The organism is Streptomyces anthophorae (genome assembly GCF_049310305.1).
Classification (GTDB): Bacteria; Actinomycetota; Actinomycetes; order Streptomycetales; family Streptomycetaceae; genus Streptomyces.
The window spans coordinates 7,247,740-7,304,933 of the sequence record NZ_JBLWQQ010000001.1 but is presented as its reverse complement, the minus strand read 5'-3'; the positions used below and the strand labels follow the sequence as shown (position 1 = coordinate 7,304,933).

The 57,194-nt window shown below is 71.6% G+C and carries 50 protein-coding genes and 1 riboswitch (2 of these 51 only partly in view); of the genes, 9 read left to right on the top strand and 41 right to left on the bottom strand.

Features of this window, described 5'->3' with window-relative positions; genetic code table 11:
* The 6 genes in view from hisG to ACNYS0_RS33195 are tightly spaced (at most 55 nt apart) and all read right to left on the bottom strand, a layout consistent with a single transcriptional unit that may run on beyond the window.
* Positions 1-112, bottom strand: partial view of an ATP phosphoribosyltransferase gene (gene hisG / locus ACNYS0_RS33220; RefSeq protein ID WP_422406068.1) — the beginning only. 737 nt of this gene lie to the left of the window's left edge; the window shows 112 of its 849 coding nt (coding positions 1-112); it begins with the start codon at positions 110-112; the stop codon falls past the left edge of the window.
* Positions 113-167: 55 nt separating this feature from the next.
* On the bottom strand, positions 168-440 hold the full coding sequence (locus ACNYS0_RS33215; protein WP_422429997.1) for a phosphoribosyl-ATP diphosphatase: 273 nt from the start codon (positions 438-440) through the stop codon (positions 168-170).
* A 34-nt stretch (positions 441-474) separates the two neighbouring features.
* Positions 475-960 carry a 6,7-dimethyl-8-ribityllumazine synthase gene (ribH, locus tag ACNYS0_RS33210; protein WP_356385537.1) on the bottom strand — a complete coding sequence of 162 codons (486 nt, stop codon included), beginning with the start codon at positions 958-960 and terminating at the stop codon, positions 475-477.
* A 39-nt stretch (positions 961-999) separates the two neighbouring features.
* Positions 1,000-2,334 carry a bifunctional 3,4-dihydroxy-2-butanone-4-phosphate synthase/GTP cyclohydrolase II gene (locus tag ACNYS0_RS33205; RefSeq protein WP_422478893.1) on the bottom strand — a complete coding sequence of 445 codons (1,335 nt, stop codon included), beginning with the start codon at positions 2,332-2,334 and terminating at the stop codon, positions 1,000-1,002.
* Positions 2,331-2,981: a nicotinamide mononucleotide transporter family protein gene (locus tag ACNYS0_RS33200; RefSeq protein WP_422478891.1), complete on the bottom strand. Its 651-nt coding sequence runs from the start codon at positions 2,979-2,981 to the stop codon at positions 2,331-2,333. The genes ACNYS0_RS33205 and ACNYS0_RS33200 overlap by 4 nt, the downstream gene beginning before the upstream one ends.
* The gene (locus ACNYS0_RS33195; protein WP_422478889.1) at positions 2,978-3,592 is read right to left on the bottom strand and encodes a riboflavin synthase; all 615 of its coding nucleotides are present in this window, start codon (positions 3,590-3,592) and stop codon (positions 2,978-2,980) included. The genes ACNYS0_RS33200 and ACNYS0_RS33195 overlap by 4 nt, the downstream gene beginning before the upstream one ends.
* A gap of 159 nt (positions 3,593-3,751) precedes the next feature.
* A riboswitch (FMN riboswitch) is annotated at positions 3,752-3,884 on the bottom strand.
* A 133-nt stretch (positions 3,885-4,017) separates the two neighbouring features.
* Here ACNYS0_RS33195 and ACNYS0_RS33190 point away from each other — a divergent pair.
* The 3 genes from ACNYS0_RS33190 to ACNYS0_RS33180 all read left to right on the top strand — a co-directional run bounded on the left by ACNYS0_RS33190 (position 4,018) and on the right by ACNYS0_RS33180 (position 7,023).
* Positions 4,018-4,923 carry an RNA polymerase sigma-70 factor gene (locus ACNYS0_RS33190; protein ID WP_422478887.1) on the top strand — a complete coding sequence of 302 codons (906 nt, stop codon included), beginning with the start codon at positions 4,018-4,020 and terminating at the stop codon, positions 4,921-4,923.
* A 105-nt stretch (positions 4,924-5,028) separates the two neighbouring features.
* Positions 5,029-5,757 (top strand): SDR family oxidoreductase, encoded by a 729-nt coding sequence (locus ACNYS0_RS33185; RefSeq protein ID WP_422478885.1) that lies wholly within the window; start codon positions 5,029-5,031, stop codon positions 5,755-5,757.
* A gap of 105 nt (positions 5,758-5,862) precedes the next feature.
* Positions 5,863-7,023 carry a hypothetical protein gene (locus ACNYS0_RS33180; protein WP_422478883.1) on the top strand — a complete coding sequence of 387 codons (1,161 nt, stop codon included), beginning with the start codon at positions 5,863-5,865 and terminating at the stop codon, positions 7,021-7,023.
* A gap of 37 nt (positions 7,024-7,060) precedes the next feature.
* On the opposite strand, the gene ACNYS0_RS33175 is transcribed toward ACNYS0_RS33180, so the two are convergent.
* Positions 7,061-8,212, bottom strand: a complete 1,152-nt coding sequence (locus ACNYS0_RS33175; RefSeq protein ID WP_422478881.1) for an ROK family transcriptional regulator — start codon at positions 8,210-8,212, stop codon at positions 7,061-7,063.
* 94 nt (positions 8,213-8,306) lie between these two features.
* Here ACNYS0_RS33175 and ACNYS0_RS33170 point away from each other — a divergent pair, with 94 nt between their 5' ends.
* A complete protein-coding gene (locus tag ACNYS0_RS33170) occupies positions 8,307-9,521 on the top strand; it encodes an MFS transporter (RefSeq protein WP_422478879.1) in 1,215 nt (404 codons plus the stop codon).
* A gap of 123 nt (positions 9,522-9,644) precedes the next feature.
* Complete coding sequence (locus tag ACNYS0_RS33165) at positions 9,645-11,042, top strand: uracil-xanthine permease family protein (protein WP_422478877.1); 1,398 nt, start codon at positions 9,645-9,647, stop codon at positions 11,040-11,042.
* A 1-nt stretch (position 11,043) separates the two neighbouring features.
* Here ACNYS0_RS33165 and ACNYS0_RS33160 read toward each other — a convergent pair whose 3' ends face one another.
* From ACNYS0_RS33160 to ACNYS0_RS33120, 9 genes are all read right to left on the bottom strand, one after another.
* A complete protein-coding gene (locus ACNYS0_RS33160) occupies positions 11,044-11,604 on the bottom strand; it encodes a UbiX family flavin prenyltransferase (RefSeq protein ID WP_422478875.1) in 561 nt (186 codons plus the stop codon).
* Positions 11,601-13,046: a UbiD family decarboxylase gene (locus tag ACNYS0_RS33155; RefSeq protein WP_422478873.1), complete on the bottom strand. Its 1,446-nt coding sequence runs from the start codon at positions 13,044-13,046 to the stop codon at positions 11,601-11,603. The genes ACNYS0_RS33160 and ACNYS0_RS33155 overlap by 4 nt, the downstream gene beginning before the upstream one ends.
* Positions 13,033-13,776, bottom strand: coding sequence for an aspartate racemase/maleate isomerase family protein (locus ACNYS0_RS33150; RefSeq protein ID WP_422478871.1), 744 nt, complete (start codon positions 13,774-13,776; stop codon positions 13,033-13,035). Before ACNYS0_RS33150 ends, ACNYS0_RS33155 begins: the two co-directional genes overlap by 14 nt.
* Positions 13,777-14,907: 1,131 nt before the next feature.
* Complete coding sequence (locus tag ACNYS0_RS33145; RefSeq protein ID WP_385763128.1) at positions 14,908-15,837, bottom strand: amidohydrolase family protein; 930 nt, start codon at positions 15,835-15,837, stop codon at positions 14,908-14,910.
* Positions 15,838-15,912: 75 nt separating this feature from the next.
* Positions 15,913-18,159 carry a molybdopterin cofactor-binding domain-containing protein gene (locus ACNYS0_RS33140; protein WP_422478869.1) on the bottom strand — a complete coding sequence of 749 codons (2,247 nt, stop codon included), beginning with the start codon at positions 18,157-18,159 and terminating at the stop codon, positions 15,913-15,915.
* Between the two features lie 81 nt (positions 18,160-18,240).
* On the bottom strand, positions 18,241-18,960 hold the full coding sequence (locus tag ACNYS0_RS33135) for a GntR family transcriptional regulator (protein WP_422478867.1): 720 nt from the start codon (positions 18,958-18,960) through the stop codon (positions 18,241-18,243).
* Between the two features lie 12 nt (positions 18,961-18,972).
* The gene (locus ACNYS0_RS33130; RefSeq protein WP_422478865.1) at positions 18,973-20,466 is read right to left on the bottom strand and encodes a nucleobase:cation symporter-2 family protein; all 1,494 of its coding nucleotides are present in this window, start codon (positions 20,464-20,466) and stop codon (positions 18,973-18,975) included.
* A 97-nt stretch (positions 20,467-20,563) separates the two neighbouring features.
* On the bottom strand, positions 20,564-21,967 hold the full coding sequence (locus tag ACNYS0_RS33125) for an amidohydrolase family protein (RefSeq protein ID WP_422478863.1): 1,404 nt from the start codon (positions 21,965-21,967) through the stop codon (positions 20,564-20,566).
* Positions 21,968-22,098: 131 nt separating this feature from the next.
* Positions 22,099-23,283 carry a glycoside hydrolase family 6 protein gene (locus ACNYS0_RS33120; protein WP_422478861.1) on the bottom strand — a complete coding sequence of 395 codons (1,185 nt, stop codon included), beginning with the start codon at positions 23,281-23,283 and terminating at the stop codon, positions 22,099-22,101.
* Positions 23,284-23,378: 95 nt separating this feature from the next.
* Between ACNYS0_RS33120 and ACNYS0_RS33115 the strand changes: the two genes are divergently transcribed.
* Positions 23,379-24,092, top strand: a complete 714-nt coding sequence (locus tag ACNYS0_RS33115) for a DUF5995 family protein (RefSeq protein ID WP_422478859.1) — start codon at positions 23,379-23,381, stop codon at positions 24,090-24,092.
* 82 nt (positions 24,093-24,174) lie between these two features.
* Positions 24,175-25,110 (top strand): LLM class F420-dependent oxidoreductase, encoded by a 936-nt coding sequence (locus ACNYS0_RS33110; RefSeq protein WP_422478857.1) that lies wholly within the window; start codon positions 24,175-24,177, stop codon positions 25,108-25,110.
* Between the two features lie 21 nt (positions 25,111-25,131).
* On the opposite strand, the gene ACNYS0_RS33105 is transcribed toward ACNYS0_RS33110, so the two are convergent.
* The 9 genes from ACNYS0_RS33105 to rpe all read right to left on the bottom strand — a co-directional run bounded on the left by ACNYS0_RS33105 (position 25,132) and on the right by rpe (position 34,686).
* On the bottom strand, positions 25,132-26,835 hold the full coding sequence (locus ACNYS0_RS33105; RefSeq protein WP_422478855.1) for a flavin monoamine oxidase family protein: 1,704 nt from the start codon (positions 26,833-26,835) through the stop codon (positions 25,132-25,134).
* Between the two features lie 75 nt (positions 26,836-26,910).
* Entirely contained in the window at positions 26,911-27,711 is an 801-nt protein-coding gene (locus ACNYS0_RS33100) for a carbon-nitrogen hydrolase family protein (protein WP_422478853.1), read from the bottom strand.
* A gap of 190 nt (positions 27,712-27,901) precedes the next feature.
* Positions 27,902-28,354 (bottom strand): Lrp/AsnC family transcriptional regulator, encoded by a 453-nt coding sequence (locus ACNYS0_RS33095; RefSeq protein ID WP_422478851.1) that lies wholly within the window; start codon positions 28,352-28,354, stop codon positions 27,902-27,904.
* A gap of 10 nt (positions 28,355-28,364) precedes the next feature.
* A complete protein-coding gene (locus tag ACNYS0_RS33090; RefSeq protein ID WP_422478850.1) occupies positions 28,365-29,846 on the bottom strand; it encodes an amino acid permease in 1,482 nt (493 codons plus the stop codon).
* A 318-nt stretch (positions 29,847-30,164) separates the two neighbouring features.
* Positions 30,165-31,607, bottom strand: coding sequence for a GuaB1 family IMP dehydrogenase-related protein (locus ACNYS0_RS33085; protein ID WP_422478849.1), 1,443 nt, complete (start codon positions 31,605-31,607; stop codon positions 30,165-30,167).
* Between the two features lie 138 nt (positions 31,608-31,745).
* Positions 31,746-32,063, bottom strand: coding sequence for a barstar family protein (locus ACNYS0_RS33080; RefSeq protein WP_422478848.1), 318 nt, complete (start codon positions 32,061-32,063; stop codon positions 31,746-31,748).
* Positions 32,060-32,443 carry a guanyl-specific ribonuclease gene (locus ACNYS0_RS33075; RefSeq protein ID WP_422478846.1) on the bottom strand — a complete coding sequence of 128 codons (384 nt, stop codon included), beginning with the start codon at positions 32,441-32,443 and terminating at the stop codon, positions 32,060-32,062. Before ACNYS0_RS33075 ends, ACNYS0_RS33080 begins: the two co-directional genes overlap by 4 nt.
* A gap of 362 nt (positions 32,444-32,805) precedes the next feature.
* A complete protein-coding gene (locus ACNYS0_RS33070) occupies positions 32,806-33,789 on the bottom strand; it encodes a sugar-binding transcriptional regulator (RefSeq protein ID WP_385763194.1) in 984 nt (327 codons plus the stop codon).
* 210 nt (positions 33,790-33,999) lie between these two features.
* The gene (gene rpe, locus ACNYS0_RS33065) at positions 34,000-34,686 is read right to left on the bottom strand and encodes a ribulose-phosphate 3-epimerase (protein WP_422478844.1); all 687 of its coding nucleotides are present in this window, start codon (positions 34,684-34,686) and stop codon (positions 34,000-34,002) included.
* 171 nt (positions 34,687-34,857) lie between these two features.
* Here rpe and ACNYS0_RS33060 point away from each other — a divergent pair, with 171 nt between their 5' ends.
* Positions 34,858-37,005 (top strand): MMPL family transporter, encoded by a 2,148-nt coding sequence (locus ACNYS0_RS33060; protein WP_422478842.1) that lies wholly within the window; start codon positions 34,858-34,860, stop codon positions 37,003-37,005.
* An 89-nt stretch (positions 37,006-37,094) separates the two neighbouring features.
* Here the strand turns inward: ACNYS0_RS33060 and ACNYS0_RS33055 are convergent, their stop codons facing one another.
* Positions 37,095-38,525 (bottom strand): RsmB/NOP family class I SAM-dependent RNA methyltransferase, encoded by a 1,431-nt coding sequence (locus ACNYS0_RS33055; protein ID WP_422478840.1) that lies wholly within the window; start codon positions 38,523-38,525, stop codon positions 37,095-37,097.
* Positions 38,526-38,653: 128 nt separating this feature from the next.
* Positions 38,654-39,583 carry a methionyl-tRNA formyltransferase gene (fmt, locus tag ACNYS0_RS33050; protein ID WP_422430016.1) on the bottom strand — a complete coding sequence of 310 codons (930 nt, stop codon included), beginning with the start codon at positions 39,581-39,583 and terminating at the stop codon, positions 38,654-38,656.
* A gap of 281 nt (positions 39,584-39,864) precedes the next feature.
* Between fmt and ACNYS0_RS33045 the strand changes: the two genes are divergently transcribed.
* Positions 39,865-40,434 carry a hypothetical protein gene (locus ACNYS0_RS33045; RefSeq protein ID WP_422478838.1) on the top strand — a complete coding sequence of 190 codons (570 nt, stop codon included), beginning with the start codon at positions 39,865-39,867 and terminating at the stop codon, positions 40,432-40,434.
* Between the two features lie 90 nt (positions 40,435-40,524).
* Here ACNYS0_RS33045 and ACNYS0_RS33040 read toward each other — a convergent pair whose 3' ends face one another.
* The 14 genes from ACNYS0_RS33040 to pyrR all read right to left on the bottom strand — a co-directional run.
* Positions 40,525-42,696, bottom strand: a complete 2,172-nt coding sequence (locus ACNYS0_RS33040; RefSeq protein WP_422478836.1) for a primosomal protein N' — start codon at positions 42,694-42,696, stop codon at positions 40,525-40,527.
* A gap of 121 nt (positions 42,697-42,817) precedes the next feature.
* A complete protein-coding gene (metK, locus tag ACNYS0_RS33035; RefSeq protein ID WP_399235351.1) occupies positions 42,818-44,026 on the bottom strand; it encodes a methionine adenosyltransferase in 1,209 nt (402 codons plus the stop codon).
* Between the two features lie 291 nt (positions 44,027-44,317).
* Positions 44,318-45,538, bottom strand: a complete 1,221-nt coding sequence (gene coaBC / locus ACNYS0_RS33030; protein ID WP_422478834.1) for a bifunctional phosphopantothenoylcysteine decarboxylase/phosphopantothenate--cysteine ligase CoaBC — start codon at positions 45,536-45,538, stop codon at positions 44,318-44,320.
* A 105-nt stretch (positions 45,539-45,643) separates the two neighbouring features.
* Complete coding sequence (gene rpoZ, locus ACNYS0_RS33025; protein ID WP_326014223.1) at positions 45,644-45,916, bottom strand: DNA-directed RNA polymerase subunit omega; 273 nt, start codon at positions 45,914-45,916, stop codon at positions 45,644-45,646.
* 35 nt (positions 45,917-45,951) lie between these two features.
* A complete protein-coding gene (gmk, locus tag ACNYS0_RS33020) occupies positions 45,952-46,509 on the bottom strand; it encodes a guanylate kinase (RefSeq protein ID WP_422406101.1) in 558 nt (185 codons plus the stop codon).
* A gap of 72 nt (positions 46,510-46,581) precedes the next feature.
* Positions 46,582-46,905, bottom strand: coding sequence for an integration host factor (locus ACNYS0_RS33015; protein WP_026246651.1), 324 nt, complete (start codon positions 46,903-46,905; stop codon positions 46,582-46,584).
* Between the two features lie 301 nt (positions 46,906-47,206).
* Positions 47,207-48,052, bottom strand: a complete 846-nt coding sequence (gene pyrF, locus ACNYS0_RS33010) for an orotidine-5'-phosphate decarboxylase (protein WP_422478832.1) — start codon at positions 48,050-48,052, stop codon at positions 47,207-47,209.
* Positions 48,049-49,152: a quinone-dependent dihydroorotate dehydrogenase gene (locus ACNYS0_RS33005; RefSeq protein WP_422478830.1), complete on the bottom strand. Its 1,104-nt coding sequence runs from the start codon at positions 49,150-49,152 to the stop codon at positions 48,049-48,051. The genes pyrF and ACNYS0_RS33005 overlap by 4 nt, the downstream gene beginning before the upstream one ends.
* An 88-nt stretch (positions 49,153-49,240) precedes the next feature.
* Positions 49,241-52,549, bottom strand: a complete 3,309-nt coding sequence (gene carB, locus ACNYS0_RS33000; RefSeq protein WP_422478828.1) for a carbamoyl-phosphate synthase large subunit — start codon at positions 52,547-52,549, stop codon at positions 49,241-49,243.
* Positions 52,542-53,684 carry a glutamine-hydrolyzing carbamoyl-phosphate synthase small subunit gene (gene carA / locus ACNYS0_RS32995; RefSeq protein WP_422478826.1) on the bottom strand — a complete coding sequence of 381 codons (1,143 nt, stop codon included), beginning with the start codon at positions 53,682-53,684 and terminating at the stop codon, positions 52,542-52,544. Before carA ends, carB begins: the two co-directional genes overlap by 8 nt.
* The gene (locus ACNYS0_RS32990; protein ID WP_422478824.1) at positions 53,681-54,271 is read right to left on the bottom strand and encodes a PH-like domain-containing protein; all 591 of its coding nucleotides are present in this window, start codon (positions 54,269-54,271) and stop codon (positions 53,681-53,683) included. The genes carA and ACNYS0_RS32990 overlap by 4 nt, the downstream gene beginning before the upstream one ends.
* Complete coding sequence (locus ACNYS0_RS32985; protein WP_422478822.1) at positions 54,268-55,557, bottom strand: dihydroorotase; 1,290 nt, start codon at positions 55,555-55,557, stop codon at positions 54,268-54,270. Before ACNYS0_RS32985 ends, ACNYS0_RS32990 begins: the two co-directional genes overlap by 4 nt.
* A gap of 2 nt (positions 55,558-55,559) precedes the next feature.
* Positions 55,560-56,540 (bottom strand): aspartate carbamoyltransferase catalytic subunit, encoded by a 981-nt coding sequence (locus ACNYS0_RS32980; protein ID WP_422406108.1) that lies wholly within the window; start codon positions 56,538-56,540, stop codon positions 55,560-55,562.
* Positions 56,541-56,642: 102 nt separating this feature from the next.
* On the bottom strand, positions 56,643-57,194 hold the 3' portion of the coding sequence (pyrR, locus tag ACNYS0_RS32975; protein WP_266721807.1) for a bifunctional pyr operon transcriptional regulator/uracil phosphoribosyltransferase PyrR. 21 nt of this gene lie beyond the right edge of the window; the window shows 552 of its 573 coding nt (coding positions 22-573); the start codon falls outside the window, past its right edge; its stop codon occupies positions 56,643-56,645.

Genomic DNA, 57,194 nt, shown 5'->3' with positions numbered 1-57,194 from the left:
CGACCGTGACGAGTTCCTTGGACTCCTTGCGCTGCCGGTATCCGGCCTCATGCAGCATGTCCGACGCAGGCCCTGAGAGTGAACCCTTGTTGGGGACGGCGATGCGCAGCATGAGGTCGGATTCCTTTGCGTAAGGGGTGAGTTGCGGATGGAGTAGGTACGCGGGCTTAAAGGTGCGCGTACACGTCGTCGAGGGAGATGCCGCGGGCGACCATCATCACCTGGACGTGGTAGAGGAGCTGCGAGATCTCCTCGGCGGCGGCGTCCTTGCCCTCGTGCTCGGCGGCCATCCAGACTTCGGCGGCCTCCTCGACGACCTTCTTGCCGATGGCATGGACGCCCTTGTCGACCAGCTCAGCGGTGCGGGACGTGGCGGGATCGCCGTTGGCTGCCTTGTGCTGGAGCTCGGTGAAGAGCTCCTCGAACGTCTTATTGGACATGGTGGCGTCTACTTTACGCGTCCCGGGCCCGGCCTCAGCGCCAGGGCTCGGCGATGGTGCGCAGCGTGGTCGCGGTGGCGACGGCGGCGGTGACCGCCTCGTGCCCCTTGTCCTCGTTGGAGCCCTCGATACCGGCCCGGTCGAGCGCCTGCTCCTCCGTGTCGCAGGTCAGGACGCCGAAGCCGACGGGGACGCCGGTCTCGACGCTGACCTGGGTGAGCCCGTTCGTCACGCCCTGGCAGACGTACTCGAAGTGCGGGGTGCCGCCGCGGATGACGACGCCGAGCGCGACGATCGCGTCGTAGCCGCGGCCCGCGAGGACCTTGGCGACGACCGGCAGCTCGAAGCTGCCGGGGACGCGCAGGACGGTGGGCTCGCTGATGCCCAGCTCGTTCAGGGCGCGCAGGGCGCCGTTCACGAGTCCGTCCATGACCTGCTCGTGCCACTGGGCCGCGATGACGGCCACCCGCAGGTCGCCGCAGTTCTTCACGCTCAGTTCGGGTGCACCCTTGCCGCTCACGCGCTTCTCCTCGTACGTACGTAGATCAACTGTCGGTTACTACTGGTTGTTGCAGGCGGACGTGCGCGGGGCGTCGAGCCACGGCAGGTCGTGGCCCATGCGGTCCCGCTTGGTGCGCAGGTAGCGCAGGTTGTGCTCGCCCACCGTGACGGGCATCGGCTCGCGCTCGGTGACCTTGAGGCCGTGCCGGGTGAGGGCCTCGGTCTTGTCGGGGTTGTTCGTCATCAGGCGCAGGCTGCGGACGCCGAGGTCGCCGAGGATCTGGGCGCCCGCGGCGTAGTCCCGGGCGTCGGCGGGCAGGCCGAGCTCCAGGTTGGCGTCGAGGGTGTCGCGGCCCTGCTCCTGGAGCTCGTAGGCGCGCAGCTTGGAGAGCAGGCCAATGCCGCGGCCCTCGTGTCCGCGCAGGTAGACGACGATGCCGCGGCCCTCCTCGACGATGCGGCGCATGGACTCCTCCAGCTGGGGGCCGCAGTCGCAGCGCAGCGAGTGGAAGACGTCGCCGGTCAGGCACTCGGAGTGGATCCGGGCGAGGACCTCCTCGCCGTCGCCGATCTCGCCGTGCACGAGGGCGACGTGCTCGACGCCGTCGACCGTGGAGCGGTAGCCGTAGGCGGTGAACTCGCCGAAGGCGGTGGGCAGCTGGACGGTCGCCTCGCGCTTGACCGTGGGCTCGGAGGTGCGGCGGTAGTCGATCAGGTCCTTGATGGAGATGATCGTCAGGCCGTGCCTGCGGGCGAAGGGGACGAGCTCGGGCAGGCGCAGCATGACGCCGTCCTCGCCCGCGATCTCGACGATGGCGCCGGCCGGGCGCAGGCCCGCGAGCCGGGCGAGGTCGACGGCGGCCTCGGTGTGCCCGTCGCGGACCAGGACGCCGCCTTCCTTCGCGCGCAGCGGGAAGATGTGGCCGGGCCGGACGAAGTCGCCGGCCATCGAGGTGCCGGAGGCGAGCATGCGCAGGGTCTTCGCGCGGTCGGCGGCCGAGATGCCGGTGGTCACGCCGTGCGCGCCGGAGGCGTCGACGGAGACGGTGAACGCGGTCTGCATCGACTCGGTGTTGTTGCCGACCATCTGCGGCAGTTCGAGCCGGTCGAGTTCGGCGCCCTCCATGGGGGCGCAGATCAGGCCGCGGCACTCGCTCATCATGAAGGCGACGATCTCGGGCGTGATCTTCTCGGCGGCGACGACGAGGTCGCCCTCGTTCTCGCGGTCCTCGTCGTCGACGACCACGACGGGGCGTCCTGCGGCGATGTCGCGGATCGCCATCTCGACCGGGTCGAGGCTCAGGTCCTCGACCTCGTAGAGGTTCGAATCAGACGGGGTGGCGCGCAGCGCCTTCCTTGGAAGGGCGGGGGTGGGAGACGGGCGGGCGCTCATGCGCGGGCTCCTTCCAGGGCCGGGGCGGGGGTGGCGGCGGCGCGGGAGCGCAGCCACCAGTCGCGCATGCCCCACAGGACGAGCGCGCCGTAGATGACGTAGACGAAGCCGGAGAAGGCGAAGCCGTTGGCGAAGTTCAGGGGGACGCCGACGAGGTCGACGAGCAGCCAGGCGAACCAGAACTCGACCATGCCGCGGGCCTGGGCGTACATCGCGACGACGGTGCCGACGAAGATGTAGGCGTCCGGCCACGGGTCCCAGGACAGCGTCGGGAACGCGGTGAACAGGCCGCCCACGGCGAGCGTGCCGACGGCCGCCGCGCCGATCAGGCAGCCGCGCTCGCGCCAGGTGGCGAAGCGGACGGCGATGGAGCCGTCCTGCGCCTGGCCCTTGCCGCGGTTCCACTGCCACCAGCCGTACAGGGCGACGGCGATGACGACGAGCTGCTTGCCCGCGCTGCCGGAGAGGTGGGCGGTGGCGAAGGCGGTGAGCAGGATCGCGCCGGATATCAGCTGGGCGGGCCACGTCCATATGGAGCGGCGCCAGCCGAGCGCGAGGGCGATGAGGCCGATGGTGTTGCCGATCATGTCGGACCAGAGGATGTGCTGGCCGAAGATCGTGAACGCCTCGGTGTTGAGCCAGCTCATCGGGCACCGCCCTGGGATCCGGCCCGGTCGCCGAGCATCCGCTCGACGTACTTGGCGATGACGTCGACCTCGAGGTTGACGGGGTCGCCCGCCTGCTTCACGCCGAGCGTGGTCAGGGCGAGGGTGGTGGGGATGAGGCTGATGGTGAAGTAGTCCTCGGCGGCCTCGACGACCGTCAGGCTCACGCCGTCGACGGTGATCGAGCCCTTCTCGACGACGTACTTCGACAGCTCGGCGGGCAGCGAGATCTTGACGATCTCCCAGTGCTCGGAGGGCGTGCGGTCGACGATCGTGCCCGTGCCGTCGACGTGGCCCTGCACGACGTGCCCGCCGAAGCGGCCGTCGGCGACCATCGGCCGTTCGAGGTTGACGCGGGAGCCCGTGGCGAGCGCGCCGAGGCTGGAGCGCTTGAGGGTCTCGGCCATGACGTCGGCGGTGAACTCGTCGTCCTCGTGCTCGACGACGGTCAGGCACACGCCGTTGACCGCGATGGAGTCCCCGTGCTTGGCGCCGTCGGTGACGACGGGGCCGCGGACACGGAAGCGACAGGCGTCATCGAGATTCTCGACGGCGGTGATCTCGCCCAGCTCTTCGACGATTCCGGTGAACACTTCCCGGGTCCTCCCTCTACGGGCCTGGACTCCGGGGCACTGTCGTACGACGACGACAGAACGTACGGACTGCGACACCTGGGGCGACGCCGCGGTCGACACCGGTCCCCTGGAGGGACCGCTGAAACAGCCGGCGACGCGCACTCACGTGCCCGCCCGCCGCGCACTGCCTCCCATCCGGACTTTAACCGTCGGTCCAGGAATTTCACCTGGTCAACCGGTCACAAGGTGCGTGACCGGGTCGCGGACTGTAACCGCCGGTTCGGACTTTCACCGACCCCGGAGTGCGCTGCTTCTGGTACAGAGCCAGTCTGCCACGTCTCCCCGACGTGCACGCATGCGAATGCTGTGGGCTGACTCACAGGCCGCGGCGCTGGTTTTCGCCCGTCCTCGGGAATACGCCGCCGTTCTGGCAGCCTGAGGGCGTGACCAGCACACAAAACCCGGAGCGCGCCGCCGAGTTCGAGAGCCACCGGGGCCGGATGTTCGGGCTCGCCTACCGGATGCTCGGCTCCGCCGAGGAGGCCAAGGACACGGTGCAGGACGCGTACCTGCGGTTCGGGGCGACCGAACCGGGGGCCGTCGAGCATGTGGGCGCCTGGCTCGCCAAGGTCGTCACGAACCTCTGTCTGAACCGGCTCTCGTCGGCGCGCGTCCAGCGGGAGCAGTACGCGGGCCCCTGGCTGCCCGAGCCCGTCCTCACCTCGGACGGCACCCTCGGCCCGCTGGAGTCGGCCGAGCAGCTCGACTCGGTGTCCTGCGCGCTGCTCGTGCTCCTGGAGCGGCTCACGCCGACCGAGCGCGCGGTGTACGTGCTGCGGGAGGCCTTCGCGTACGGGTATCGGGAGATCGCCGGGGTGCTCGACCTCGGCGAGGCGAACTGCCGGCAGCTGTACCGGCGTGCCATGGCGCGCCTGGAGGAGGAACGGACGCGCTTCGAGCCGTCGGAGCGGGTGCGGCGCGAGCTGGTCGAGGCGTTCGTGGGGGCGGCCCGCGAGGGCGATCTCGCGGCCCTGGAGAAGATGCTCGCCACGGACGTGCAGTGGTGGGGGGACGGAGGCGGCAAGGTCACCGCGGCCCGCAGGGCCGTCTCCGGCCGCGAGAAGGTGCTGCGGTTCCTGGAGGGCGTCGCCGAGCGGTATCTGGTGGGCGTGGAGCTGCTCGTCGCGGAGATCAACGGGGAGCCGGGGATCGTCGCGCGGCAGCCGGACGGAAGCCTGTTCGCGGTGGTCTGCTTCGAGGTGCGGGAAGGGCGCGTTTCGGTCGGGCGCACGATCCTGAACCCGGACAAGCTGGGGTTCGTGACCCGTCAGCTCGGGACGGCCGCGTAGGAACTGTCTCGCGGGGCTGTCACAAACGCGCGGCGCCGCCGGTTCTCAGCTGACAACGGGGGTTCCGCAGGGGGACCGTCCGGGTGCGAAGGAGCTGAGAAGGCGATGACCACGATCCTGGTGACCGGCGGAACCGGAACGCTCGGCCGGCTCGTCACCGAGCGGCTGACCGCGGCCGGGCACGAGGTGCGGGTGCTGAGCAGGCACAGCGAGCCGTACGCCGTGGACCTGCGGGAGGGCGGGCCCGCGCTCGACCGGGCCGTGACCGGCGTGGACACGATCGTGCACTGCGCGTCGACGCAGACCGGCGGGGACGAGAAGGCGGCGGCGAACCTGATCGCGGCGGCGCGGCGGGCGGAGACCCCGCACCTCGTCTACATCTCGATCGTCGGCGTGGACGAGGTCCCCTTCCCGTACTACAGGGCGAAGCTCGCGGTGGAGCGGCTCGTCGCGGAGTCGGGGCTCGGGTGGACGGTGCTACGGGCCACGCAGTTCCACGACCTGGTGGCGACGGTTCTGCGGGTCGCGGCGAAGCTGCCGGTGGTGCTGTTGCCCTCCGGGGTAGGCGATCAGCCCATCGAGGTGGCCGAAGTGGCGGAGCGGCTGGCCGAGTTGGCGCAGTCGCCGCCGGCGGGGCGGGTGGCGGACATGGGCGGGCCGGAGGTTCTCGCGTTCACCGATCTCGCGCGTATGTATCTCAAGGCGACGGGGAAGCGGCGTCCTGTGGTGTCGGTGCCGCTGGCGGGGAAGGCGTACCGGGCGTTCCGGGCGGGCGGGCATCTGGCACCGGAGCAGGCGGTCGGCAAGCGCACCTTCGCGGAGTACCTGGCCTGATCCGCCCGCTCCTCCCGGCGCCCGCACCCCCAGTCGAGTGGATCGTCGGGCCGCGGGCGCCGCGCCTGCCCGCCGAGCACCCGCGCCCCCGGCAGCCTCGCCGGTATGACAATCGGACGCCATGTCTCGCGAGCCCTCGTCCTCGCCACCACTGCCGCACTCACCGGAGCGACCGCTTCCGCGGCGCTGGCCGCGGGCAGCGAGACGGTGGCGTTCAGCGGCGCGGAACAGACGGTCACCGTGCCGGAGAACACCTGCTCGGTCACCATCGACGCGTTCGGCGCCGCGGGCGGCGACGCGCTGTACGGGGGCGCGGGCGGCAAGGGCGCCGAGGTCCGCGCGACCGTCGACGTCTCGGCCGGGCAGGTGCTGACCGTGAACGTCGGCGGCGCGGGCACCGGCGGAACCTCCGAGGCCCCGGCCGCCCGCGGCGGCTACAACGGCGGCGGGCAGCCCGGCGCGTACAACAACGACCCCAGCGCGGGCAACGGCGCCACGGCCGCGGGCGGAGGCGGCGCCACGACCGTCGCCACCACGAGCGGGACGCTGGTCGTCGCCGGTGGCGGGGGCGGGGGAGGCGGCAGCTTCAGCGAGCCCGACGGCGGCGCGGGCGGCGCGGGCGGCGAGACCGGCACCGCCGGATCCGACAACGGCACCCCGGCCTCCGGAAAGGGCGGGGCGGCCGGCGGCGCGGGCGGGACCGGTGGCGAGGGCGGCGTACCGCAGGAGTCCTGGGACACGCCGGGCCTCCCGGGCGGCGCGGCCGTGGGCACCACCGGCGGTTCCGGCGCGCTCAACGTCGGCGACCCGCACATGGGCACCGGTGGCGGGGGCGGCGGCGGGGCCCACGGCGGCGGCGCGGGCGGGTCCTCCACCGCGGCGAGCATGGGTTCGGGTGGCGGCGGCGGGGGCTCAAGCCTCGGCCCGGCGGGCTCTACGTTCACCACGGGGGCCCGCGCCGGGGACGGCGAGGTGGCCCTGGAGTGGCACGACTGCGAGTCGCCCTCGCCGACGCCCACTCCCACGCCGAGCGACACCCCGACGCCGACGCCCACCGCCACGGAACCGACCAGTACCCCGACGCCGAGCACCCCGGCGCCGTCCGCGACGCAGGCCCCGCAACCGTCCAAGCCGCCCGCGCTGGCGGAGACCGGCGCGGGGTCCGTGAACCGCTGGGCCGTCTGGGGCACCGTGGCGCTCATCTCCGTGGGCGGCGCGCTCGTCCTCGTCGCGCGCGGTGCCCGGAACCGGGGACGCCGCTCCTGACGCGGGGCCCGCGGGCAGGTGCGGTCGGCGGGAGCCGCTACGGAGCGAACACCCGCTCCTGAGCGGCCTCCCGGGCCATCAGCAGGGCCCCGCCCAGCACGGCCCCGCCGCCCAGCTCACCGGCGCGTACGTCGGTGAGCAGCGGTGACATCACCGCGATGCGCTCCCCCACGCGCCGGGCGAGCGCTTCGCCGCCCGCCCGGCCGACCTCGCCCGCGAGCACCACGCAGCCGGGGTCGAGCACGGCGACCACGGCGGCGACGCCGAGCACGATCCGGTCGGCCAGCGCGTCGAGGAAGGCCGCGTCGCCGGAGCGCACCACGTCGGCCGCCCGCTCCAGCGGTTCGCCGGGGTCCACGAGCCCGTGCGCGACGGCCAGTTCGAGGATCGCGGCCGAGCCGGCCAGCGAGTGGAAGCCCCCGTCGCAGCCGGACGCGGACGGCAGCCCGCGCGTGCCCGGCACCGGCAGGAACCCGACCTCCCCGGTGCCGCCGGACGCGCCGCGCCGCAGCCTTCCGTCCAGGACGACGGCGGCGCCGATGCCGAGGCCCAGCCACAGCAGCGCGAAGGTGTCCCGGTCGCGGGCGGCGCCGTCGCCGCGCTCGGCGAGGGCGGCCAGGTTCGTCTCGTTCTCCACCAGCACGCGCGCGGGCAGCCGTTCCTGAAGCGCGGCGACCAGCGCGCGATGCCAGCCCGGCAGGCCGGAGGAGTCGCGCAGTTCGCCGGTCGCGGGGTCGATGAGTCCGGGGGCACCGACGCCGACGGTGTGCAGCCGCTCGATGCCCGCCTCCTTCGCCGTCCGCTCCAGGGCCGTGACGGTGCGCTCGACGGCGGCGCCCGCCTCCTCCCCCGCCTCGACCGGCACCGAGGCCTGCGCGAGCACGGTGCCCACGAGGTCGGCGACGACGAGGCTGACGCCCCCGGTGCGCACGTCGAGCGCGGCGAGGTGGGCGCGGTCGGCGACGATCCCGTGGAGCCGGGCGTTGGGGCCGCGCCGCTCGGCGCCCGCCTCGCCGACGACCTCGATGAGACCGGCCGCGGTGAGCCGCTCGACGAGGTCGGCGACGGTGGGCCGGGACAGGCCCGTGCGTTCCTTCAACTGCCCTGCGGTGAGCGGCCCTTCCTCCTGGAGGAGGCGCAGCGCGAGCCGGTCGTTGATGGCTCGGGCGGTTCTCGGCGATGCGGGCATGGCGGGATCCTACGCGGATATCACTGGCATTATCAGGCAGGGTTCCTGATAGTTTACGGCGGCACGCAAGGGAGACTTGGGGAGGGCCCGCGGGATGCAGGAACTGACGTATGCACCAGGTGAGTTGAAGCGGGCGCGGTACGCCGTCGCCACCGTCTTCTGCATCCACGGCTCCGTGACCGGGTCGTTCGCGACGCGGGTGCCCTGGATCCAGGAGCACGCGGGCGTGAGCGCGGGCCAGCTGGGCCTCGCGCTCGCCTTCCCCGCGATCGGCGCCTCGCTCTCGATGCCGCTCGCGGGCAGCGTCACCCACCGCTTCGGTGCCCGCGCCGGACTGCGCGGGCTGCTCGCGCTGTGGACGCTGGCCCTGATCCTGCCCTCGCTCGCGCCCAACGTGGTCACGCTGTGCGCCGCGCTGCTCGTGTACGGGGCGACCGCGGGCATGTCGGACGTCGCCATGAACGCGCTGGGCGTCGAGATCGAGACCCGGCTCGACAAATCGATCATGTCGGGGCTTCACGGGCTGTGGAGCGTGGGCGCCCTGATCGGCTCGCTCGGCGGCACCCTCGCCGCGCATCTGGGCTCGGACGCGCGGCTGCACCACGCGCTCGCGGCGGGCGTCCTGACCGTGGCGGGCCTGGTCGCCTGCCGCTGGGTGCTCGATCTGCGCCCGACGGAGGAAGAGGAGGCGCCGCCGCGCTTCGCGCTGCCACCGAAGTCCGCCCTCCTCATCGGGGCCGTCGGCTTCTGCGCGGTGTTCGCGGAGGGCGCGAGCCTCGACTGGTCGGCGGTGTACCTGCGGGACGTGCTCGGCACATCGGCCGGTCTCGCGGCCGCCTGCACCACGGCGTTCACGCTCACGATGGCGGTGGCGCGGATCGCGGGCGACGCGGTGGTGGACCGGTTCGGCGCGGTGCGCACCGTGCGGATCAGCGGCCTCGTGGCCACGCTCGGCGCGCTGCTCGTGGTGGTCGCGCCGAACCCGGGCGTCGCGATGGCCGGATTCGGTCTGGTGGGCCTCGGGATCGCGGTCGTGGTGCCGCTCTGTTTCGCCGCCGCCGGACGCAGCGGCCCGAACCCGAGCCTGGCCATCGCGGGCGTCGCCACCATCACGTACACCTCGGGCCTGATCGCGCCGTCGGCGATCGGCACGATCGCCGACGCGACCAGCCTCGTCGTGTCGTTCGGCCTGGTGACGGTGCTCGCGAGCGGTCTCGTGGTGTTCGCGAAGGTGCTGCGCGGCGGCGACCGTACGCCGACGGGAGCGGCGGAGGCGAACACCGCGCGGGCGGCGGACCACGCCTCGTAGCTCAGGCCAGGTGGGCGGCGGCTCGGTACGAACTCGCACTTACGTCGCATTAACATGAAGCGATCATTCCGAGCCGCACAGGCACCACCCACCTCACGGCCACCACAGAAGGCGGAAACTCTCATGGACCTCGGCGTGCGCTGGAAACTGCACGGCGACGGGCGCACGCCGGCTCCCGGCGCGGTCGTCCGCCCCGACGAACGCCTCTCGTGGCCGCGCACGGTCGGACTCGGCGCACAGCACGTGGTCGCGATGTTCGGCGCGTCCTTCGTGGCACCCGTCCTGATGGGCCTCGACCCGAACCTCGCGATCATGATGTCCGGCGTCTCGACGGTCATCTTCCTGCTCGCGACGCGCGGCCGGGTCCCCAGCTACCTGGGCTGCTCGCTCTCCTTCGTGGGCGTCGCGGCCGTGATCCGGGCGCAGGGCGGCAGCAGCGCGACGGTCACGGGCGCGGTCTTCGTCGTCGGCGTCGCGCTGTTCCTGGTCGGACTCGCGGTGCGGAAGTTCGGGGCACGGATCATCCACGCGGCGATGCCACCGGTGGTGACGGGCGCGGTCGTGATGCTCATCGGCTTCAACCTCGCCCCGGTCACGGCCTCCACGTACTGGCCGACCGATCAGTGGACGGCGCTGCTCGTCATGCTGTTCACCGGTTTGGCCGTGGTGTGCCTGCGCGGATTCTGGTCGCGCATCGCGATCTTCCTCGGCCTGGTCTTCGGCTACGCGCTCTCCTGGGTCCTCGACCAGATCTTCGGGCAGATCCACTCGCCGAACAGCGGCGGCAAGGCGGTCGACCACTGGCGGCTCGACCTGTCGGCGGTCGGCCAGGCCGACTGGTTCGGCCTGCCGTCCTTCCACGCCCCGTCCTTCCAGTGGTCGGCGATCCTCGTCGCCCTCCCGGTCGTCATCGCGCTGATCGCCGAGAACGCCGGGCACGTCAAGGCCGTCGGCGAGATGACCGGCGACAACCTCGACGGCAAGCTCGGGACGGCCATCTCGGCGGACGGCGTCGGATCGATGCTGTCGACCGCCGTCGGCGGCCCGCCCAACACCACGTACTCCGAGAACATCGGCGTCATGGCCGCGACCCGCGTCTACTCCACGGCGGCGTACTGGGCGGCGGCGGGCTTCGCGCTCCTCTTCGGCCTGTGCCCGAAGTTCGGCGCGATCGTCGCGGCGATCCCGGGCGGCGTGCTCGGCGGCATCACCGTCATCCTCTACGGCATGATCGGCCTGCTCGGCGCGCAGATCTGGATCAACGCGGGCGTCGACCTGCGCAATCCGCTGAACCTGGTGCCGACCGCCGCGGGCATCATCATCGGCATCGGCGACGTCTCCCTGAAGTTCACCGACACCTTCTCGCTGAGCGGCATCGCCCTCGGCACGGTCGTCGTGATCACCGGCTACCACGCGCTGCGGGCCATGGCCCCCGACCACCTCAAGACGCAGAAGCCGCTGCTCGACGAGGGGACGTCGTCGTACGACGAGGAGTCCGAGGGCACCGCAGGCAAGAACTGAGTCAGCCTCCCGCCCAGCGGCCCACCTCCGGACCCGGCAGGGCGAGTTGATCGAGGACCCGGGCGACCGTGTGGTCGACCAGGTCCTCGATCGTTTTCGGGCGCCGGTAGAAGGCCGGCATCGGCGGAACGATGCGGACGCCCACGCGGGCGAGGGCGAGCATGTTCTCCAGGTGGATCTCGTGCAGGGGGCTCTCGCGCGGGACGAGGACCAGGGGGCGGTGCTCCTTGAGGGTCACGTCGGCGGCCCTGCCGATCAGGCCGTCCGCGTATCCGGCCCTGATCCCCGCCAGGGTCTTCATGCTGCACGGCGCGATCACCATGCCGCAGGTGCGGAACGAGCCGGAGGAGACGGCGGCGGCCTGGTCGCCGGGGCGGTGCACGACGTCGGCGAGCTTCTGTACGTCGCCGACGCCACGATCGGTCTCCAGCTCGATGGTCGTACGCGCCCAGCGGGTCAGGATCAGATGCGTCTCCACGTCGGGCAGGGCGCGCAGGGCCTCCAGGAGCCGGATGCCGTACACGGCGCCGGTCGCACCGGTGATCCCGACGACGAGCCTCACGGTGCGCCCCGGTCCAGGAGTTCGCGGACGCGGGCGACGCGCGCCGGGTCCGTGCGGATGCGGACGGCGTCGAAGTCCGGGCCGCGGGTGGCGTCGAGGGCCATGCGGGACGTGGTGCCGTCCGGGGTGGACGAAGGGTCGAGGGGACTGCCGGGCAGCCCGTCGACCGTGAACAGGTCGGCGTGCGGCTGGAAGTGGGTCGCGAGCGCCCACAGCACGTCCTCGTCGCGGGTGACGTCCACGTCCTCGTCGACCGCGACGACCGTCTTCAGGTACGGGTCCCAGCCGAGCAGCGCCAGCATGATCTGCCGGGCCTGCCCGGGGCGGGTCCGGCGCAGCGCGACGTACGCGTGGAAGTGCGTGCCCGATGTCGGATAGTGCAGCGCCGTGACCTCGGGGAACCGGGACCTGAGCTGCTCCGCCATCTCCGACTCGCGCGGGATGCGGGCGAGGTTGAGGTGCTCGGCGCTGTTGCCCCCGACGACGTCGAGGAGGACGGCGTCGCGGCGGCGCAGCACGCTGTGCACCGTGAGGACGTTGTTCGTGGAGCGGTCGGACGAGTAGCCGGAGAACTCGCCGAAGGGGCCCTCGGGTGCGGTGCGGGCCGGGTCGATGACGCCTTCGAGAACGATCTCGGCGTGGGCGGGGACCCGGATGCCGTGCCGTGGGGTGCGTACGACGTCCAGGGGCGCGCCCAACAGGCCGCCCGCGAGGGTGCGTTCGTCGACGTCGGGGCCGACGCGGGCGGAGGCGGCGAGCTGGAAGAGGGGGTGGGCGCCGATGACCATCGCGACGGGGAGCGGCTCGCCGCGCTCCTCGGCGAGCCGCAGCAACTGCCAGAGGTGGCCGCGGGAGTGCAGGCTCGTGGCGAGTTCGGTGCGGTTGTGCACGAGGGCGCGGTGGTAGCTGAGGTTGCCGGAGCGGCGGAGTGCGTCGGGTTGGCCGGGTGTGCCGGGTGGTGCTTCGGCCGTGATGACGCCGCTGGTGATGTACGGGCCGCGGTCCGAGTCGAAGTGCTTGAGGAGCGGGAGCGTGGTCAGGTCGACGTCCGGACCCTCGGCGACCGTGTCGAGGACGGGCCCGGTGGGGACGACGCGGGGTTCGGTGCGGCGGGCGGCGGCCCGTTGGTAGGCGCGGTGCAGGCCGGCCGGGTCGGTGCCGAGGAGGCGGGCGACGCGGGTGCGCGAGGCGAAGAGGTTGGTGACCAGGGGCGTGCCGTCGAGGCCCGACACCTGTGGGCACAGGAGGAGTTCGGTGCGGCCGCGGGCGGCGAGTTCGGCGACGAGGGCGGCGATGTCCTCGCCCTCCAGCTTCTCGTCGACGGTGAGTACGTCGTCGGGGTGGGCGCTGCGGTAGGCGTCGAGGAAGGCGTGCAGGTCCTGGTCGCCGGTGGCGGGGGCGGCGGTGGTCGCGCCGGCACGGGCGGGCTCAGTGGGTGTCACAGCAGACTCCCGCGTGCACGCCGCCCGTGAACAGCCCGCCCCACGCGGGTGATTCGACGCCCGTGTCGAGCAGGTCGAGCCCGGTGCGGACCGCGACGCGCGCGCCGTCGTGCACCGGCTTGCCCAACTCCCTTTCCACCATGGCCGCGACGGGGGCGACCGGGAGTTCGGTGCCCGCCACCACCAGGCACTCGGCGTCGGCGGAATCGGCGTCGAGGAGGATCCGGCGGACCTTCGAGACGGGGAGCTCGGCCGCTTCGCGCGGGGTGGCGAGGTCGAGGGCGGTGAGGGAGGCGATGCGGAGGCCCGCGGCGAGGCAGGTGTCGGCGAGGCGGCCCGCCTGTTGCTCGGAGCCGGCGGTGATCAGGGCGATGGAGTGGGTCGCGGCGCGGGCCAGGAGGTCGAGTTGGCCGAGGGTGACGGTGGAGGCGCGGACGCCTGCGGTGCGTTCGATGACGCGGGCGGCGGCGCGGGCGTGGGCGGCGCCGTCGAGGCCGCCCGATGTGCCGTGCCACACGATGGCGTCGGCGCCGGCCTGGGCCAACTGTTCGGCCCCGCGCCGGAGTTCGGCGGTGTGAGTGGGGGTCAGGTCCGGGCCGTACTGGAATTCGGGGAGGAGGGCGCGGGCGGTCGGGTGGGCGATGTCCACCTGGACCGGGGCGCAGATCTGGGCGACCCAGCGGTCGGCGCCGAGGGAGGTGGCGGGGAGGAGGTGCCCTATACGTTGCATTCTTGGCGGGTCCCGTCTGTTGCGGTGGGGTTTGGCGGGTGGGGTGGTGGAGGGCGTCCGTGGCGGTTGCGGGGGCCGGGGGCGGGTGGCGTGGCCGAGGCCGTCCGTACCCGTTACGGGAGCCGGGGGTGGGTGCCGTGGCCGAGGCCGCCCGTGACCGTTGCGGGAACCGGAGGCTGGTGCCGGGGCCGAGGCCGCCCGTGACCATTGCGGGAACCGGGGGGCGGACGACGTGGCCAGGGCCGCCCGCGACCATTACGGGAACCGGGCGCGGTCGACGCGGCCAAGGCCGTCCGCGGCTGATGCGCAGCACCGCACTCACGCCGGCTGCGCCGGTGCCCGCCCATCTCCCACCCGCCCGCCCCCTCCGGGGGCTTCGGCCCCCGTGGGTGCCCCTGGGGCGGCGCCCCCTTCTCCTCGCGCCGCCCCGGGGCGTACACACCGCCCGCGACGCAGCACCGCGGCTGCCGCACCGGGGCCGGACCCCTCGCCATCGTTGCGCCGCACCGGGCGCCGCCTTGCCCACCCTGCCGCCCAAGGCGGCAGATTGCCCAAGGCGGTGACGGCCCGCCGATACGGGTGGGGAGCCGTGGCCGGCGGCCCGTCACCCAAGGCGGGGGCGTAGTCGACCGCAACGGGCGGGAGCCGTAGCGGGGGCAGTCGCCCAAGGCGAGGGCGCGGTCAACCGCAACGGGGGCCGCCGTAGCGGCGGCCTCCCCCAAGAGAAGGCTCAGCCGACCGCAACGGGTGAGAGCCGTAGCGGCGGCAGTCGCCCAAGCCGGGGGTGCAGTCGACCGCAACCCATGGGAGCCGTGGCCGGCAGCCCGGCGCCCGAGGCGAGTGGTGGGTGACCGCAACGGGTTCCGGCACCCCGTCGGACCGACGCCCCTGAAGGGGGCGGGTGGGTGGGAGATGGGCGGGGGAACGGACGCAGTCGGCGGGGACCGCAGCGCCACCCGGGGAGGCGGGACGTCTCCATCCCCGCCCCCCGGGTGGGCCGATCAAGCCCGTCCGGCGATTGAGGACAGGGGGTCCGGGGGCGCAGCCCCCTGGGGTCGACCCCGTCGCAGCCCACCGGAGGCCGGAGCCGAACCACGCCACACCCCAGCCCGGCCCGGCCCCCGGCCCCCGTCACCTCCGCGCAACCGTGTCCAACGACGCGTACGTATCCGTGAGGCGAAGTTGCGCCTCCTCCTGGTTGCGCGGCGGAGGCGTCGGTTTCAGGTCGAGGAGCTTGGCCATGTTGTTGCCGAGGTACCCCTCCAGGTGCTCCTCGGAGAGGTTCATGCCCTGCGGCGGCGGGCCGCACAGCACCTCCAACTCCCGCGCCCACATGCCGGGTTCGTTCGGCGGCGAGTCCGTGCCGAAGACCAGCTGGTGCTTCTCCATCTGCTGCGCGAACTCCACGATCCGCGACTGGAGCAGCCAGCCGGACTCCCCGTACACGTTCGGCGAGTCGAGGATCATGTAGAGCGCCTCGAAGCAGTACACGCCACCGGTCTGCACACCGAAGTGGGCGAGGATGAAGTTGACGTTCGTGAACTCCCGGATGATCGGGTAGAACTGCGTCGGGATCGAGTACGGCCCGTCGCCGGTGTGGATGAGGACGACGACACCCAGTTCGTCGCAGACCCGCAGCACGGGCCGCAGCCAGTCGAGGGCCCGGTCCGGCCGGTAAGCGTGCATGTTGGCATGCAGCTTGAGCATCTTGTAGCCGTACTCCTTGACGTGGAACTCCAGCTCCTTCGCGCCGTTCTCGGGCCCGAAGCGCGGGTTGTACATGAAGTTCCCGATGAACCGGTCGGGGTAGGTGGTGACCAGTTCGGTGATGTACGACATGTAGTCGCGGATGCCCTCGCGGCCCGTGCGCATCCCGTCCTGCCAGACGGAGTTGCCGGGGGGCGGCATGATGCAGCCGTAGTCGATGCGGCGCGGCTTGCCGTTGATCATGTACGGGCCGTCCATCATCTCCAGCGTGCGCTCACCCGTGAACGGGGAGCCGTCGTGCCGCCACGCCTGGTCGACGATGTTGGTCGGGTGCATATGAGTGTCGATGATCAAGGTCTTGTGTCCTTCCCAGCTGGTGCCAACCGTGTTCCGTGGTGGACCGTTTGGGGACCCAGGGCAGGGCCCGCCTCACCTCCCTTCTGCTACGACGACAATGTGTTCCGGCCGCACCGGCACCTTCGCCAACTCAAGACCCGTCGCGTCACGCAACGCGTTCGCGATCGCCGGGGTCGACGACAGGGTGGGCGGCTCACCGACGCCGTTGAGGCCGTACGGCGAGTCCGGGTGCGGAAGTTCCAGGAGGTCAATGGGCACGCGCGGCATGTCGGCGATGGTCGGGATCAGATAGTCCGTGAACGACGGATTGCGCAGTCGCCCCGCCTCCACGCGCAGTTCCTCCATCACCGCGAGGCCGAGCCCCTGCGCGCTGCCGCCCTCGATCTGGCCCGCCACGGCAAGGGGGTTCATCGCCTTGCCGACATCCTGCGCTGTGGCCAGCTCGACGACCTTCACGAGCCCCAGCTCGGTGTCCACGTCCACCACGGCCCGGTGCGCCGCGAACGCGAACGCGATGTGCGCGTCCCCTTGCCCGCGTGCGTCGTCGACGGGGAACGTGCGGCGGTGCGCGTACTCGTACTCGGCCTCCAACGGCCCGGCCTCGGCGAGCAGTTCGCTCAGCGGCCGGTCGCCCAACGCCGTGATCCGCTCGCGCAGCGCCTTGCACGCGCCCTGCACCGCTCCCCCGCTCATCCAGGTGATGCGGGACGCGGAGGACGATCCGGCGTCGCCCACCTGCGTGTCGGCGGGGAGCACGACCACGCGCTCGACGCCCAGCTCCGTCCGTACGATCTGCGTCTGTACGGTGACGATGCCCTGGCCGCACTCGGCCGCGGCGGTGTGCACCTCGGCGACGGGTTCGCCGCCGTTCAGGACGAGCCGCACGCGGGCGACGGAGCGGTCGTCGACGCCGCCGGAGAAGCCGATGGCCTTGACCCCGATCGCGTACCCGACTCCGCGCCGCACCCCCTCTCCGTGGCTGGTGTTGTTGAGCCCGCCCGGTTTCCCGAACGCCCCTTCCCCCGCTCCGGGGAGCGGTCGCGCCCGCAGCCGTTCCAGCAGCTCGGCCGCCGGCGCCGGGCCGTCCACGGCCTGCCCGGTCGGCAGCACCGTCCCGGTCGTCATGGCGTTCCTGATCCTCAACTCGACCGGGTCCATGCCGAGTTCGCGCGCCAGCTTGTCGAGGTTCGACTCGACGCCGTAGCAGGACTGGACGGCGCCGAAGCCGCGCATCGCGCCGCAGGGCGGGTTGTTGGTGAAGACGGAGAAGCCGTCGATCTCGGCGTGCGGCACGTCGTAGGCGCCGGCCGCGAAGTACGAGCCGTTGGCGATGACGACCTGCGAGGTGGAGGTGTAGGCGCCGCCGTCGAAGAGCAGCCTGGCCTTGACGAACACGATCCGGCCCTCGCGCGTCGCCCCGTGCTCGAACCACATGCGCGCGGGGTGGCGGTGCACATGTCCGTAGAAGGACTCCTCGCGGTTGTAGCTCATCTTCACCGGGCGGCCGGTGCGCAGGGCGAGCATCGCCGCGTGGATCTGCACGGACACGTCCTCGCGCCCGCCGAACGCGCCGCCCACGCCGGACAGCGTGAGCCGGACCTTCTCCGGCGGCAGGCCGAGCGCGGCGCACATCTGGTGCTGGTCGTCGTGCAGCCACTGCGTCGACACGTAGACGTCGACGCCGCCGTCCTCCGCGGGGATCGCGAGTCCGGACTCGGGTCCGAGGAAGGCCTGGTCCTGCATGCCGACCTCGTACGTGCCGCTGACGACGACGTCCGCCTCGGCGCGGGCGGCGTCCATGTCGCCGTGGCGGATGCGGACGTGCCGGACGACGTTGCCGTGCTTGCCGTCGGCGCGCGTTTCGTGGACGAGCGGGCCCAGGCCCCGCACGGCGTCCTCGGGGTCGGTGAGCGCGGACCGCTCCTCGTACGCGACGTCGATCAGCGCCAGCGCCCTGCGGGCCGTCTCGGGGTGGTCGGCGGCGACGAGGGCCACCGGCTCCCCCTGGTAGCGCACCCGGTCAGCGGCGAGCACCGGCTGGTCGGAGACCTTCATGCCGTAGGTCGCCCGTCCGGGAACGTCCTCGTGGGTGAGCACCGCCAGCACCCCGGGCAGCCGCAGCGCAGCGCTCGTGTCGAGCCGGACGATGCGGGCGCTCGGGTGCGGCGAGCGCAGGGTCGCGCCCCACACCATGCCCTCGGCCCGCAGGTCGGAGGAGTACGCGAAGTCGCCCTTGACCTTGAGTCGGCCGTCGGGTCGCGCGGTGCTGGCGCCGACGCCGTCACGGACAGCGGTGGCGGTGCCGGTTGCGGTGCTCACGGTCGTTCACTTCCCTTCTGGCTTGCGCTGAACGGGAGTTGATCGTGCGAACGTGGTGCGTTGCTTCAGCTGGTGACGGCGCTATTCGACGGGGCGTACGCGGCCGGGCTCGGATGAGTCCGAAGGTCCCGGCGCGACCGCCTGCGAGAGGCGGATGCGGAGCTTGCGGATGTGGTCGCGGGCCGCGAGGTCGGCGGCGTCCGGGTCGCCCGATGTCATCGCCTCGAAGATCCGGCGGTGTTCGGCGACGGCGAGCCGCGGCGCCTCCTGGCCGCGCCACAGCTGGTGCAGCGCGAGGTGGGCGCGGCCCTGGATGGTGTCGAGGGCGGCGGTGAGGTGCGCGTTGTCGGCCACCTCTCGGATCATGCGGTGGTACGCCATGTCCATCTCGATGTGGGTGCGCTCGTCGACCCCTGTGCCGACCTCCCGCTCGTGCCGTTCGAGGAGGTCGCGCAGTTCGGCGAGGCGCGAGGCGTCGAGCCGCTCGGTGGCCAGGCGGGCGGCGAGGCCCTCCATCACTTCACGGACGACGTACAGCTGCCGGACGTCCTCCACGTCGACGGTGGCGACCACGGCCCCCTTGTGCGGGACGTGCGTGGCGAGGCCGTCGTGGATGAGGCGCTGGACCGCCTCGCGCACCGGGCTGCGGCTGATGCTCAGCTGTGCGGCGAGGGCGGGCACCGAGAGCGGGTCGCCGGGACGCAGCCGGTTCGCCAGGACGGCGCCCTTCAGCTCCTCGTACGCCCGGTCCGCCAGGAGGCTGCCGGCCGCGACCGGATTGACCGCACGCTCTGCGCTCATCTCAACTCCCCCTCACTGCTTGCCCGTTGGAGATACATGTTGCATGTAATGTTCGGGCGCGTCAATGGATCCGACGTCCTCGGACGGCTCCTCCCGGTCCTTGTGCCGTTTCCCGAAGGGAAGGCGCAGGTGGTGGAAGAAGAGGTTCAGGAACACCGCCGTGAGCGTGCCGAGGATGATGCCGCTCTCGAAGAGCGCGTGCAGCTGCCGCCCCGGCATCTGCTCGGCGAACTGCGGGAACGCGGTGGGCAGGAAGCCCACGCCCACGCTCGCGGCGACGAGGATGGTGTTGCGCTGGTCGGTCAGGTCGGCCTGGAAGAGGATCTGCACGCCGACGACGGCGATCGTGGAGAACAGCACGATGGTCGCGCCGCCGAGGACGGAGGCCGGCATCGCGGCGACGATCGCCCCCACCTTCGGCACGAGCCCGAGCACCATCATGATCACGCCGGAGGACGCGACGATCCACCGGGACTTCACCCTGGTCAGCCTGATCAGGCCGATGTTCTGCGAATAGACGGTGCTGGGGAAGGAGTTGAGGACCCCGGCGACCGCCGTGGCCAGGCCGTCCGCCCGCAGGGCGCGCGTGACGTGCTTGCCCTCGACCTTGCGGTCCACGATCTCGCCGACGGCGAAGAACTGCCCGATGGACTCGACGGCGATGATGACCATGACCAGGACGATGGAGAGCACCGCGACGACGTCGAACCGGGGCGCCCCGTAGTGCAGCGGCGCCGCCGTGCCGAGCCAGGGCGTGGAGGAGATCCCGGAGAAGTCGGCGAACCCGGCGAACGCGGCCACGACCGTGCCGATGAACAGGCCGACCAGGACCGCCACCGTCGCGAGGAAGCCCCGCGACAGCTTGTGCAGCAACAGGATGACGACGAGCGTGACGGCGGCGAGCCCCAGGTGCGCGGGCGAGCCGAACGAGCCCTGGCTCGGGTCTCCCCCGCCCACCTGCCGGGCGGCGACGGCGAGCAGCGTGATCCCCACGATGGTCACGATCGTGCCGGTGACCAGCGGCGGGAAGAACCGTACGAGCCTGCTGAAGACGGGCGCCACCACGAACAGGGCGAGTCCCGCAGCGATCACCGCCCCGAACACGGTCGGCAGGCCCGCCTTCGCCCCGCCCGCCGCGAGCCCCACCGACACCAGGGAGGGCACCGCGGTGGTGGACGTGCCCTGCACCACCGGCAGCCTGATGCCGATGCCCGGCAGGCCCGCGGACTGGAGGAGCGTGGCGAGGCCGCAGGTCAGCAGCGAGGCGTTGACGAGGAGGGCGATGTCGTCGCCCTTCATGCCGATGCCCTCGGCGACGAGCAGCGGCATCACGACGGCGCCCGCGTAGAAGGCGAGCACGTGCTGGAACCCGTAGACGACGAGGCGCCACACGGAGGGCACGGAGTCGACGGCATCCTTGCGCGGCACCTCGGTGCCGACCGCCGCCGCTTCCGCCTCCGCCGCCGCCCCGCCCTGCGTTCCGTCCTGAACTTCCTTCTCGGACATGTGCGTTACTCCCTCCACCCGGTGGTCCGGGTGTTGTCTCGTGCGCACTTACCGGGGCCGTGGACGGACGGCCGCTACCTGTGGCTGTCTGTGGTTCTCAGTGCTGCCAGGGGGTGGTCAGCGGGGCGAAGCCGGCCCGGTGGACGAGGCGTTCGGCGCGTTCCTGGGCCTCCGCCAGCAGCGCCTCCTCGTCGACGAGCGTGCAGCGGCCGTTCTCGACGACGACGCGGCCGCCGACGACGGTCGTCTCCACGTCACCGCCGCGCGCGGAGTAGACGAGCGCGGCCACCGCGCGGTGCAGTGGGCGCAGGTGGGGGCGGTCGAGCGCGACCACGGCGAGGTCGGCGGGGGCGCCGGGCGCGAGCACCCCGGCGCCGTTGCCGACGTATCGGCCGCCCTCCCTGGTGGCGAGCTCCAGGGCCTCCTCGCAGCGCGCCACCGCCGGGTCGAGCGTGTCGAGACGCTGGGCGAACAGGGTCTGCTTCATGACCTCGAACATGTCTTGGCGGTGCCCCGCGCTCGGCCCGTCCGTGCCGAGCGCCACCACGGCCCCGGCCTCGCGCAGCCGCCGCAGCGGCATCACCCCGGAGGCGAGGTACGCGTTGGAGGCCGGGTTGTGCGCGACCGCGGCGCCGCGCTCCCCCACCGCCTTGGTCTCGGCGTCGTCGAGCCAGACGGCGTGCGCGAGGGTGGTGCGCTCGTCGAGGAGGCCCTCGGCCGCGAGCCAGCTCACGGGCCTGATCCCGTACGCGTCGAGGTAGCTCGCCGGATCCTTGGCGCCCTCGCTGCAATGCGTGTGCCAGCGGACGCCGAACTCATGGGCCAACCGGGCGGCCCCGCGCACCAGTTCCTGGTCGCCGTAGCTGAGGTTGAGCGGGGCGGGCCAGATCTCGACGGCGGATCCCGGCGGCCGGCTGCGCATGCAGTCGCGCGTGATGTCGAGTTCCTCCGCCACGGAGTAGCGGAACAGGTCGTCGGGCAGTCCGCGCGCGGCGGCGACGGCCGTCTTGTGCCCGATCATGCCGCGCGCGACGACGCCCCTCAGGCCGGTCGCCCCGATGGCGTCCGCCACCGAGAGAACCGTTTCGGCATCGGTCGGCGCGTAGTGGTTGTCGACGACCGTGGTGATGCCGGAGCGCAGCGCCTCCACCGCGCCGAGCGTCGCCGCGATCCGTGCGTCCTCGGGGTCCACCGCGATCGAGTACGGCCACATGAACTCGCACAGCCACGGCCAGATGGCCTTCCCTTCGCCGAGCCCCCTGGCCAGCGCCTGGAACAGGTGACTGTGCCCGTCCACGAACCCCGGCAGCACGGCCCGGCCCCGGCAGTCCACCACCCGCGCGGCCCGCCACCCGGCCTCGATCTCCGCCGCCGGGCCCACCGCCACGATCCGCTCGCCCGACACCGCGACGGCGCCGGGTTCGTACACGTTCCTCGCGTCGTCCACGGTGACCACGTGGCCTCCGGTCAACAAGAGGTCGCACTGCCGCACGGATTCCATCGAGCCTCCAGGGTCCAGGGATCTCGGGCATCGGCCATATTTCACATTGCATGCAACATATTCCGGCCACTGGAACTGTCAACCCCTCAAGTACGTACGGGACTTACCGGAGCGGCCGCCCGGTGATCGCTTCAGTCCGCCAGCTCGTACGCGTAGTCCGCCGTGAACGTCCCCGGCTCCCCCTTGCACCCGTCCGACTCCCCGGGCAGCTTCACCCACAGATACGCGTCGATGCGGGCCTCCCCGGTGCGCAGCGTCGGGGCCCGGCCCAGTTCGCGGCCGTCGGGGTCGCACCACTCGCCGTCGGCCGGGGCGCCGTTGCCGTTGCGGCTCGTGTCGATGACGGCGCCCAGGCCGCTCGGCCCGCCCAGCGCGGCGAGCACCTTGCGGGCGTACGCGATCTCGTCGGACGTCCGGTGGAAGTTGGAGACGTTCGTGAACACGCCGTCGGACGACGCGGCGGAGGCGGCGCCCGCCGCGCGCAGCCGTGCGGCCTGGGTGCCGGGCGGGTTCCAGGCGGAGTGCCCGCCGTCGTAGTAGACGCGGGCGCGCGGATTCGCGGACTTCAGGGCCCGGCCCGCGTGGGCCAACGCCGCGTACCGGTCGGCCTGTTGGCCCTTGGACAGGCACTCGGTCTGGGACAGCGCGTCGGGCTCCAGGATCACGATGACCTCGCGGGAGCCGAGGCCCCGCGCGAACCGCTCGATCCAGTCGCCGTACGCGTCCAGGTCGGGCGCCCCGCCCTCGGAGTGCCCGCCGCAGTCGCGGTCGGGGACGGCGTACGGGACGAGCACCGGCACCTGTCCGGCGCGCGCACCGGCCGAGGTGACCGCGCGCACCCGCGCGGTGATCGTGGCGGGGGCGTGGTCGGCGAACCAGACGGCGGCCGGGCGGTTCGCTATCCGGGACTCGATGAGCGGGCGGCGCGGGTCGGAGCGGTTGGCCCGCACCCAGTCGAGGACCTGGGAGTCGCCGTAGCGGTACAGGTCGCTCGCGGCCGGCGGGGCGCTCGACGGCTTCGGTCGCGCGGGGGCCGTCTTCTTGGGCTTCGGCTTCGACCTCTTTGACGGCGAAGGTGAGTTGCTCGTCGCGGACGGGGTCGGTACCGCGGGCTGCGGGGGCGGGCTCGGGGTGGCGCTGACGGTCGGGCGTGCCTCGTCCGCCTCGCCGCGCCCGTCGCCCATGGCGGAGACGAGGCCCGCCACGGTGCCGACGGCCACCACGGCCGAGGCCGCCGCCGCGAGTGCTCCGCGCACGGCGCCGCGGCGTCGCTCCGCCCGTCGTTCGGCCAGCCGTCGCGCGCGTGAGCCCGACACCGCACCCTCCCCCTTCAGGTCCGCCGTTCCCTCGTTCTGGGGAAGCCCCCGGCCAGCCGACGTCCGCGCAAGGCTACGACTGGGACGCTGCGTGCATGGCGCAGTTGGAGCGGTTCGCACAGGCCCGGATTCCCGCTCAGGGGGTCGACATCGTGATCGCACGGATGCGCGCGCTCGGGGCGGATCTGCCACCGCGCGACGGCGTGGCCGTCTTCAACCGGGTCTATCTCTCCGTCACGGAGGCGGTCGACCGGGCCATCGACGGCGGCCCCACGAGCGGCTTCGTGGACCGGGGAGCGGCGGTCACGCTGGATGTCCGGTTCGCCGAGCGCTATCTCACGGCGGTCGACGCGGCGTCCCACGGCGCGCGCCCGCCCGCCTGCTGGCGGCCCCTGTTCCAGTTCCGCCGGCATCCCGGCGTACGCCCCTTGCAGTTCGCGCTGGCGGGCATCAATGCGCACATCGGGCACGATCTGGCGCTCGCCGTCGTGGACGCGTGTCGCACGCTGGGCTGCGAACCGGGTGCCCTGGAGGACGAGTTCGAGCGCGTGGGCGACCTCCTCGTCACGATGGAGGAGCGCGTCCGCGAAGAGCTGATGCCGGGCCCCGACCTGCTCCAGGTCGCCGATCCGCTGACCCATCTGCTCGGCGCGTGGAGCCTGGAGCGCGCCCGCGACGGCGCGTGGGGCGCGGCCCGCGCGCTGTGGGCGCTGCGCGACCTGCCGTCCGTGGAGGCCGAGTTCGCCCACCGCCTCGACGCTTCGGTGGGCCTGGTCGGCCGGATGCTGCTCACCCCGCTGCCGGACTGACCCGGCCGCCGCGCCGGGAACATCCGTACCGCACAGGCGCGTTGACACCACGACCCACGCTGTCGAGCAAAGGAGCACGAGCATGGCGACGACGACCCGACTCGGCCTCGGACTGCCCCAGATGAAGCAGTACGACATCGGCAGGGACGTCCCGGACGTGGCGCGCGCGGCGGAGGCCGTGGGCTACGACAGCCTGTGGGTGTTCGAGCGGATCCTGTTCCCCGAGCCCGCCACCCAGGGCCTGTACGGAATCCCGGGCCTGCCCTGGCCCGACCAGTACCGCTCGGTCGCCGATCCGCTCGTCGCGCTCACCCTCGCGGCGTCCGCCACGTCCCGCGCCCGGCTCGGCACCAGCGTCCTGGTGGCGCCGCTGCACGTCCCGTTCCAACTGGCCCGTTCCCTGGCCTCGTTGGACGCGGCGAGCGGGGGCCGCGTCGTCGCGGGGCTCGGCACGGGCTGGTCGCACGACGAGTACGCGGCGGCGGGCGTGGCCCCCTTCGAGCGGCGCGGCAAGGTGCTCGACGAACTGCTCGACGTGTGCCGCGCGGTGTGGGGCCCGGACCCGGTGGCGTACGAGGGAGAGCTGACGAAGATCGCGCCGTCCGTGGTCGGCCCCAAGCCCGCCGGCCCGCTGCCGATCCTGCTCCCGGCGAACAGCCCGAGGTCGGCCCGCCGTCTGGTCGACAAGGCGGACGGGTGGATGCCCGCCGCGATGGGGGCCGAGGGCCTCAAGCAGCAGTGGGACCGGCTCCAGGCCCTCGCCGAGGAGCGCGGCCGCACCGCTCCCCTCCAGACGGTGCTGCGCGCCAACGCGACCTACTCGCGGGAGCCGTACACCGGAGAGGACCGCAAGCCGTTCCAGGGCAGCGCCGACCAGATCGTGGAGGACCTGGTCGCGCACGACGAGGTGGGCCTGGAGGAGATCCTGATCGAACTCCAGGGCCAGGCCCGCGACGCCCAGGAGCTCAAGGACGTCGCGGCGGAGGTGTACGAGAAGGCGCGGGCGGCCGGGGTCTAGCTCCTCTGGACCTCTGGTCCTCTAGTCCTCCGGGAGCTCCACCGGCGCGATCTCCTCGAAGACGTCGCCCGGGCCGGGGTTCGACGCGTCCGTGCTGCCGCCGAGGTGGTGCATGACGCCCCACACGGCGTTCAGCGCGGTCTGCACGGCGCCCTCGGCCCACCCGGCCGTCCACGAGATGTCGTCGCCGGCGAGGAAGATGCCCCGCCGGTCCTCGGGCAGCGTCTCCTGCATGAAGTGCGTGAACAGGCGGCGCTGGTAACGGTAGTGGCCGGGCAGGTTCGCCTTGAACGCACCCATGAAGTACGGCTCGTTCTCCCAGGACACGGTCACCGGGTTGCCGATGATGTGCTTGCGGATGTCGACCTTGGGATAGATCTCGCCGAGCGACTTCAGCATCACTTCGAGGCGCTCGTTGGCGGACAGCGGCAGCCACTTGAGGCTGTCGTCGCACCACGTGTAGGAGAGGCAGATCGTGGCGGGCTTGTCCGGCCCGTCGTCCAGCAGGTAGGTGCCACGGGTCATCCGGTCGGTCAGCGTCATCGACATGACGTCACGGCCGGTGTCCTCGTCCTTGTCGAGCCAGAACGGCCGGTCGACCGGCACGAACAGTTTGCTGGACTCCATGTAGTGCGTGCGCTCGATCGCCGTCCAGTGGTCGATCGGGAACAGCGAGTCGTCGCAGTCGACCTTGGACAGCAGCATCCACGACTGGGCGGTGAAGATCGCGGCCTTGTACGTGCGGATGTCGCCGTCGGCGTCCGTCACGGTGATGTGGTTCCCGGCGGTGCGGGACAGCCAGGTGACGGCCGGGCGCGGCTTGCCGTCGACGTGCAGGCTGGACAGCGAGGTACCGGGCGCCCAGTGCACGATCTTCCGCGGCTCGCGCTCCCACAGGCGCAGCGGCAGCTGCTGCGAGCCGCCCTCGATGCCGCGGTGGTGGTCGTCGGCCTCGGTGTAGACGACGCGCAGGATCTCCAGGATGGAGTTCGGGAAGTCGGTGTCCCAGCCGCCGGTGCCGAAGCCGACCTGGCCGAAGATCTCCCGGTGCCGGAAGGACTTGAACGCCTCGGACTCGCAGAGGAACCCGTAGAAGGTCTGGTTGTCGAGCTTCTCGACGAGCTTGCCCCAGATCTCGCGGATGCGCGGCACGTCGCGCTCGCGCATCGCCTGGTTCATGTCGGAGAAGTCGGCGCCCTCGTCGAGGCACTTGTTCCAGGCCTCGGCGACGTCCCTGTACACCTGCGGCAGATCGGCGATCGTCTCCGCGTAGTGGGACTCGCCCTTGAGGTCGACGACGGTCGAGGGCGTGGCCTCCGAGAGCGGGTTGGGGAACGCCCGCGTCTTCAGTCCGACCATGTCGATGTAGTGCTGAAGCGCCGTGGACGACGGCGGGAAGCGCATCGCGCCCATCTCGGCGGTGAGGCCGGAGGCCTGCGCCGGTGTGCCCTCGAAGCCGACCGTACGCAGCCGGCCGCCGATCTGGTCCGCCTCGTACACGACGGGCTTGAGGCCCATCTTCATCAGCTCGTACGCGGCGACGATGCCGGACAGGCCGCCGCCGATGATCGCGACCTCGGTGCCGTGCTCGGTCGCGGGTATCTGGCCGAGGCCCGCCGGGTGGGCGAGGAAGTCGTCGTACGCGTACGGGAAGTCCGGCCCGAACATCGTGATGGGCGGCTGGCCCTCGGTGTGCTGGGCGGCGGTGGGCACCGTGGACGTCATGGGGTGCGGACTCCTTGCGGGGTACTGAAGTGCTGGGCAGGAAGCGGGAGTTGAGGCGGGGCCGGGGGCCGGGCCTCAGGAGGCGAGCGGGCCGTACAGCGCCGGGCGGCGGTCGCTCAGATACGGGTTGGCCGCACGGGAGGCGGCGAGGAAGTCGGGGTCGGCGTCGGCGAAAACGAGCTCCTCGCCGCGCCCCGCGCGGGCGCGGGCCACCCCGTCGGGTCCCGCGAGCGTGGAGAGCCCGACGAACTCGAACTCCCCTTCCGCGCCGACCCGGTTGACGTACGCGACGTACAGCTGGTTCTCGAAGGCGCGCACCGGCACGACCGATTCGGCGACGAACTGGAAGGGGTGCATCTGCGCCGTCGGCACGAGCAGCAGGTCGGTGCCGGCGAGGGCGTGCGCCCGGACGTTCTCCGGGAACTCGACGTCGTAGCAGATCATGAGGCCGACCCGCAGACCGTTCACCTCGGCCTGCACGACGGGCTGCTCGCCGGGCGTGAACTGCTCGCGCTCGAAGCAGCCGAAGAGGTGCGTCTTGCGGTAGTTCGCGAGGCGGGCGCCCTCGGCGGAGATCAGCTGTACGGAGTTGAAGACCATGCCGTCGGGGTCGCCCGCGCGCTCCGGATAGCCGTAGGCGACGGCGAGGCCGTGCCGGTGCGCGATCTCCGCGACCGCGTCGGCGGCGTCCCCGTCGGCGGGCTCGGCGAGCCGGGCCACGTCGTCACCGATCGCGTACCCGGTCAGGAACATCTCCGAGGTCACGAGGATCCCGGCGCCCACCGCGGCGGCCCGGCCCGCGGCCGCGTCGAGAACCTTGAGGTTCGCGGCGGTGGAGCCGGGGTGTCCTGAGCTCTGGAGCAGGGCGGTGCGCATGGGTGTCCTCAACCGGTACGGGGCGGGGTTCGGGGTCACCAAAAAGCTACGGGGGGACCACCACCGTGGACAAGAACCACCTGTTGCGCGATGCCGAGCTGTTCGTTGCGTGATTTTCGCACCGAACGGCGATTCGTTGCGCGGGGCCGATCCGTACGCGTGAGGCCGGTCCGTACGCGTGGGGCTCCCGCTACGCGGGCGCACCCGAGGTGAAACGCCGCATCAGCGGCGACAGGACGAGCACGGATTTCGTCCGCTCGACGAAGGGCTCCCCCGCGATCCGCTCCAGGACGCGCTCGAAGTGCCGCATGTCGGAGGCGAAGACCTGCACGATCGCGTCCGCCTCACCGGTGACGGTGGAGGCGGACGCGACCTCGGGATAACGCTCCAGGCCCCGCCGGATCGCCTCCGGCGAGGTGTTGGAGCGGCAGTACATCTCGATGAACCCCTCGGTCTCCCAGCCGAGCGCGGCCGGGTCGACGCGCACCGTGAACCCGGTGATCGCGCCGGTGGCCCGCAGCCGGTCCACGCGGCGTTTCACGGCGGGCGCGGACAGGCCGACCAGCTGGCCGATGTCCGCGTAGGAGCGGCGGGCGTCCTCGGCGAGGGCGTGCACGATGCGTTCGTCGAGATCGTTCAGCAAGGCAGGAGGTTCACTTTTCTGCGTCTACGAGGCCTGTGTCAGAGGCGGCCAGGCGGGAGCGGCGCATCCCGTAACTGAAGTAGAACACGAGACCGACGGCCATCCAGACACCGAAGACGATCCAGGTGATAGCGGACAGGCTGCCCATCATCCACACGCAGAGCGCGAAGCCGATGACCGGCAGGACCGGCGACAGCGGCACGCGGAAGGTGCGGTTCATGTCGGGGCGGGTCCTGCGCAGGATGATCACGGCGATGTTGACCAGGGCGAACGCGAAGAGCGTGCCGATGCTGGTGGCGTCGGCGAGCTGGCCGAGCGGGACGGCGGCCGCGAGGATGCCGCAGAACAGGGACACGATGACCGTGTTGGCGCGCGGCGCCCCGGTCTTCGGGTGCACCTTGGCGAAGATCTTGGGCACGAGGCCGTCGCGGGACATCGCGAAGAGCACGCGGGTCTGGCCGTAGAGCACGGTGAGCACGACGGACGCGATGGCGATGACGGCACCGGCGGCGAGCACCGTGCCCCAGAACGGCTGGCCGGTGACGTCCTTCATGATCGCGGCGAGCGTCGCCTCGGAGTCCGTGAAGTCCGTCCAGCGGCGGGCGCCCACGGCGACGGCGGCCACGAGCACGTACAGCGCGGTGACGATGATCAGCGACAGCATGATGGCGCGGGGCAGGTCGCGCTGCGGGTTCTTCGCCTCCTCACCGGCGGTGGAGGCGGCGTCGAAGCCGATGTACGAGAAGAAGAGCGTGGCACCGGCGGCGCTGACGCCCGCCATGCCGAGCGGCATGAAGTCCTCGTAGTTGCCGGACTTGAAGCCCATGAAGCCGATGACGCAGAAGAGGATCAGGGCCGCGATCTTCACGGCGACCATGATCGTGTTGGCGCGGGCGGACTCCTTGGCGCCGCCCAGCAGGAACACCATGGCGAGCAGCACCACGATGAGCGCGGGCAGGTTGAAGATCCCGCCGTCACCGGGCGGCGCGGACAGCGCGGCCGGGATGGTGACGCCTATCGTCCCGTCGAGCAGCTCGTTGAGGTACTCGCCCCAGCCGACGGCGACCGCGGCGACCGAGACCCCGTACTCGAGGACCAGGCACCAGCCGCAGACCCAGGCGAGAAGTTCGCCCATCGTTGCGTACGCATACGAGTAGGAGGATCCGGCGACCGGGATCGTGCCGGCCAGCTCGGCGTACGAGAGGGCCGAGAAGAGCGCGGTGAGACCGGCGATCACGAAGGACAGCGTGACGGCGGGACCGGCCTTCGGGACGGCCTCGCCGAGCACCACGAAGATGCCGGTGCCGAGCGTGGCCCCGATGCTGATCATGGTGAGCTGCCAGAGCCCGAGGGAGCGCCGCAGCGATCCGCCTTCTCCCTGGCCGCCCTCCGCGACCAGCAGGTCCACCGGCTTGCGCCGCATGAGGCGGGCGCCGAACCCCACGGGCGTGGGGGCTTGCGGGGTGCGCGGTGGTGCGCCGTGATCGAGCACGGACTTGCTCCTTGATCGCTGCCGGGTGGGGTTGACCGCAGCGAGGGGGACGCGGCGGAGCACACCCGGAGAACGGGTCCCGCCGAGCAGGCCGAACCCCCGCCACGCAACGTACAGCGGATGACTCTAGAGGAGTTCTCTTCTCAGGTGTAATGCAGCAACCTTGCGCAGTCGCGCATGATCGTTGCGCTACGTTCCCGGAGTCGAACGATCGTTGCGCGCGACCTTTCGTCCATTGCGCGCGGATTGACCGAATACGACAAAACCCCGCGCCCCTCCGGAGAGGGACGCGGGGTTCGCGGCGGGGTCGCGGGAGGGTCAGCTCCAGCTGGCGTGCAGCGGCTTGCCCTCGGCGTAACCGGCGGCGGACTGGATACCGACGGTGGCCCGCTCCTCGAACTCGGCGAGCGAGTTGGCACCCGCGTAGGTGCAGGAGGAACGCACACCCGCGATGACCGAGTCGATCAGGTCCTCGACGCCCGGGCGCTCCGGGTCGAGGAACATCCGCGAGGTGGAGATGCCCTCCTCGAAGAGCGCCTTGCGGGCGCGGTCGTAGGCGGACTCGTCGCTCGTCCGGTTCTTCACGGCGCGGGCCGAGGCCATGCCGAACGACTCCTTGTAGGCGCGGCCCTTGGCGTCGTGCTGAAGGTCGCCCGGGGACTCGTACGTGCCCGCGAACCAGGAACCGATCATCACGTTCGACGCACCGGCGGCGAGCGCCATGGCGACGTCGCGCGGGTGCCGGACGCCGCCGTCGGCCCACACGTGCTTGCCGTACTTCTTGGCCTCGGCGGCGCACTCCAGGACGGCGGAGAACTGCGGCCGGCCGACGCCGGTCATCATGCGCGTGGTGCACATGGCGCCGGGTCCGACACCGACCTTGATGATGTCGGCGCCGGCCTCGATGAGGTCCTTGACGCCCTCGGCGGCCACGATGTTGCCCGCGACGATCGGCACCTGCGGGTCGAGCGCGCGGACCTTCTTGATGGCCTCGATCATCGACTCCTGGTGGCCGTGCGCCGTGTCGATGACGAGCGTGTCGGCGCCGGCGTCGAGCAGCTGCTTGGCCTTGCCCGCCACGTCGCCGTTGATGCCGACGGCCGCGGCGATGCGCAGCTTGCCGTTGGCGTCGGTGGCCGGGGTGTAGAGGGTCGCGCGCAGGGCGCCGGTGCGGGTCAGGATGCCGGCGAGGCGGCCGTCCTTGTCCACGGCCGGGGCGTAGCGGCGGTTGGCGCCGTCCAGCTTGTTGAAGGCGTCGCGCGGGTCGATGTCCGCGTCGAGCAGCAGCAGGTCCTTGGACATGACCTCGGACAGCTGCGTGAAGCGGTCGACGCCGGTCAGGTCCTGGTCGGTGACGACACCGACGGGGCGCTGCTCGCCGTCGACGACGACACCGGCGTTGTGCGCGCGCTTGTTCAGCAGCGACAGGGCGTCGGCGACGGTCTGCGAGGGCGCGAGGACGATCGGGGTGTCGAGCACCAGGTGGCGCGTCTTGACCCAGGAGATGACCTCGGTGACGACCTCGATCGGGATGTCCTGCGGAATGACGACAAGGCCACCGCGGCGGGCGACGGTCTCGGCCATCCGGCGCCCGGCGATCGCGGTCATGTTGGCGACGACCAGCGGGATCGTGGTGCCCGTACCGTCGGGCGACGAAAGGTCCACGGCCTGCCGGGAGCCGACGGCGCTCCGGCTCGGCACCATGAAGACGTCGTCGTACGTCAGGTCGTACGCGGGCTTGATGTCATTGAGGAAACGCACGTGCGGACATCCCAGTCGGTAGAAGGGGGCCCCAGAAGTCTGCTCCCGGAGCACAAAGCACGTACTTCATTTTCCCATGGCGGCCGGAATCACGTCTCCGGGCCGAACATCCCAAGGTCAGGGACGTTCCTTGGATGATCATCCGAGCGTGAGCAGCACCTGGACCGCGGAGGCTTGTGCGAACACCTCACTGGCGATGTCCCACTGCTCCGGCTGCCGCTCCCTGAACCTTTCCCACCCGGACACGACGAGCACGAGCGCCCCGTCCTGATCCGCCTCGGGCAGCTGTCCGGGATCGCTCAGCGCGTCGGCGAGGGCGTCCCAGTTCCTCCCGAACCATGTGGGCAGCTCCAGCGCGTCGGCGCACCGGTCCATGAATCCGGCCTTGTCGGTGACTCCGTCGAGGTCGAGCCCGCGCACGGTCCACCGGTCCGGGGATGCGGGCAGCCCGCTCATCGAAGCACCGCCTTGAACGACTCGTAGTGGTCATCGGTGTAGTACGTCTCCCCGTCGCGCCCTGTGACGATGCGCCGGGCGCCCCGGTCGTCCTCGCCCGGGGTGCGCACGGTGTACTCGTGGTAGTGGCCGCGCGGCTGCCGCGGCAGCTCACCCTCGAAGTTCCCGAAGACGCTGCCGTCCTTCTCGTACGGGAAGGGCCCACCGTCGTCGATGAGCTCGAGCGTCCGCCGCGCCTCGGCGGGGAGCTCGGCCGCGGACACGGTGGCCATGCCCTTCGCCCAGGAGGGCGCGTCCCCGGAGGCCCCCTCGGAGCCCCCGGCACACCCCCCGACGAACAACACGAGACAGGCGAGCACCACCCGGAACAGAACTCTCATGCCCAGATGCTGCCATCAACGCCAGCGCGTACCACTGATCGACCCGATCGAGCCAATGGATACCCGCCGCCGATCAAGCCAATTGAAGCCCCGCGGCCGATCGATCCAGTTCAAGCCCCGGCGCCGACCCAGCAAACCAAGCCTCGGCGCCGATCCAGCAAACCAAGCCCCGGTGCCGGTCGAGCCAATCAAGCCCCGGTGCCGGTCGAGCAAACCAAGCCCCGCGGCCAGTTGAGCAATTCAAGCCCGGCCGCCGATCCAGCACATCAGGCCCCGCCGCCGGTCGAGCCAATCAAGCCCCGCCGGCGATTGAGGCGCGGGGTCCGGGGCAGAGCCCCGCGGCCGCAACCCCGCACCCGGCCTCACACCCCGTCGGGATCCGCCCGCTGCAACGCCGGCTTCGGCGCGGACCCGGCCGCCAGCAAGAAGTCCGCCGCGGCGGTATCGGTGACCAAGGACGTCACAAGCCCCGACCGCAACACCGCGTCAATGGCGGCAGCCTTCCGCTGGCCACCCGCGATCGCCACGACCTCCGGTATCCGCCGAAGCCGATCCGCCTCGACGGTGATGCACCGCTCCCCCAGGTCACGCCCGACCCGACGCCCCTGCGCGTCGAACAGGTGCGCCGACATCTCCGCCGCGACACCGAGGGACGCATAGTGCGCGCGCTCCTCGTCGCTCAGCATGTCGTGCACGGTCGAGATGCCCGGCTCCCAGGAACCGATGGACACGCACGCGACGGTGACCTTGTCGAAGTACTCGAAGGCGCGGGCGATCCCCGTCTGGTTGCGCAGCGCCGCCGCCGTCGCGGCGTCCGGCAGCAGCATCGGCGCGTAGATCGGGTGCGCGTCGCCGCCCGACACCTGCGCCGCACGCCGTACGGCCTCCACGGAGCCGCGCTCCGCGGTCCCCGCGTCGTACACGCCCGTCAACTGCACCACGGTGCACGGCGGGAGCCGGTCGAGGGCGGCCGCCATGTGGATGGTGGAGCGGCCCCACGCGAGGCCGAGCACATCGCCCTCGGTGACCAGCTCGCCGAGCAGATCGGCCGCGACCTCGCCCAGGTTCTCCGGGTCGGGCGACTCGTCGACCTCGGCGGGCGACTCGACCACGACCGCGTGGCGCAGCCCGTAGCGGGCCCGCAGCGCGTCGGAACGCTCGGCGTCCAGCTCGGCAGGGACCCGGATCTCGATGCGTACGAGATCCCGCTCGAGGGCCGTCTCGAGAACCCGCGCCACCTTGAATCGGCTCACGCCGAACTCCTCGGCGATCTGGATCTTGGACTTGTTCTCGAGGTAGAAGCGACGGGCCATGGCCGCCGCCTGCACCAGCTCCGCGGGTCCCATCCGCAGGGCCGCCCGTCCCGCCGATGATGCGGACACGGCGTTCTCCTCACTTCTCTTACGTCACGAAACTTCTCTTAAGCCATGAATTCGACTGCTGCTCATGAATCGACTCACGAATCGACTGCTGCGCACAACCTGGATACGCGGTTCATCCTTGCAGATCCGACGCGGTTGATCAGCCCCGATGGACGCCGTTCACGAACCCGTGGCTCAGTGGCCGCACGCCCAGGTCGCGGACGCGGTGGCGCCTTCCGCCTGGGTGCGCAGTGCACGTACCGCCTCCGCCGGATCCTTCGCCCCGTAGACGGCCGAACCGGCTACGAAGACGTCGGCGCCCGCCTCGGCGCACCGCTCGATCGTCGCGGCGGACACTCCGCCGTCGACCTGCAGCCAGAGCTCCAGACCGTGCTTTCCGATCAGCTCACGGGTGCGGCGGATCTTGGGCAGCATGATGTCCAGGAACGCCTGCCCCCCGAATCCCGGCTCAACCGTCATGATCAGCAGCATGTCGAGCTCGGGCAGCAGATCCTCGTACGGCTCGATCGGCGTCGCCGGCTTCAGGGCCATCGAGGCGCGGGCGCCCTTGGCGCGGATCTCGCGCGCGAGGCGGACGGGGGCGGCGGCGGCCTCCGCGTGGAAGGTGACGGACCCGGCCCCCGCTTCGACGTACTGCGGGGCCCAGCGATCGGGGTCCTCGATCATCAGATGGCAGTCCAACGGGGTGTCCGTCGCGCGCGCCAGCGACTCTACGACCGGAACCCCGAGGGTCAGGTTCGGGACGAAGTGGTTGTCCATGACGTCGACATGGAGCCAATCGGCGCCTTCGGCGGCCTTTGCCTCGTCGGCAAGGCGGGCGAAGTCCGCGGACAGGATGCTGGGGTTGATCTGCACGGCCATGCCCCAAGCGTGCCATGCCCCGGGCGCACGCTCCGCCACGGTCCGGCCCCATACCTGAGACCGATACCGAGCCGTGCCCGCCCGTGCCATTCTTGGCGGCTCGCAGGAGGGGCCGGCCTCGAACCGGTTCTCGGGGGAGCAAGCACCGCGCACGACGCAGCGGGGGACGCCATGGCGGACGAGCAGAGCACGGTGAGCACGACGCCCCAGCGCCGGGGGGTCGCGTGGTTGGTGTGCGGGCGGCGCAGCAAGTGGCTGGTGCTGCTGCTGTGGCTGGTGGTCATCGTGGGCACGGCGCCGCTCGCCCAGAAGCTCACCGACGCCCAGGGCAACGACGCGCAGTCGTGGCTGCCCGGCTCGGCGGAGTCCACCCAAGTCCTCGATCTGTCCAAGGACTTCAGGCCCGAGACCGTCCCCGCCGTGGTGATCTACGCGCGCGAGGGCGGGCTCACCGTCGCGGACCGGGCCCGGATCGCCAAGGACGTCGCCCAGATCAAGCAGCTGAGCGCCCACGGGGTGCGGGGTACGGAGACCCGCGGCCCGCTCTTCGACAAGCGGCCCGGGCCTTCGGCGGCCCAGATCTACGTGCCGATCACGATGGACGCGAAGGGCTGGCAACGGATCGCGCCCGCGGTGGACTCCATCCGGGACGAGACCGGTACGTCGGCGGACGGGCTGCGGATCCACATCACCGGGCCGGGAGGCACCTCGGCGGACTTCTCCAAGGCGTTCGAGGGCATCGACTCCACCCTCCTCCTGTCCGCCCTCGGCATCGTGGTCGTGACCCTGCTGTTCACGTACCGCAGCCCGTCCCTGCTGCTCGTACCGGTGCTGAGCGTGGTGGCGGCGCTGTTCACGGCGCAGGCGCTGATCTATCTCCTCGCCCGGCACGCGGGGCTCACCGTGAACGGGCAGAGCGCAGGCATCCTCACCGTCCTCGTGTTCGGCGCGGGGACGGACTACGCGCTGCTGCTCGTCGCCCGCTACCGCGAGGAGCTGCGCAGGCACGAGGACCGGCACGAGGCGATGGCGCTTGCCCTGCACCGGGCGGGCCCCGCGGTGCTCGCGTCGGGCGCGACGGTCGTCCTGAGCATGCTGGTCCTGCTGACGGCCGACATGAACTCGACGCGCGGCCTCGGCCCGGTCGCGGCGATCGGCGTGGCCATCGCGCTGCTCGCGATGCTGACGCTGTTCCCGGCCCTCCTGGTGATCTTCAGCCGCTGGCTGTTCTGGCCGGTGATCCCGCACGTCGGCTCGCCGGAACCCACCGAGCGGGGCGTGTGGGCGCGCACCGGGCGAAGGATCGCGCGCCGCCCGCGCCTGGTGTGGATCGCGACGGCGGCGGCGCTCGCGCTGCTCTCCCTCGGCCTGATCCAGCTGAGGGCGGAGGGCATCAGCAACGCCGACTCGTTCACCGACAAACCCGACTCGATCGTGGGACAGGAGATCTCCGCGGAGTACTTCCCCGCGGGCACCGGCGACCCTCTCGTCATCGTCGCGAACGAGGCGCGGGGCGGGCAGGTGCGGCGCGCGGTCGCCACGACGGAGGGCGTCGTACGCGGCAGCATCGGCGTACCACCGAACACCAGGCCCGTGGCGGACGGCCGGATCCTGTTCGAGGCGACGACGACGGCGCCGTCCGACAGCCGGGCCGCCAAGGACACGGTGGACCGGGTGCGGGCCGCGGTGCACGACGTGGACGGCGCGGAGGCGAAGGTGGGCGGCGGCACGGCGGCGCTGCTCGACATGGACCGGGCGACCACGCACGACAACAAGCTGGTGATCCCGCTGGTCCTCGTCGTCGTCCTGCTGATCCTCTGCCTGCTGCTCCGGGCCCTGGTGGCGCCCCTGCTGCTCATCGGGACGGTCGTGCTGTCCTTCGCTGCGGCCCTCGGCGTCAGCGCGCTGGCCTTCCGCCACCTCTTCGACTACGCGGGCGAGTCGACGGACTTCCCGCTGTTCGTCTTCGTCTTCCTGGTGGCGCTCGGCATCGACTACAACATCTTCCTCACGACCCGCATCCGTGAGGAGGCCGCACGCCAGGGCACCCGCCCCGGCGTCGTCACGGGCCTGGCCGCGACCGGCGCGGTGATCACGTCGGCGGGCCTGGTCCTCGCGGGCACCTTCGCGGCCCTCGGCACGCTCCCCATGGTCGCCTTCGCCGAGATCGGCTTCACGGTGGCGGTGGGCGTCCTCCTGGACACGTTCGTGGTGCGTTCGATCCTGGTGACGTCCTTGTTCCTGGACGTGGGGGCGAAGGTGTGGTGGCCGGGTGCGCTCTCGCGGGCCGAGCCGGAATACAGCCCGCCCGGCGCTTGAGGGCCGATCTTTCGAACCCCGCCGGCGACTGAGGCGCGGGGCCCGGGGCAGAGCCCCGCGACCTCAACCCCGGACGGCCGCAACACGATTCAGGCGGTACGCCGAATCAACGCCAAATACATCGCATCGGTCCCATGCAGATGCGGCCACAACTGCACATCCGGCCCCTCCCCCAGCGCCGGCACCCCCTCGAACAACGGCCGCGCGTCGACGAGTTCCGCTCCGGCGTCCCGCTTCAGCACGTCGTCCACGACCGCCCGCGTCTCCGCGAGATGCGGCGAGCACGTCGCGTACCCCACGACGCCGCCCACCCGCACGGACTCCAGCGCCTTGCGCAGCAGCCCCCGCTGGAGCGGACCGAACCCCTCCAGGTCCTCGGGACGCCGCCGCCACCGCGCCTCCGGACGCCGCCGCAGCGCACCGAGTCCCGTACAGGGGACGTCCATCAGGATCCGGTCGAACGTCCCGGGGCCCCACGGCGGCCGCGTCCCGTCCGCGGCGATCACCTGGTACGGGCCCGGGTTCCCGGCCAGCGCCTTCGCGACGAGCCCGGCCCGGTGCGGCTGCTTCTCGGCGGCGAGCAGCGTCGCGCCCCGCTCGCTCGCGAGCCCGGCCAGCATGGCCGCCTTGCCGCCGGGACCCGCGCACCCGTCGAGCCACTTCTCGTCGCGCCCCTCGATCGGAGTGTTCGCGAGTGCGATGGCGACCAGCTGGCTTCCCTCGTCCTGCACTCCGGCCCGCCCCGAGCGCACGATGTCGAACGAGCCCGGCTCGCCGCCCTCGGCGAGCCGCACGGCGTACGGCGACCAGCGCCCCGGAAGCCCCGACTCCTCGCCCACTTCGGCGAGTACGGCCTCGGCCGTGGTCCGCCCGGGACGCGCCACGAGCGTCACCTCGGGCCGCTCGTTGTCGGCCTCAAGGAGGTCCTCGATCCCGGCACGCCCGCCGCCCAGCGAGTCCCACAGGGCGGAAACGACCCATCGCGGATGCGAATGCACCACGGACAGATGGTCGTCGGGGTCCTCGTCGTACGGTGGCGCGACCCGCTCGACCCACGCGTCGAGATCGTGCTGCGAGACCTTCCGCAGTACCGCGTTGACGAACTTGGCCCGCCCGTCACCGAGCACGACCCGCGCCAGCTCGACCGACGCGGACACGGCGGCGTGCGTGGGGATGCGCGTGCCGAGCAGCTGGTGCACGCCGAGGTTGAGCACATCGAGAACCGGCGGGTCGACCTCCCGCAGCGGCCGGTCGATGCAGGCCGCCACGATCGCGTCGTACGTGCCCTGCCTGCGCAGCGTCCCGTACACGAGCTCGGTCGCGAGCGCGGCGTCCCGCCCGTCGAAGTCGCCCTTCTCGCGGGCCTTGCGCAGCAGCGGCGGCAGCACGAGGTTCGCGTACGCGTCCCGCTCGTCCACCGCGCGCAACGCCTCGAAGGCGAGGATGCGCACGGGGTCCTTCTTGGGACGGCGGTGGGGCTTGCCGGGCTTACGAGGGGGCCGGCCGGGCTGGTCGCTCAAAGGTGCTCCGCTGCTGGGATCGTACGGGCGCTACGCACGGGTCGTACGCCGGGATGAACCCTCCCAGGGTACGTCCCGGCCCCGACAGCGGTCCTCGTGGGCTCGTCCGCCCAAGAGGTGCGGGCTGGTCAGCCCAGGGTCTCCCCCTCGGCGATCCGGGTGCCCCGCGCCCAGTCCGCGGCGGCCATCGGCTTCTTGCCCTGGGCCTGCACCCAGAGCAGCTCGACGGCGTGCGAACCGGTGCCGACGTAGAGGTTCTTCTTGCCCGCGCTGATCTCTCCGGGCGCCAGGTCGGTGCGGTCGGGGGCGAGCACCGCCGTGCGCACCTTGAGCCGCTCGCCGCGGAACTCGGTCCAGGCACCCGGGGCGGGCGTGCAGCCGCGGACGACCCGGTCGACCCGGAGGGCGGGCGCGTTCCAGTCGATACGGGCGTCGTCCACGGTGATCTTCGGCGCGAGCGTGATGCCGTCGGCGGGCTGCGGCACGGCCTGCACGGTGCCGTCCTCGATCCCGTCCATCGTCGCGGCGAGCAGCCCGGCGCCCGCGAACGCGAGCCGGGTGAGCAGGTCGCCGCTGGTGTCGGTGGCACGGACCGCCTCGGTCACCGTCCCGTACACGGGCCCGGAGTCGAGCCCCTCCTCGATGAGGAACGTGGACGCGCCGGTGATCTCGTCGCCCGCCATCACCGCGTGCTGCACGGGCGCGGCGCCCCGCCACGCGGGCAGCAGCGAGAAGTGCAGATTGACCCAGCCGTGGGCGGGCACGTCGAGCGCGACCTTCGGGAGCAGCGCCCCGTACGCGACGACCGGGCAGCAGTCGGGCGCGATCTCGCGCAGCCGCGCCAGGAACTCCTCGTCGCGCGGCTTGGCAGGCTTGAGCACCTCGATGCCGGCCTCCTCGGCCCGCTGGGCGACCGGGCTCGCGACCAGGCGACGGCCGCGCCCCGCCGGTGCGTCGGGCCGGGTGACGACCGCGGCGACCTCGTGCCGGTCGGAGGCGATCAGGGCGTCCAGGGCGGGAACGGCGACCTCGGGGGTGCCTGCGAAGACGAGCTTCATCGGTGGCGTACAGCCTCTCGGGGCAGGGTCACGGGCAGCGCACCAGTCTATGGGCGCCGTCCGGCGGGCGCGTACGGGGCGCACGCCATGACGTGCGCCCCTCGCATATGCGGATACGCCCGAACAGCGTGACCCGACACCGAATGGCGCGTTGGTCAAGAAAGAGTTGACCAGTCATGGGCCGCAATCAGTCATCCGTCATCGCTCACTCGTCTTCGTCGGTGTCGCCTGACGCGAGCGTGGCCCGATCCTTTTTCATCGCCGGTTCGAGAGGCTTGTTCATGGCCGACCACGCAACCCACGACGCCCAGGCACGGGCCAGCCTGCATCTTCTTGTGCGGGACATCGAGCGGGTCCGCCGTCAGGTGGACGCACTGCGCACCCTCACCGCACAGCTGGGCAACGTCTACCGCCCGCGCCGCTCCGGCCCCTCCGCGGGGTTCGTCGTCTACGGGAGGGCGCCCGCCCCCACCGTCCGTCTCGCCCAGGAACTGCGCGACAGCGTCGAGACATTGGTCACCGCAGCCGTGGACTTCGACCGTTCGCTGGGGTTCTCGTGGGACGCGGTGGGCTCCGCGCTCGGCGTCACCAAGCAGGCGGTCCACCGCCGCTACGGGGCCCGCAGGGCGGTCACCCAGGCGGCGGCCGAGGCCGAGCGCGGGGCGGAGGCCCCGGCGTCACCCGCGGCCGCGGTGCCGTCCTCGGCGGGGGCCGCGCGCCCCACCGTGCCGATGGGAGCGGGCCCGTTGGTACCCGCCGCCCGTGCGCTGCCCACCCAGCCGACCGCGGTCACCACGGGCCTGCGCGACGACTCGCGCCCCAGCGCCTTCCCCGGCCCGCGCCACGGCTGAGCCACCGCGTCACATACCTCTGCCTCCCCGTCCGCGACCTGGCGCACGGGGAGGCAGAAGTGTGTGGCAAAGCGTGTCCACTGTGTCCGCTCACCCGATGTCGAGCGGGTCCACCCGGACCCGGACCGGCTCCCCGGCCCCCCGGGCCATCCGCGCCGCCTGCGCCTGCTTCAGGGCATGGGCGAGCACGGAGCCGCTCCCCGGCGGCACCCGCACGAGGATCCGCTCCCATTCCTCCCCGGCCATGGGGTATCCCCTGCTCGAAGAGCTTGGGGGAGGCCCCCCGCCCCGCCGCGCGCCACCCGGTATCGCCGAAGGCACCGGCACAGGACCCAACACCTCCGCGTCCCCCGGCAGTTCCACCGCCGCCATGAACCCGGCGACGGCCTCCGCCGTCCCCGTGACCGCCGCCATCCGCGACACCGGCGGGAACCCGAGCTCCGCCCGGTCCGCGAGCTCCCGCACCGCGTGCCCCACCGGATCCCACCGCACCAGCGCCTGCACGGGCCGCAACGTGGGCTCCGCGACCACGACCACCGCGCCTCCCACCTCCTGCGGCCGCACCAGCGCGGACGCCGCGATCCACCGCCGCAGCGCCTCCTCCCCCGCCCGCAGATCGGCCCGCCCCAGCATCGCCCACCCGTCGAGCAGCAGCGCCGCCGCGTACCCGCCCTCGGCGACCGGCTCGGCCCCCGGCGTACTCACCACCAGCGCGGGCGTGCCCGGCACCGTGTCGAGCACCTGCTCCCGCCCCGACGTCCGCACCGGCACCGTGGAGAACGCCCGCCCCAACTCCTCGGCGGTACGCCGCGCCCCGACGACCTGCGCCCGCAACCGGGTCCCCCCGCACTCGGCGCACTGCCAGCGCCCTTCCTCGCGCCCGCACCAGCCGCACGCGAGCACCCCGGTCGCCTCCCGCGCCTCCAACGGCCCCGCGCACTGCCGGCACCGGGCGGGCTCACGACACCGCTGACACGCGAGCCGCGGCACGTACCCCCGCCTCGGCACCTGCACCAGCACGGGCCCCTCGCGCAGCGCGGTCCGCGCCACCTCCCACGCGAGACTCGGCAGCCGGGCGGCCCGCGCCGCCTCGTCGCGCGCCACGTCCCGGTCCCCCACCGTGCGTACGAGCGGAGCGACCCGTCGTACGACGTCGCGCGGGGCGCTCACGGCGGCCGCCCACCCGCTGCGCACGAGCTGTGCGGCCTCGACGGTGCAGCTCCAACTCCCCAGCAGGAACGCGCACTTGTCCCGCGTCGCCCGCAGTTCCAGGACCTCCCGTACGTGCGGGAACGGAGCGTGGTCGTCGCTGTGGTGCTGGTCCCCGTCCTCCCAGACCACCACGAGCCCGAGATCGCGCACGGGCGCGAACATGGCCGCCCGGGTCCCCACGACGGCCCGCACGGCCCCCCGCCGCACGGCAAGCCACTCGGAGTACCGCCGCTGCTGACCGGCATCGGCCGTCAGCAACGCATGCTGCCCCTCCCCCAACTCCTCCCGCAGCGCGGCGTCGACGCGCGCCGCGAGCCGCACCGTCGGCACCACGACCAGGGCGCCCCGCCCCGAAGCGAGCGTCGCCCGCACGGCCCCCGCGATCTCGCCGGCCCACTCGGGCCCGGGCAGCGCCGTCCACACCGCGCGGGGCGCGCCGCCCGCCGCCAGCGAGGCCACGAAATCGGCCCCCCGCTCGTACCGCTCCCAGGAACCGGCCTCGGGAGCCCCCGGCGGCGCGGGCGGCGCGGGAAACTCCCGGGCCTCGGCCTTGGCATGACGCGGCGGAATCGCCAGCTGCAACACATCGGCAAGGCTTCCGGCGTACCGATCGGCGACGGCCCGGGTCAGCCCGAGCAGTTCCGCGTCGAGCACGCGCTCGGGCGACACGACCTGCGCGAGCGCGGCGAGCGGCCCCTGATACTCGGCCTCGGCGACCCGCTCGACGAGAAACCCGTCGATGAGGCCGCCGCCTTCGCGCCGCCCGTCCCGCACGTTCCGGTTCCCCGCACCGAAGCGCACCCGCACCCGCACGCCCGGCTGCGCGGCGGCGTCCAGCTCCTTCGGCACCGCGTACTCGAAGTACCGGTCGAGGTGCAGCACGCCCTTGTCCACGAGCACGCGCGCCACCGGAAGCTCCTCCGCCAACGCCGCCCCCCGCCACGTCCGCGGCTTCGCCTTCGGCACCTTGGCAGCCCGCACGCTCTCCCGGATCAACGCAAGCTGCTCCGGCTCCCCGCCCTCGTCGCCCCTGTCGTTCTCGCTGCTCACACGTGCATTCCTACCAGAGGGCACTGACACGGGGCCCGGTCGGCGAAGGCCCGCGAACGCCGCAGGGCCCGGCCCTCCCGAAGGAGAACCGGGCCCTACGGGCCGATCAGTGGCTCGGGGCCTACAGGCCCGCGGCCTTGCGCAGCGCGTCCACGCGGTCCGTCTTCTCCCACGTGAAGTCGGGCAGCGCGCGCCCGAAGTGGCCGTAGGCGGCCGTCTGGGAGTAGATCGGGCGGAGCAGGTCGAGGTCGCGGATGATCGCGGCCGGACGGAGGTCGAAGACCTCGGAGATCGCGGCCTCGATCTTGTCCGTGTCGACCGTGGCCGTACCGAAGGTCTCCACGAAGAGACCGACCGGCTCGGCCTTGCCGATCGCGTACGCGACCTGGACCTCGCAGCGCGCGGCGAGACCCGCGGCCACGACGTTCTTGGCGACCCAGCGCATCGCGTACGCGGCCGAGCGGTCGACCTTGGACGGGTCCTTGCCGGAGAAGGCGCCGCCGCCGTGCCGGGCGTAGCCGCCGTACGTGTCGATGATGATCTTGCGGCCGGTCAGACCGGCGTCGCCCATCGGGCCGCCGATCTCGAAGCGGCCGGTCGGGTTGACCAGCAGGCGGTAGCTCTCGGTCTCCAGCTTGATGCCGTCGTCGAGCAGCGCCTTCAGCTCCGGCTCCACCACGAACTCGCGGATGTCGGGGGCGAGCAGGGAGTCCAGGTCGATGTCGCTCGCGTGCTGCGAGGAGACCACGACCGTGTCCAGGCGGACCGCCTTGTCGCCGTCGTACTCGATGGTGACCTGGGTCTTGCCGTCGGGGCGCAGGTAGGGGATCGTCCCGTTCTTGCGCACCTCGGACAGGCGGCGCGAGAGGCGGTGCGCGAGGTGGATCGGGAGCGGCATGAGCTCCGGCGTCTCGTCGCACGCGTAGCCGAACATCAGGCCCTGGTCGCCCGCGCCCTGCTTGTCGAGCTCGTCCTCGTCACCCTCGACGCGCTTCTCGTACGCCGTGTCGACGCCCTGCGCGATGTCGGGCGACTGCGAGCCGATGGAGACCGAGACGCCGCAGGAAGCGCCGTCGAAGCCCTTCTTCGACGAGTCGTAGCCGATCTCGAGGATCTTGTCGCGCACGAGCTGCGCGATCGGCGCGTACGCCTTCGTGGTCACCTCGCCCGCGACGTGCACGAGGCCGGTGGTGATCAGCGTCTCGACGGCGACGCGGGACGAGGGGTCCTCGCGGAGCAGCGCGTCGAGAATGGTGTCGCTGATCTGGTCAGCGATCTTGTCGGGGTGACCCTCGGTCACGGACTCCGAGGTGAACAGGCGACGGGACACAACGCTCCCTGTGGTTGCAGCGGCTGCTGGCTGATCATTTGCCGGTTGGTGCGGGGGGCTGCGCCCGGCACCGTCCGGGAACAGTTTATCGGTCGTACTCGTCCGCCGGTCCACGTGTCTCGCCCAATGGGAGGGCTGTGACCTGCGACACCGCATTCTGCGATACGACGATCGGTCTTCGGAAGGGTACTGCTCGCCCGAAAATGGCGTGTTTTCCGGGTTTCCCTGCGTCAAACGCGTCGGATGTGAATTTCACGTACCGGTGAGATTCCGCGCGTGTTCGACCAAGGTTCAGCCCGCCGCCGCGGGAGTGAGCCGCCGCGCCGTCTCGTCCCAGATGCGGTCGGCGAGCGCCTCCTTCGGGCCGTACGGGACCTGCGTCTCGCCACCGTCGGCGCCCAGGATCACGGCCTCGTTCTCCTCGGAGCCGAAGGTCTTGCGCTCCCCCACCTCGTTGACGACGAGCAGGTCGCAGCCCTTGCGGGCGAGCTTGGCGCGACCGTTGGCGAGGACGTCGTCGGTCTCCGCGGCGAAGCCGACGACGACCTGCCCCGGGCGGGCCCGGTCGGCGGACAGCTCGGCGAGGATGTCCGGGTTGCGCACCAGGGCGATCGGCGCGGGCTCCTCGCCGTCCTTCTTCTTGATCTTCCCGGTGGCGTAGACCTCGGGGCGGAAATCGGCGACGGCCGCGGCCATCACGACCGCGTCGGCGTCGGCGGCCGCCTTGAGGGCCGCCTCGCGCAGCTGCACGGCCGTCCCCACGCGCACGACGTCGACGCCCGCCGGGTCCGGCAGGTCGGCGTTCGCGGAGAGCAGCGTGACGCGGGCGCCGCGGGCCGCCGCCGTGCGGGCGAGTGCGTAGCCCTGCTTTCCGGAGGAGCGGTTGCCGAGGAAGCGGACCGGGTCGAGGGGCTCGCGGGTGCCGCCGGCGCTGACGACCACGTGGCGCCCGGCGAGGTCCTGCGGTGCATCGCCGCGGGCGAGCACCCGGCGTGCGTACTCGAAGATCTCCGCCGGGTCGGGGAAGCGGCCCTTGCCGGTGTCGACGCCCGTGAGGCGGCCGACCGCGGGCTCGATGACGAGGGCGCCGCGGCGGCGCAGTGTGGCGACGTTCTCCTGGGTGGCCGGATGCTCCCACATCTCGGTGTGCATCGCGGGGGCGAAGACGACCGGACATCGGGCGGTGAGGAGCGTGTTCGTGAGGAGGTCGTCGGCGAGTCCGTGGGCCGCCTTGGCGAGCATGTCGGCGGTGGCCGGGGCGACGATCACCAGGTCCGCGTGCTGGCCGATGCGTACGTGGGGCACCTCGTGGACCGAGTCCCAGACCTCGGTCGAGACCGGATGGCCGGAGAGCGCCGACCAGGTCGCGGCGCCGACGAAGTGCAGAGCCGATTCGGTCGGCACGACGCGTACGTCGTGGCCGGACTCCGTCAGCCGTCGCAGCAGTTCACACGCCTTGTAGGCGGCGATTCCGCCGCTGACCCCCAGTACGACCTTCGGCTTCGACGACACCGGTTCTCCCCTGACTTCGCTGCGTACGAGGAAACGTACGACTCCATGACACACCACAGGCCCGACAGCTGCGCTGCCGGGCCTGAAGTACCGAGACTACGAGCGTTACTGAGCCGGGCCCTCGATGGCCTCGGACGTCAGCAGACCCGCATTGATCTCACGAAGGGCGATCGAGAGCGGCTTCTCGTGGACGTGCGTGTCCACCAGCGGGCCGACGTACTCGAGCAGGCCCTCACCGAGCTGCGAGTAGTACGCGTTGATCTGACGCGCGCGCTTGGCGGCGTAGATGACCAGGCTGTACTTCGAGTCGGTGGCCTCGAGGAGCTCATCAATCGGCGGGTTGATGATGCCCTCGGGCGCGGTGATGGTAGAGGACACTCTCTGCCTTCCGATGGGGTAAAGACTGCTGAAGATCAAACAACTTTCATCAAGGCTAGCAGCTCAGCGGCCACACCCTCGACGGAGGTGTTGACAAGTGTGGTGTCGAACTCCGCCTCGGCGGCGAGCTCCACCTTGGCGGCCGCGAGGCGGCGCTCGATGACCTCCGGCGCCTCCGTACCTCGCCCGGTGAGCCGGCGGACCAGCTCTTCCCAGCTCGGAGGGGCCAGAAAGACCAGCTGCGCCTCGGGCATCGACTCCCGGACCAGGCGAGCACCCTGGAGGTCGATCTCCAGCAGCACCGGCTCCCCCGCCTCCAGGCGGTCGAGCACGGCTCCGCGCGGGGTGCCGTAGCGGTTCCCCGCGAACTCGGCCCACTCGAGGAGCTCACCGTTGGCGATCAGCTTGTCCATTTCCTCGTCGGTGACGAAGAAGTACTGGACACCGTGCTGCTCACCGGGGCGCGGCTTGCGGGTCGTGGCCGACACCGAGAGCCAGACCTCGGGGTGTTCCTTGCGCATATGGGCGACAACCGTGCTCTTGCCGACCCCCGAGGGGCCGGAGAGCACGGTCAGCCGCGGACGTTCACTCATGCAGCGATTATTCCAGTTGTTCCGGAGTGCCCGGACCAGCCCCGGGAATCAGCCCGGGGAGGTCGCGGCCACTCAGGCTCCGGTGCTGCCGAACTCGCGCTCCAGGGAGGCGATCTGGTTGGAACCGAGACCGCGCACCCGGCGGGATTCGGAGATCCCGAGCCGCTCCATGATCTGCTTGGCGCGGACCTTGCCCACGCCCGGCAGGGACTCGAGGAGGGCGGAGACCTTCATCTTGCCGATGACGTCGTTCTCCTGGCCCTGCTTGATGACCTCGTGGAGGGAGGCGCCGGAGTGCTTGAGTCGATTCTTGACCTCGGCCCGCTCCCGGCGAGCCGCGGCGGCCTTTTCGAGCGCGGCTGCGCGCTGTTCAGGGGTAAGGGGCGGAAGAGCCACGCCTACGTCACCTCGGATGTCGAACTGTCGGATACGGACCGGTGAGGAACCTAGTCGCCCCACACCTGGGGAGCAACGAACAACCCGCTGGCGTGCAGTTGACCGTTGACTCTCGACGGAGACTAGCGGGCATGGCCGCCAGAGTCAGCGAGAACAGACGAAAAGTCCTGGTCAGCCTCTGTCGAGCCGTACATTCTGGACAAATCGACCACTAAACAGGACAGGATTCGGACGCAAAACCCAAGGTCGGCACGGAGTGCCACCCTTAAACCTCACCCCGAACCCTCTCCGAACCCCGGCGTCAGGCCCCCGCGACGGCCTCGCGCACCTCGTCCGCGAACCGCACGGAGGCGTCCCGAAGGGCGGCGACCGAAGGACCCGCCCTGAGAACTCCACGGCTCACATTCGGTACGACGTTGCGCACGGCGGAACCGAAGACCGAGGGGAGGTCGGCGGCGGTGGCACCCTGCGCCCCGATGCCGGGGGCGAGGAGCGGGCCGTTGATGTCCAGCTCGTAGGAGGACAGATCGCCGAGCGTCGCGCCGACGACCGCGCCGAAGGAGCCCATGGGCGTCTCGCCCGCGTTCTCCTCGGCGAGGTGCCCGAGCATCGTCGCGCCCACGTTGCGGCCGTCGGCGCGCACCGCGTGCTGCACCTCGCCGCCTTCGGGGTTCGACGTGAGCGCGAGCACGAAGAGTCCTGCCCCGGACTCGCGGGCCAGGTCGAGGGCCGGCTTCAGGGACCCGTAACCCAGGTACGGCGAGACGGTCAGGGCATCCACGAACAGCGGGGAGTCCTCGCGCAGGTACGTCTCCGCGTACGCGGCCATGGTGGAGCCGATGTCGCCGCGCTTGGCGTCCATGACGACGAGGGTCCCGGCGGCGCGCAGGTCCGCGACGGCCCGCTCCAGGACGGCGACGCCGCGCGAGCCGAACCGCTCGAAGAACGCCATCTGCGGCTTCACCACGGCGACCGTGTCGGCCATGGCCTCGACGCACGCGCGCGTGAAGGCCTCCAGGCCCGCGACGTCGTCGGTCAGGCCCCAGGAGGACAGCAGGGCGGCGTGCGGGTCGATGCCGACGCACAGCGGGCCGCGCTCGTCCATGACGCGGCGCAGGCGTGCGCCGAAGGGCTCAAGGGCGGTCATGCGGAAACCTTCCTCACATCGGCGCCGATCGCGTCGGCGAGCGTGGCGTACGGGGAGTCGCGCAGGCGGGCGGCGAGGCCCTTGTGGATCGCGCGGGCGTAGCAGGGGCCCTCGTAGATGAAGGCCGAGTAGCCCTGGACGAGGGTGGCACCGGCGAGGATGCGCTGCCAGGCGTCCTCGGCGTTCTCGATGCCGCCGACGCCCACGAGCGTGATCCGGTCGCCCACGCGCGCGTAGAGGCGGCTCAGGACCTCCAGGGAGCGCTCCTTGAGGGGCGCGCCCGACAGGCCGCCGGTCTCGTTCACGACGTCGCCCCGGGTGGCGAGGCCCTCGCGGGTGATCGTCGTGTTGGTGGCGATGATGCCGTCGAGGCCGAGCTCCACGGCCAGGTCGGCGACCGCGTCGACGTCCTCGTCCGCGAGGTCGGGCGCGATCTTCACGAGGAGCGGGACGCGACGCGACTTCACGGTGCGGTCCGCGGCCTCGCGCACGGCGCTCAGGAGCGGCCGCAGCGACTCCGTGGCCTGGAGGTTGCGCAGGCCCGGCGTGTTCGGCGAGGACACGTTCACGACGAGGTAGTCGGCGAACGCGGCGAGCCGCTCGGTGGACTTCACGTAGTCGGCCGCAGCGTCGGCCTCCGGCACGACCTTGGTCTTGCCGATGTTCACGCCGACCGTGGTCTTGAAGACCGGGTTGCGGGAGGCCAGGCGGGCCGCCACGGCGAGCGAGCCCTCGTTGTTGAAGCCCATGCGGTTGATGAGCGCGCGGTCCTGCACGAGGCGGAAGAGGCGCTTCTTGGGGTTGCCGGGCTGGGCCTCCCCGGTGACGGTGCCGATCTCGACGTGGTCGAAGCCGAGCATCGACATGCCGTCGATCGCGACGGCGTTCTTGTCGAAGCCGGCGGCGAGGCCGAAGGGGCCGTGCATGCGCAGGCCCAGTGCCTCCGTACGCAGCTCCTTGTAGCGCGGCGCGAAGTACGCCGCTACGAAGGTGCGCAGAACGGGCGTGCGGGCCGCGAGGCGGATCCAGCGGAAGGCCAGGTAGTGGGCCTTCTCCGGGTCCATGTGCTTGAAGACGAGGTTGAAGAACAGCTTGTACATGCTGGAAGTCCTATAGGTCCTCATGAGGCGGTGGCCTCATGAAGAGGGGGACACCGGTGTGGTGTCCCCCTCTTGGGCTGCTGGATCCTTAAGCGCGGGACGCCGTCAGGTGCTCCGCGTGTTCCTGCAGGGAGCGCACGCCCACGTCTCCGTGGCCCAGCGCCTCGATGCCCTGGACGGCCGCCGCGAGCGCCTGGACCGTGGTCAGGCACGGCACGGAGCGGGAGACCGCCGCCGTACGGATGTCGTAGCCGTCGAGGCGGCCGCCGGTGCCGTACGGGGTGTTGACGATCAGGTCGACGTCGCCGTCGTGGATCAGCTGGACGATCGTCTTCTCGCCGTTCGGGCCCTCACCCTCGGACTGCTTGCGCACGATCGTGGCGTTGATGCCGTTGCGCTTGAGGACCTCGGCGGTGCCGGAGGTGGCGAGCAGCTCGAAGCCGTGGGCGACCAGCTCGCGCGCCGGGAAGATCATCGAGCGCTTGTCGCGGTTGGCGACGGAGATGAACGCCTTGCCCTTCGTCGGCAGCGGACCGTAGGCGCCCGCCTGCGACTTGGCGTAGGCGGTGCCGAAGACGGAGTCGATGCCCATGACCTCGCCGGTGGAGCGCATCTCCGGGCCGAGGACCGTGTCGACGCCGCGGCCGTGGATGTCGCGGAAGCGCGACCACGGCATGACGGCCTCCTTGACGGAGATCGGCGCGTCCATCGGCAGCGTGCCGCCGTCACCGGTCTTCGGGAGCAGGCCCTCGGCGCGCAGCTCGGCGACGGTGGCGCCCAGCGAGATGCGGGCGGCGGCCTTCGCGAGCGGCACCGCGGTCGCCTTCGAGGTGAAGGGGACCGTGCGGGACGCGCGCGGGTTGGCCTCCAGGACGTAGAGGATGTCCCCGGCCATGGCGAACTGGATGTTGATCAGGCCGCGCACGCCGACGCCCTTGGCGATGCCCTCGGTCGAGGCGCGCAGGCGCTTGATGTCGTGGCCGCCGAGCGTGATCGGGGGCAGGGCGCACGCCGAGTCGCCGGAGTGGATGCCGGCCTCCTCGATGTGCTCCATGACGCCGCCGAGGTAGAGCTCCTCGCCGTCGTAGAGCGCGTCGACGTCGATCTCGATGGCGTCGTCGAGGAAGCGGTCGACGAGGACCGGCCGCGAGGGGCTGATCTCCGTCGACTCCTCGATGTACGAGGACAAGCGCTCCTCGTCGTAGACGATCTCCATGCCGCGGCCGCCGAGCACGTAGGACGGGCGGACGAGGACCGGGTAGCCGATCTCGTCGGCGATCGTCTTCGCCTCCGCGAACGTGGTGGCGGTGCCGTGCTTGGGCGCGGGAAGACCGGCCTCGGCGAGCACGCGCCCGAAGGCGCCGCGGTCCTCGGCGGCGTGGATCGCCTCCGGGGGCGTGCCGACGACGGGCACGCCGTTGTCCTTGAGCGCCTGCGCGAGGCCCAGCGGGGTCTGGCCGCCGAGCTGCACGATGACGCCCGCGATCGGGCCCGCGAGGGACTCCGCGTGGACGATCTCCAGGACGTCCTCGAGGGTCAGCGGCTCGAAGTAGAGGCGGTCGGACGTGTCGTAGTCCGTGGAGACCGTCTCCGGGTTGCAGTTGACCATCACGGTCTCGTAGCCGGCGTCGCTGAGCGCGAAGGAGGCGTGGACGCAGGAGTAGTCGAACTCGATGCCCTGGCCGATGCGGTTCGGGCCGGAGCCGAGGATGATCACGGCGGGCTTCTCGCGCGGCGCGACCTCGGACTCCTCGTCGTACGAGGAGTAGAAGTACGGCGTCTTGGCGGCGAACTCGGCGGCGCAGGTGTCGACCGTCTTGTAGACCGGGCGGACGCCCAGGGCGTGCCTGACCTCGCGGACGACGTCCTGGCGCAGGCCGCGGATCTCGGCGATCTGGCGGTCGGAGAAGCCGTGCCGCTTGGCCCCGGCGATCAGGTCCTTCGTCAGCTCGGGGGCCGCGGCGAGCTCGTCGGCGACCTCCTTGATGAGGAAGAGCTGGTCGACGAACCACGGGTCGATCTTCGTGTAGTCGAAGATCTCCTGCGGCGTGGCGCCGGCCCGGATCGCCTCCATGACGGTGTTGATGCGCCCGTCGGTCGGGCGGACCGAGGCCTCCAGGAGCTCCTGCTTGTCGCCGGTCTCGCCGACGAAGGAGAACTGCGAGCCCGCCTTCTCCAGCGAGCGCAGCGCCTTCTGGAACGCCTCGGTGAAGTTGCGGCCGATGGCCATGGCCTCGCCGACCGACTTCATGGTCGTGGTCAGCGTGGAGTCGGCGCTCGGGAACTTCTCGAAGGCGAAGCGCGGGGCCTTCACGACGACGTAGTCGAGCGTCGGCTCGAAGGACGCGGGGGTCTTCTCGGTGATGTCGTTCGGGATCTCGTCCAGCGTGTAGCCGACGGCCAGCTTGGCGGCGATCTTCGCGATCGGGAAGCCGGTGGCCTTGGATGCGAGGGCCGAGGACCGGGAGACGCGCGGGTTCATCTCGATGACGATGACGCGGCCGTCTTCGGGGTTGATCGCGAACTGGATGTTGCAGCCGCCGGTGTCGACGCCGACCTCGCGGATGATCGCGATGCCGATGTCGCGCAGCCGCTGGTACTCGCGGTCGGTGAGGGTCATCGACGGGGCGACGGTGATCGAGTCACCGGTGTGCACGCCCATCGGGTCGAAGTTCTCGATGGAGCAGACGACCACGACGTTGTCGTTCTTGTCGCGCATCAGCTCCAGCTCGTACTCCTTCCAGCCGAGGATGGACTCCTCCAGGAGCACCTCGGTGGTCGGGGAGAGCGTGAGGCCCTGACCGGCGATGCGGCGCAGCTCCTCCTCGTCGTGCGCGAAGCCGGAGCCCGCGCCGCCCATGGTGAAGGAGGGGCGGACGACGACGGGGTAGCCGCCGAGCTCCTCGACGCCCTTCATGACGTCGTCCATGGAGTGGCAGATGTACGAGCGGGCGGACTCGCCGTGCCCGATCTTCCGCTTGACCTCCTCCACGACCTCCTTGAAGAGGTCGCGGTCCTCACCCTTGTTGATCGCCTCGACGTTGGCGCCGATCAGCTCGACGCCGTACTTCTCGAGGACGCCCTGGTCGTGCATCGAGATCGCGGTGTTGAGCGCGGTCTGGCCGCCGAGGGTGGGCAGGAGCGCGTCGGGGCGCTCCTTGGCGATGATCTTCTCGACGAACTCGGGGGTGATCGGCTCGACGTACGTGGCGTCGGCGATCTCCGGGTCGGTCATGATCGTCGCCGGGTTGGAGTTGACCAGGATGACCCGCAGGCCCTCCTTCTTCAGCACCCGGCAGGCCTGGGTGCCGGAGTAGTCGAACTCCGCGGCCTGGCCGATGACGATCGGGCCCGAGCCGATGACGAGGACGGACTTCAGGTCGTTGCGCTTAGGCACGGGCGGACTCCATCAGAGACACGAAGCGGTCGAACAGGTACGCGGCGTCGTGCGGACCGGCCGCCGCTTCGGGGTGGTACTGGACGGAGAAGCCCGGCTGGTCGAGCAGCTGGAGCCCCTCCACGACGTTGTCGTTGAGGCACACGTGGGAGACCTCGGCGCGGCCGAACTTGGTGTCGCTCACCTTGTCGAGCGGCGCCTCCACGGCGAAGCCGTGGTTGTGGGCGGTGACCTCGACCTTGCCGGTGGTGCGGTCCTGCACCGGCTGGTTGATGCCGCGGTGGCCGTACCTCAGCTTGAACGTGCCAAAGCCGAGCGCGCGGCCGAGGATCTGGTTGCCGAAGCAGATGCCGAACAGCGGCGTCCTGCGCTCCAGGACGGCGGTCATCAGCGCGACCGGGCCCTCGGCGGTGGCCGGGTCGCCCGGGCCGTTGGAGAAGAACACGCCGTCGGGATTCACGGCGTACACGTCCTCAGGGGTCGCGGTGGCCGGCAGGACGTGCACCTCGATGCCGCGCTCGGCCATGCGGTGCGGGGTCATGCCCTTGATGCCGAGGTCGATGGCGGCGACGGTGAACTTCTTGGTGCCGACCGCGGGGACGACGTAGGCCTCCTTGGTGGCGACCTCCTCGTACAGGCTCAGGCCCTTCATCGCGGGCTGCGCCTGGACGCGGGAGACGAGCTCGGCGTCGGCCGGGAGCGTCTCGCCGGAGAAGATGCCGGAGCGCATGGAGCCGCGCTCGCGCAGGTGGCGGGTGAGGGCGCGGGTGTCGATGCCGGAGATGCCGACGATGTCCTGCGCGACCAGCTCGTCGTCCAGGCTGCGCTTGGCGCGCCAGTTGGACGGCACGCGCGCGGGGTCGCGCACGACGTAGCCGGAGACCCAGATGCGCTTCGACTCGTCGTCCTCGTCGTTCCAGCCCGTGTTGCCGATCTGCGGGGCGGTCGCGACCACGATCTGGCGGTCGTACGACGGGTCGGTGAGGGTCTCCTGGTAGCCGGTCATGCCGGTGGAGAACACGGCCTCGCCGAAGGTCTCCCCCACGGCCCCGTAGGCGCGGCCGCGGAACACCCGGCCGTCCTCCAGGACGAGCACGGCGGGAACCTTCTCAGTTCCCCTGGTGGAGGTGGTCATCGTGCGGTGCCTTCCGTCGTTGCCTGCGGGATGTTCTTGTTGATCATGTCGTTCAGGGTGGTGACCCACTCCGCCTGCTCGGCGGCGTGGTCGGAGCGGAATCCGGAGTCGATCAGCTTGTCGCCGTGCGCCCAGGTGACGATGAGCATGCCGCCCTCGGTGAGGACCTTGCCCGCGATGCCCTTGTCGAGCCGGGCCTCGCGCAGCGCCCCCACCGGGACGAAGAAGTCGCTCGCTCCGGGGCGTACGGCGGTCAGACCCTCGTCGGTGAGCGTCAGCTCGACGCGACTGCGGGTGCCGAGGCCGTGCGCCACGATGCGGTCGAGCCACTGCCCGGCGCTGGTGGAGCCGTGGTACCGGCCGCTCAGCTCCAGTTTCGCCGGGCCCTGCTCCGAAGGCGCGCTGGGCAGCTCCGGCAGGTCGCCCTGGAGGGTGCCGCGCCACTTCCAGCCCTGGCGCATCAGCCAGTAGACGAGCGCGATGAAGAGCAGCAGGCCGACGATCCAGCCGATGCGGTTCGGCCAGTCGGTCACCTCCGCCGACTTCTGTTCGGCGGCGAGGACGGCGAGTGGTTGCAGAGGTGTCACGCGAGCTTCCCGTCGGCGAGGGTGGCCTTGCCCCGCAGCCAGGTGTGGGTGACGCGCCCCGGCAGCTCACGGCCCTCGTAGGGGGTGTTGCGGCTGCGGGAGGCGAAGCCCGCGGGGTCCACGTCACCACGGTAGTCGGCGTCGACGAGAACGAGGTTCGCGGGCTCACCTGCCGAGACGGGACGTCCGTGGCCCTTGGCCTGTCCGATCTCGGCGGGCTTGACGGACATCCGGTCGGCGACCCCGGCCCAGCTCAGCAGGCCCGTCTCGACCATCGTCTGCTGCACCACGCTGAGCGCGGTCTCCAGGCCGACCATGCCCATGGCGGCGGCGGCCCACTCGCAGTCCTTGTCCTCGTGCGGGTGCGGGGCGTGGTCGGTGGCGACGATGTCGATCGTGCCGTCGGCCAGCGCCTCGCGCAGCGCCATGACGTCCTTCTCGGTGCGCAGCGGCGGGTTGACCTTGTACACCGGGTTGTACGAGCGCACCATCTCGTCGGTGAGGAGCAGGTGGTGCGGGGTGACCTCGGCGGTGACGTCGATGCCGCGGGACTTGGCCCAGCGGATGATCTCGACGGAGCCGGCGGTCGACAGGTGGCAGATGTGCACGCGGGAGCCGACGTGCTCGGCGAGCAGGACATCCCGGGCGATGATCGATTCTTCGGCCACCGCGGGCCAGCCGCCGAGACCCAGCTCGGCGGAGACGGTGCCCTCGTTCATCTGGGCGCCCTCGGTGAGGCGGGGCTCCTGGGCGTGCTGCGCGACGACGCCGCCGAAGGCCTTCACGTACTCCAGGGCGCGACGCATGATCACGGCGTCGTGGACGCACTTGCCGTCGTCGGAGAAGACGGTGACGCCTGCGGCGGACTCGTGCATCGCGCCGAGCTCGGCGAGCTTGACGCCCTCCAGGCCGACGGTGACGGCGCCGATGGGCTGCACGTCGCAGTAGCCGTGCTCCTGGCCGAGCCGGTAGACCTGCTCGACGACGCCCGCGGTGTCGGCGACCGGGAACGTGTTGGCCATGGCGAACACGTTCGTGTAGCCACCGGAAGCCGCGGCCTGGGTGCCGGTCAGGACGGTCTCGGAGTCCTCGCGGCCGGGCTCGCGCAGGTGGGTGTGCAGGTCGACGAGGCCCGGCAGAAGGACCTTGCCCTCGGCCTCGACGACGGTCTCGACGCCCTCGGCGGACAGTCCGCTGCCGACCTCGGCGATCACGCCGCCGTCGATCAGGACGTCCTGCGGCTCGCCGCCGAGCACCTTCGCACCACGGATAAGGGTCTTGCTCATGATTACTTCGTCTCCTCGGTACGAGAGTGGCTGACGGCGGGCTCGTTGCCGCCAAGCAGCAGGTACAGAACGGCCATCCGCGTGTGCACGCCGTTGGCGACCTGCTCGATGACCGTGCAGCGGTCGGAGTCGGCGACCTCGGCGGTGATCTCCATGCCGCGGACCATCGGGCCGGGGTGCATCACGATGGAGTGCTCCGGCATCCGCGCCATGCGGTCGCCGTCGAGCCCGTAGCGGCGCGAGTACTCGCGCTCGGTCGGGAAGAACGCGGCGTTCATCCGCTCGCGCTGGACGCGCAGCATCATCACGGCGTCGGACTTGGTGAGCGTCGAGTCGAGGTCGTAGGAGACCTCGCAGGGCCAGCTCTCGACGCCGACGGGCACCAGGGTGGGCGGCGCGACGACGGTGACCTCGGCGCCGAGCGTGTGCAGCAGGTCGACGTTCGAGCGGGCGACGCGGCTGTGCAGCACGTCTCCGACGATCGTGACGCGCTTGCCGTCGAGGCCCTTGCCGATGCCGGCGTCCGGCCCCACGAGGCGGCGGCGCATCGTGAACGCGTCGAGCAGCGCCTGCGTGGGGTGCTGGTGGGTGCCGTCACCGGCGTTGATGACCGGCGCGTCGATCCAGCCGGAGGTGGCGAGCCGGTACGGGGCGCCGGACGCGCCGTGCCGGATCACGACGGCGTCGACGCCCATGGCCTCAAGGGTCTGGGCGGTGTCCTTGAGGGACTCGCCCTTCGAGACGCTCGACCCCTTGGCGGCGAAGTTGATGACGTCCGCGGACAAGCGCTTCTCGGCGGCCTCGAACGAGATCCGCGTACGCGTCGAGTCCTCGAAGAAGAGGTTGCAGATGGTCCGGCCGCGCAGCGCGGGCAGCTTCTTGATGGGCCGGTCGGCGACGCGGGCCATCTCCTCGGCGGTGTCGAGGATGAGCACGGCGTCGTCGCGGGAGAGGTCGGCGGCCGAGATGAGGTGTCGCATCATCTGGGGTGCTCCGTAAGGAAGTTCAGGAGATTCGGGACATACGGGCGCGCGAGGGCACACCTGTCGAGCCGTACGCGGGCGCGCGCACGGCAGGAAGGGGTGCTACTGCTCGGCCGCCTGGGCGTCCGGCTTGGCACCGAGCAGCACGGCGTCGCGGCCGTCCTCCTCGGCGAGCTGGACCTTGACCGTCTCCCGCAGCGACGTGGGGAGGTTCTTGCCGACGTAGTCGGCACGGATGGGGAGTTCGCGGTGGCCGCGGTCGACGAGGACGGCGAGCTGCACGGCACGCGGGCGCCCGATGTCGTTCAGGGCGTCGAGAGCGGCGCGGATGGTGCGGCCGGAGAAGAGCACGTCGTCGACGAGGACGACGAGGCGGCCGTCGATGCCGTCACCCGGGATCTCGGTGCGGGCGAGCGCGCGCGGCGGGTGCATGCGCAGGTCGTCGCGGTACATCGTGATGTCGAGCGAGCCGACGGGGATGGCGCGGCCGGTGATCTCTTCGAGCTTCTCGGCCAGCCGGCGGGCGAGGAAGACGCCTCGCGTGGGAATGCCCAGGAGAACCACGTCCTCGGCGCCCTTGGCGCGCTCGACGATCTCGTGGGCGATGCGGGTCAGTACCCGCGCGATGTCAGGGCCTTCGAGAACCGGCCGGGC

Excerpts from the sequence above, each read along its gene's own strand:
- ACNYS0_RS33215 (WP_422429997.1), bottom strand. The coding sequence starts at position 440 with ATGTCCAATAAGACGTTCGAGGAGCTCTTCACCGAGCTCCAGCACAAG.
- ACNYS0_RS33205 (WP_422478893.1), bottom strand. The coding sequence starts at position 2,334 with ATGAGCGCCCGCCCGTCTCCCACCCCCGCCCTTCCAAGGAAGGCGCTG.
- ACNYS0_RS33200 (WP_422478891.1), bottom strand. The coding sequence starts at position 2,981 with ATGAGCTGGCTCAACACCGAGGCGTTCACGATCTTCGGCCAGCACATC.
- ACNYS0_RS33185 (WP_422478885.1), top strand. The coding sequence starts at position 5,029 with ATGACCACGATCCTGGTGACCGGCGGAACCGGAACGCTCGGCCGGCTC.
- ACNYS0_RS33180 (WP_422478883.1), top strand. The coding sequence starts at position 5,863 with ATGACAATCGGACGCCATGTCTCGCGAGCCCTCGTCCTCGCCACCACT.
- ACNYS0_RS33175 (WP_422478881.1), bottom strand. The coding sequence starts at position 8,212 with ATGCCCGCATCGCCGAGAACCGCCCGAGCCATCAACGACCGGCTCGCG.
- ACNYS0_RS33170 (WP_422478879.1), top strand. The coding sequence starts at position 8,307 with ATGCAGGAACTGACGTATGCACCAGGTGAGTTGAAGCGGGCGCGGTAC.
- ACNYS0_RS33165 (WP_422478877.1), top strand. The coding sequence starts at position 9,645 with ATGGACCTCGGCGTGCGCTGGAAACTGCACGGCGACGGGCGCACGCCG.
- ACNYS0_RS33150 (WP_422478871.1), bottom strand. The coding sequence starts at position 13,776 with ATGCAACGTATAGGGCACCTCCTCCCCGCCACCTCCCTCGGCGCCGAC.
- ACNYS0_RS33135 (WP_422478867.1), bottom strand. The coding sequence starts at position 18,960 with ATGAGCGCAGAGCGTGCGGTCAATCCGGTCGCGGCCGGCAGCCTCCTG.
- ACNYS0_RS33130 (WP_422478865.1), bottom strand. The coding sequence starts at position 20,466 with ATGTCCGAGAAGGAAGTTCAGGACGGAACGCAGGGCGGGGCGGCGGCG.
- ACNYS0_RS33125 (WP_422478863.1), bottom strand. The coding sequence starts at position 21,967 with ATGGAATCCGTGCGGCAGTGCGACCTCTTGTTGACCGGAGGCCACGTG.
- ACNYS0_RS33115 (WP_422478859.1), top strand. The coding sequence starts at position 23,379 with ATGGCGCAGTTGGAGCGGTTCGCACAGGCCCGGATTCCCGCTCAGGGG.
- ACNYS0_RS33110 (WP_422478857.1), top strand. The coding sequence starts at position 24,175 with ATGGCGACGACGACCCGACTCGGCCTCGGACTGCCCCAGATGAAGCAG.
- ACNYS0_RS33105 (WP_422478855.1), bottom strand. The coding sequence starts at position 26,835 with ATGACGTCCACGGTGCCCACCGCCGCCCAGCACACCGAGGGCCAGCCG.
- ACNYS0_RS33100 (WP_422478853.1), bottom strand. The coding sequence starts at position 27,711 with ATGCGCACCGCCCTGCTCCAGAGCTCAGGACACCCCGGCTCCACCGCC.
- ACNYS0_RS33080 (WP_422478848.1), bottom strand. The coding sequence starts at position 32,063 with ATGAGCGGGCTGCCCGCATCCCCGGACCGGTGGACCGTGCGCGGGCTC.
- ACNYS0_RS33075 (WP_422478846.1), bottom strand. The coding sequence starts at position 32,443 with ATGAGAGTTCTGTTCCGGGTGGTGCTCGCCTGTCTCGTGTTGTTCGTC.
- ACNYS0_RS33070 (WP_385763194.1), bottom strand. The coding sequence starts at position 33,789 with ATGGGACCCGCGGAGCTGGTGCAGGCGGCGGCCATGGCCCGTCGCTTC.
- rpe (WP_422478844.1), bottom strand. The coding sequence starts at position 34,686 with ATGGCCGTGCAGATCAACCCCAGCATCCTGTCCGCGGACTTCGCCCGC.
- ACNYS0_RS33060 (WP_422478842.1), top strand. The coding sequence starts at position 34,858 with ATGGCGGACGAGCAGAGCACGGTGAGCACGACGCCCCAGCGCCGGGGG.
- fmt (WP_422430016.1), bottom strand. The coding sequence starts at position 39,583 with ATGAAGCTCGTCTTCGCAGGCACCCCCGAGGTCGCCGTTCCCGCCCTG.
- ACNYS0_RS33045 (WP_422478838.1), top strand. The coding sequence starts at position 39,865 with ATGGCCGACCACGCAACCCACGACGCCCAGGCACGGGCCAGCCTGCAT.
- gmk (WP_422406101.1), bottom strand. The coding sequence starts at position 46,509 with ATGAGTGAACGTCCGCGGCTGACCGTGCTCTCCGGCCCCTCGGGGGTC.
- pyrF (WP_422478832.1), bottom strand. The coding sequence starts at position 48,052 with ATGACCGCCCTTGAGCCCTTCGGCGCACGCCTGCGCCGCGTCATGGAC.
- ACNYS0_RS33005 (WP_422478830.1), bottom strand. The coding sequence starts at position 49,152 with ATGTACAAGCTGTTCTTCAACCTCGTCTTCAAGCACATGGACCCGGAG.
- carA (WP_422478826.1), bottom strand. The coding sequence starts at position 53,684 with ATGACCACCTCCACCAGGGGAACTGAGAAGGTTCCCGCCGTGCTCGTC.
- ACNYS0_RS32985 (WP_422478822.1), bottom strand. The coding sequence starts at position 55,557 with ATGAGCAAGACCCTTATCCGTGGTGCGAAGGTGCTCGGCGGCGAGCCG.
- ACNYS0_RS32980 (WP_422406108.1), bottom strand. The coding sequence starts at position 56,540 with ATGATGCGACACCTCATCTCGGCCGCCGACCTCTCCCGCGACGACGCC.